This is a genomic window from Kitasatospora sp. NPDC001159 (genome assembly GCF_053598235.1).
Window position 1 is genome coordinate 1 of sequence record NZ_JBSFJV010000059.1, and the last position, 52,528, is coordinate 52,528.

The following is a 52,528-nucleotide window of genomic DNA, read 5'->3' on the forward strand; positions in this document are numbered from 1 at the left end:
ACGCGCGCCGCGCCCATAAATAAATAATTTTTATAAAACACTATTTTTTTCAACACGACCGTCGCGGGGTCCCCGCCGCCGGCCCCCCCCCCCCACTCCTCTCGTTATTTCACGGGCCGGTGTCAGTCCTCGATCGCCTGGTAGACCGTGGTCCAGAAGTCGTGGATCAGCCGCGCCGAGTGCGGGACGGACATCCCGACCTGGGTGAGCACGATGCCGACGAGCCCGTTCTCCGGGTCGGCGTAGGTCGAGGTGCCGCTTCCGCCGTCCCAGCCGAACTGGCCGACGGGCGCGTAGTCACCGCGGTAGGTGCGCACCATCATCCCGAAGCCCCAACCGCCTTACTGCCCCTGGCCGTACGACAGGTGGACGTACTCGCGGGCCAGGGCGCTGCGGGCGGCGGTTGAGGCGGTTGGTGGTCATCAAGGCCTTTCAGCAGGCCATGGACCGCTGGCGCCAGCGGACGGCCGCCCGGAACGCCGAGCGGGAGCGGTGACTGGCCAGGGTCCTCAACCGGCCGGGCTGGAGTACCTCGTGTAACACAACGCCCGGTCCGCCTCATCTCCCTCTGTGGGCGGGCCGATCGACGGTCCGCCGACTCCGAAGAGATACGAGGGGGACCGAACGATGAAGCGAATACTGCGCCGGGCGGCAGTGGCACTGGCGGTTGCCGCGGTGACGGCGCTGGCAGCCCCGCCCGCCTTGGCGGCGGACGCTCCGGACGCGTCCGAGGCGGCCCTCTCCGGCGGATTCGCTCCCGCCAAACTCCCCTTGTCGGGAGCGGTGTTGAGTTCCGGAGTGCAGCTGGACAGCCACACCACGTGGGCCGCGGGCTTCCGGATCACCGGATCCGGGATGCATGTTCGTTTCACGCCCGTGGTCGTGAGTCACGACGACCGCCAGGGCCGGCAGTGGAAGGAACTGCCGTCCCCTGCACCGGACTTCACGATGCGGGCCACCACGGTCGCCGGCAGCTCGACGCGCGATGCCTGGGTGTTCGGCGACCGCGAGCCCACCACCGGTCGGATCCTCGCCGAGCACTGGGACGGCGCCGCCTGGGCGTCCACCCCGATCGAGCCGCCGCCCGGCGAGCTCTACAACGTCAACCTTCTCGGGTCCTCGGCGCCGCGCCCAGACAACGCCTGGGTCGTCGGCAGCGCGGCCGTCGTCACCGGCCGCACGCCCGGCCCCAACGGCGGCACGAGCGTCGAGACCCGCACCACCGGGCTCATCGAGCATTGGGACGGCACGGCCTGGCACCGCATGAGCGCCGACGGGATCGACGGCGACTGGTGGCTCAACTCCGTCACCGAGATCGCCCGCGACGACGTCTGGGCGGTGGGCAACACCGCCGCCCCCGACGACAAGCCGGTGCTCCTGCACTACGACGGCCGGGCCTGGAGCCGCGTCGAAGCCCCCGCCTTCACCGGCTTCGCCGGCGAGTACCAGAGCGTCGCCGCGAGCGGGCCGAAGGACGTCTGGGTCGTCGGTCGTGCCCTCCTCGCCGACAAGGACCGCGGCCACCCGCTGGTCGCCCACTTCGACGGCCGCACCTGGACGACCGTCCCAGCCCCCGAAGGCGTCGCGGGCAAGCTGTGGTCGGTCACCGCCGTCCCCGGCGGCATGGCCGCCGTCGGCTGGGACTCGAGCGGTCCTCAGGACCGCCCGATCGGCTTCCGCTACACCCACGGCCGCTGGCAGACCCTGGACCTCTCGGTGACCGGCTACGAGAACCTCTCCTACCAGGCTGTCGTCGCCGCCCCGGGCAACCGTCTCACCGCCCTGGGCGCCGGCAACACACCCAAGTCCCCGGACTACCAGCCCCTGGTCCTCACCGGCCGAGGCTGAGCTGGAAATGTAGGAGGAGTGGGAGGACGGCCTGTCCGACTTCCCACTCCTCTTGCGTTACGGGGTGGCGGTTGGGCTTGGAGTGGAGTGCGGGTGGTTGTGGTTGTGGTTGTGGTGGTGGGTGGTGAGGGGGTAGGCCCAGGCGAGGAGGGCGAGGAGGAGTGCGAAGGGGAGGAGGGTGCAGAGGGTCGCTTGGCCTGGGCTATGGCGGAGTTCAGGTGGCATCGGGGGCGGTGAGGTCGAGTTCGGCCCAGACGGTCTTGGAGTTGGGGTGGCGGGGGATGGTGCCCCAGCGGTCGCAGAGGGCGTCGATGAGGGTGAGGCCGCGTCCGGACTGGGCGTTGGGGACGTGGACGGTCGGGAGGACGGGGAGCCGGTCTCCCCGGGGGTCGCTGATCTCGATGCGGAGGGTGGTGCCCCGGCGCGCGGTGGTGGTGAGCGCGAGGTGAAGCTCGAAGCCGCGCCCCGGAACGCGTCCGTGGGTGATCGCGTTCGCGGCGAGCTCCGCGACGATGAGGAGGGCGGAGTGGAACGGCTCGGTGTGCGGGGACTGCTCGCACCGGAGAAGATCGATGAGTGGGTGGCGGTGCGGCTGGCCCGGCAAGAAATCCTGACCCGCTGGCCCCTGCCGGTCGTAACTTGGGTAATCGACGAGAGTGTTCTCCGGCGCCCGCTCGGCGGATGGGACGTCCACAAGGATCAACTGCAACACCTTCTGAAGGTAGGACAGATGCGAGGCCTGAACTCCAGGTCATGCCGCTCGATCGGATGTGCCACTCGGGAATGGGGGGCTCGTTCATCTTGCTCACACCTAGCAACGGGCGGCCGCAGATTGGGTACGTGGCGGTGCAGCACGTAAATCGGTTGATCACGGACCCGGTCGAGGTCCGTAATATGGCCGCGCGGTACAGCAGCATCCGGGCTCAGGCCCTGGGGCTGAGGGGGTCCCTGGCCCTGATCGAACAGATTCTGGGAGAGCGATAGGCATGTCCGAGCTGGCGTGGTTCAAGAGCAGCTACAGCACCAATGAGGACGCTGCATGCGTCGAGGTCGCCGAGACCCCCGGCGTCGTCCACGTGCGTGACTCCAAGGACAAGAGCGGCCCCCAGCTGGCCTTCGAGCCGGCCGTGTGGAAGGCGTTCGTGAAATTCGCCGCCACCGCCGAGGTCTGATCCGACCTCCTCTCAACGGCCCACCGCCTTCCGGGCGGCGGGCCGTTGGCGTACCGTCAGACGGAATGGGGCTGGTCTGGTTCAAGAGTAGCTACAGCAGCAACGAAGGCGCCGAGTGCGTCGAGGTCGCCGAGACCCCCGGTGTCATCCACGTGCGTGACTCCAAGGACAAGAGCGAGCCCCAACTCTCGTTCGGTCCCCGCCGCGTGGGAGGCGGTCGTGTCGTTCACCGCAACGGCCGAGGTCTGACCCGATCTCCCCTACTCTTCCTCCATGCTCTCCGTGGTGGTGGCCCCCTGGGCAGGCAAAGCCGAACCGGTGTTCACGCGTGCGCCGGACGAACTGCACGACGCTGCAAGCACGATGAAGATCGCTGTGCTCGCCGCGCTGACCCGCAGTGGGGCGAACCTCGATGCCGAGGTTCCGGTGACGAACCACCATAGATCGGTCGTCGGCGGAGAGTTCGGCAACGACCCTGACTGGGACAGCGATCCGCTGCCCTGGGAGCTGCTGGGCACCCATGTGCCGCTTCGCCTGCTCGCCGAGCGGATGATCACCCACTCCTCGAACCTGGCCACCAACCTCTGCCTCGCCCGCACCGACCAGCGGGCCGTGGCCGAGGTCTGGCGCCAGGCCGGAGCCACCCGCAGCGCCAGCCCGCGCGGGATCGAGGACTACGCGGCGCGCGACGCGGGCGTGCACAACCGGGTGAGCGCCCGCGACCTCGTACGGCTGCTCCACTCACTCGCGGACGAACCGGAGCTCCTCGCACTGCTGGAGCGCAACGACTTCCGGGTGGACCTCGCCGCCGGGCTGCCGCCCGGAACCCGGATCGCGTTCAAGAACGGCTGGATCCCCGGCGCCCGGCACTGTGTCGGGTTGGTCCGCCCGTACGACTGCCCGCCGTACCTGATCGCGGTCTGCTACACCGGCCCGCTCGCCTCCGGCGCGGACCGCGGCGACCCGGCGGCTCGGCTGCTGGCCCGCATTTCGGCGGGGGTCTGGAGACGGCGCGAGCAGGTCACTCGCTGATCGCGGGCATCACGGTGCCGTCCGGGTTTCCAGACATCGCCAGCCCGCAGCGCGGGCCCGCGTGGGCACAACCCCGCGCGGGCCCGGAGGCGAGGACTCAGTACGGCTTGACCAGCACGTGGGCCGCGCCCGGGATGCCGACCTTCAACAGCTCGTCCTCCTCCGGCGTCGTCGGCGTTCCCGTCTCCTGCTTGAGGATCGCCCGGGACATCGCCTGCACCCACATGGCGCGTGGGCGGCGCCTGGCCTCCCACTCGGCGAGCGCGGCCGGGACGGAGTCCGCCGCGTCCAGGCTCTGGGCCAGCACGAGGGCGTCCTCGACGGCCATCGCGGCGCCCTGGGCGAGGTGCGGGGTGGAGGCGTGGGCGGCGTCGCCGGCCAGGGCGATCCGGCCGACGTGCCAGGGCTCCTCGACGGTGACCTGGGAGATCCGGGAGTAGACCACGGCGGCCGGGTCGGTGGCCTGGGCGAGGGCGTCGGCGATCGGGCCGCCGAAGCCGGCCAGCCGCTCGCGGAGCTGCTCGTGGGCGCGTTCAGGGTCAGGGCGGAAGTCCTCGGCCTCGGCGAAGACCGAGCCCAGGTACATGAGTTCCGCGCTGATCGGGGTGAGCAGCGCCTTGGCCTTGAGGTTGCCGGCCGACATCACCACGCCCTGGAGCTCGGGCGAACGCGGAAGGGTGACACGCCAGTTGGCGAATCCGGTGTACTCGGGGGCGTACTTCTCGCCGTACAGGTGCCTGCGCAGCGGCGAGCCGATGCCGTCGAAGCCGACGACGAGGTCGTAGCGGCCGCCGTGCCCGTCGGTGAGGGCGACGTCGACCCCCTCGCCGTCGTCCTTCACCGAAGCGATGGTCGTCCCGAAGCGGACGGAGGCACCCGCCGAGGCCGCGGCGGCGGCGAGCACCCGGGCCAGGGCGGGGCGCGGGATGCCGTTGTTGGAGGGGGCGTCACCCATCCGGGGCTGGGGGATCCGGGCCAGGGTGGTGCCGGCCGGGTCGCAGATGGTCAGCACCTCCCACTCGAAGCCGACGGCGAGGCACTCGTCCAGCACGCCGATCTCGCGCATCACGTGCAGGGCGTTGGAGGGCTGGATGAGGCCGACGCCGAGCGCCTCCAACTCGTCGCGCAACTCGGCGACCTCGACGTGGTGGCCGCGGCGGGCGAGGGCGGTGGCGAGGGTGAGGCCGCCGATGCCGCCGCCGTGGACGAGGACGCGCAGGGGTGTGGTCATGGGGTGACTCCCGTACGAGGAAGGGGCTCAGCTGACGGGGGCGACGGCGGCGAGGTCCATCAGGTGGTCGACCAGGGCGAGCAGCAGGTCGCGTCCGAAAGCGCGCTCACGGACGTCGCCGATCAGCATCGGGACCTGCGGGTCGAGGTCGAGCGCGGCCCGGATCTCGTCCGGGGTGCGGGTGTTGTGGTTGTGGAAGCAGTTGATCGCGACCACGAACGGGATGCCCCGGCTCTCGAAGAAGTCGATGGACGCGAAGCTGGTCTCCAGCCGCCGGGTGTCGGCGACGACGACCCCGCCGAGGGCGCCGTTGACCAGGTCGTTCCACATGAACCAGAACCGCTCCTGCCCGGGCGTGCCGAACAGGTAGACCACCAGCTCGGGGCTGACGGTGATCCGGCCGAAGTCCAGGGCGACGGTGGTGGTGTCCTTCTGGTCGACGCCGGCCAGGTCGTCCACGCCGACGCTGGCCGTGGTCAGGTACTCCTCGGTGCGCAGCGGGGTGACCTCGCTGACCGAGCCGACCAGGGTGGTCTTGCCGACGCCGAAGCCGCCCGCGATGAGGATCTTGACGGCGGCCGGGGCGGCGGCGCTCCCGTCAACGGTCTTGCTGGAGTGAGGTGTTGCCATGGTTCAGAGTCTCCGGAGTCCTTCGCGTACGGCCGTGAGCAGGCCGAGGTCCACGCCCCCGGCGGCGCGGGCCACCGAGATCGGCGCCCGGGCCTTCAGCAGGCCCTGGGCGACCAGGTCGCCCAGCAGGATCTTGGTGACCGAGACCGGGAGGTCCAGGCCGGCCGCCACCTCGGCGACGGCTGCCGGGCGCCGGCAGCGGTCGAGGATCAGCCGGTGCTCGGGCTGGAGGCCGCGGGCACCGGCGCGGCTGCCCCGCGCCAGGGCCGCGTCGGCCTCCTCGTCGACCGTGGTGATCACGGTGATCAGGGTGAGGTCGCCGCGCTCGGGCGCGGTCCGGCCGCGGGTGATGGTGTACGGGCGCACCATGACGCCCGTCTCGTCCTCCGCCTCCGGCTCCTCCAGCTCGCTCCAGTGCGGCACCCGGTCGCGCGCCCAGCCGTCCCCCGGTCCGCTGTGCGGGCCCACGCGGCGTCAGCCCCGGTTCCGGCTGGCGAAGACGTCGAAGGAGGCGGGCGCGGCCTCGGCCCGGGCGGGGGTCGTGAGCTTCTGGCCGACCTGCTGCACCAGGGTGTGCATCGCGACGGACATCACCTCGGCGTCCACCTCCTGGGAGGCGACCACGGCCAGGTGGGTGCCCTGCGCGGCGGCGATGATGAACAGCCAGCACTCGGCGAGCTCGACGATCACCTGGTGCACCGGCCCGCCGTCGAAGAGCTGGCCGACGCCCCGGGCGAGCGACTGCTGGCCGGTGGCGACGGCGGCCAGCCGCTCGGCGTCGGCCCGCTCGATGGTGCGGGAGTGGCTGACCACGAGGCCGTCGTCGGAGAGCAGGACGGCGTTGCGGGTCCCGGGCACCGAGTCGACGAGTCCGTCCAGCAGCCAGTCCAGGTCCTGGTGGGTGGCGATCGTGCGGTTCATGGCTGGTCATTCCTTCGTGTGGTTCGGGGCTCCGCGACCGGCAGGGCCCACGGGGACGGGGCGGACGCGGAGGCTGGGGGACCGGCGGGCGTGCTGGGGGGAGCCGGCGGGGTGACGGTGGCCCGGGGCAGTGGGTGTTGACCGCTGTCCTGGGCGCGGGCGGCGCGGGACTGGCGCTGGAAGGCGCCGATGGTGGCGCCGGAGCGCCGTACCGGACGCTCGGGGCGGCCGGGCTGGTCGGGCCGGTGGAACGGGCCGCCGGCCGGCTGCTCGGCGGCCGGCTCGACCCACTCCTGGCGGGCCGGCGGCGGCACCCGCAGCTCGGCGGCCAGGCTGGCCTGGCGGACCCGCTGCGGCAGCGGCGGCTGCCCGCCCTCGACCGGGCTCACCGGCACGGCGGAGGGGTACTCGCGGCGCCGCTCGGCCAGCCGGTAGTGGTCGGCCGGGCGGTACTGCTCGTCGGCGTACGGGGCCTCGGCCTCGGTGACCCGGGCGTAGGCGATGTCCGGGTAGACGGGGGCGTCCTGGACGGGGTGGGTGTCCTGGACGGCCTGGGCCTCGTGCGCCGGGAGTGGGGCGGCGGGGGAGCTGTGCTCGATCGGCTGTTCCCGGAACGTCTGCTCCTGCACGGCCGGCTCCTGCACCGCCGGTGCGACGCGGTCGGCGGGCGCGAAGGACTTCCTGGGCCCGAAGGAGTCCACCGGTGCCATCGGCGGCCCCACCGGCAGGGCGGGCTGCGGTGCCTCGTCGGAGGCGGAGCGCACCGCCCGGCGGGACCGCCGGACCAGCGGGATCGGCTCGACGGGCGCGGCGTCCGGCAGCCCGGCGTCGCCGTCGATGACCAGCTCGTCCGGGACGAGCACGACCACCCGGGTGCCGCCGAAGGCCGACGGCCGGAACTCGATCTTCAGCCCGTTCAGCGCGGCGAGGCGCGCGACCACGTGGAAGCCGAGCCGGATGTCGTCGGCGCGGGCCAGCACGTCGGTGCGCGGCGGGCGGCTCATCAGCTCGTTGGCCGCGTCGTACTGCTCCGGGTCCATGCCGAGGCCGCGGTCCTCGATCTCGACCGCGAGCCCGCGCCCGACCATGGCGGCCCGGACCTCGACCGGGGTGGGCGGCTTGGAGAAGGTGGTGGCGTTCTCCATCAGCTCGGCCAGCACGTGCGCGACCGGCCCGACGGCCCGCTCGGAGAGCCACGGGTGGCCCTCGACGTCGATCGTGATCCGGCGGTAGTCCTGCACCTCGCCCTGGGCGGAGCGCAGCACGTCCAGCAGCGGGACGGGCTTGCGCCAGCGCCGCTGCGGCTGGCCGCCGGCCATGATGACGAGGTTCTCCTCGTAGCGGCGCAGGCGGGCGGTGAGGTGGTCGAGGTCGAACAGGCCCTCCAGGACCTCCGGGTCCTCGTGCTTGCGCTCCAGCTCGTCGAGCTTGCGCAGCTGGCGTCCGATCAGCAGCTGGGTACGGCGGGCGATGCGCTGGAGCAGCCGCTCGAAGCCGCGGTGCTGCTCGGCCTGCCGGACGGCGGCCGCCAGGGCGGCGGAGCGGGCCAGGTTGAGTGCCTGGCCGAGGCGGGCGAGTTCGTCGGTACCGGTGCCGTGCGCCCCGGCGGTGACGGCGCGGCTCTCGGCCTCGACGTCGACCTGCTCGCCGCGGCCGAGGCGCTCGACCACTTCGGGCAGGGTGCGCTCCATCTCCTCGGCCTGGGTGTGCACCTCCTTGATCCGGCGGCGCAGCGAGCGGCTGAGCCGCCAGGAGGCGATGACGACGGCGACCACGGTGATCAGGCCGATGACGGCGGTCAGCACGACCCGGGTGAGCAGGTCGACGATGGTGCGCTTGCCGACCTCGACGATCGCGCTGGTGCGGGCCTCGATGGCCTTGACCAGTAGCGGGTTGAGCTGGTCGATGCTCTGGCGCCACTGGTCCTGGGCGGGCGGCAGTTTGACGGTGCCGTTGGAGTCGGCGGCGGTGGGCTTGGTGAGCTGCTGCTCGACGGCGGCCTTGGCCTGCCAGGCCGGACTGTTCATCAGGTCGTGCCAGGCGCCGGCCTCGCCGTCCGGGATGGACGGGACGATCTGGACGGTGAACAGGTGGTCCTGGGCGCCGATCAGCTGCTGGACCTGCTGGTAGTCGGCGGTGCTGAGCCGCCCGCCCGGCCAGCCGCGGGCCAGGATCGCGTCCTCGCGGGCCAGCATCTCCTTCGCCCAGAAGGAGTTGACCAGGGTCTTGGACTCCCAGGTGACCTCGCCCGCGTTGACGTGGCCGAGCGCGGTGAACAGCCGCAGGTCGACGGCGATCAGGTCGGTGTAGTAGGTGAAGACCGTCTGCTGGTCGATCGAGCCCTTGTCCACGGCGGCGCGCTGCTCGCCCAGTTTGCTCATGGCCTGCCGGGCCTCGGCGACGGCGGTGCGGACGTCGCCGGGGGCGTCGTCGGCGGTCTCGCCGGACAGCGCCTGGAACTGGCGCACCGCGTTGTCGGTCAACTGCCGTTGGCGGCGCAGCTGGTCGGTGTTGGAGGCAGGCCGGGCGAGCGCCTCGGCGCTGAGCCGGCGCTCTTCCTGGAGGTTGTAGTAGACGATGTTGGACGGCTGGCCGGCCTTCTTGGCCAGCATCCCCTGGGCCGCCTGGCGCTGGAAGTCGAAGACCGTCTCACCGCTGGACACCGCCCAGAGGGCGACCAGGGCCAGGCTGGGGACGACGGCCAGGACGATCAGCGCCGTCCGCAGGGACAGGCGTGGACGCCTGCGGGGGGCCTTCGGCGTCGAGGGCCGCCGATTCGCACGCGCGCGCAGAGCAGACTCCTTGGGGCTGGCGGCCGGCTGAGGGGCGGGCCGTCCGGGCACGGGCTTCTTTGACGAGGCGATATTAGCCATATCGTGTGATTGGAGTGAAAGCCCGTTCGCCGCCTGGGCGGTGCTTGCGCACCGACCAGACACAACGTCACCCGCAGGTTGACTGTTTGTGTCCGAAGCAGCCGCGCCTGGTGCCTCTTGACATATTGTCAACGACGCTCGCAGACGCCGGGTGGCCGCTATGTGAAAACTGTGTGACGCCCCTTCCGGAGCGCTGCCGGGCCGCTGTCGCTAGGAGTCGACCAGCCGGGAGCGGGTCGCCTCCAGCTCTGTCGCCAGCACCCGCCCGACGGCGTCGGTGCCGCCGGCCGTGCGGCCGGTGGTTCGGGAAAGGCGTGATGTGGCGATGACTCTTCTCTCCCTGCCCGAAGCCTCGTGGTCGCCGAGGCGCTGGCGGCGGCCGGCATCGCCGGTGAGATCGTCGTCCTGCCCGACTCCGCCCGTACGGCCGCCGAGGCCGCCGCCGCGCTCGGCTGCGCGGTCGGCGCGATCGCCAACAGCCTGGTGTTCCGCTGCGACGGCGAAGCGCTGCTGGTGATGACCAGCGGCGCCCACCGGGTCGACACCGCCTACCTGGCCGCGCAGTTAAACGCCGAGGCGATCGAACGGGCCTCCGCGGCCCAGGTCCGTGAGGCCACCGGCCAGGCCATCGGCGGCGTCGCGCCGACCGGCCACCCGGCCCCGCTGCGCACGGTGGTCGACACCGCGCTGCAGCAGTACGAGGTGCTGTGGGCGGCTGCCGGACACCCGCACACCGTCGTGCCGATGACGTACGAGGAACTGCTGCGCGTCACGGCCGGCACCCCGAGCGCCGTCGTACCGGCCTGACGCACTGACGCAGAACCGGGCCTGGTAACGGTCGTAGCGGGCACGTGGCGTGTTCCACGTCCAGCCGTGGATCGGTGCACCCGCAGATGCGGCAGAAGGGCCATAAACCGCTGGTCACCGGGGAGCCGGGCGCGCCAGGATGCCGTCATGGACGCCGTATTCACCCTGGCCTGGCAGCACGTCGCCGGCCTGGTGTTCCCCGAGGACCTGCCGATGGCCGCCGCCGAACTGCTGGCGGCGGGCGAGGATTCACCCGCCCTGTGCGACCTCGCGGGGCGGGGGCGGGGCGAGCCGACCGCCGAGCTGGAGGAGCTGTTCCGGGAGGCGCTGGAGGAGCTCGGCGTGCCGCGACCGGACAGCCGCCTGGCCGAGCGCTGCCTGCTGCGGCACCTGGCGGCCGGGGTGGTCGCGGGTGAGCTCAGGCCCGGGGAAGCGGTCGGCTGGGTCTGGCACGACATGGGGGAGACCGCCACCGAGGTGGAGTGGCAGTTCGCCGAGGCGGTGCTCCGGATGTGCTGCTCCACCTGCCTGGAGGAGACGGAGGCCGAGGCCGTTCACGCCTGGGAGCAGGAGGTGTCGGCGGCCGCGGCCACCCTGGCTGCGGCCGCCGCCGACAACCCGCTCACCTGGTCGCGCGCGGTGAACGCCTGCTGGGCCGCAGGCGTGAAGGCGGGGCGCTGATCGGGCCGGCGCGCCGGAATCCGCTGGTCCGGCGCCCGTTCCGCGGCCAGACTTCCCGTCATGCGAGCGATCATCGAGCACATGGCGGGCCAACTGGCGGACGTGCCGGGCGTGGTGGGGGTGATGCTCGGCGGGAGCCGGGCGCGCGGTGAGCACCGGCCGGAGTCGGACTGGGACCTCGGGGTCTACTACCGGGGCGACCTGGACCTCGCCGCGCTGCGGGAGTCGGCCGGGCCGGAGGTGGAGGTGGCCGGGCCGGGCGGCTGGGGGCCGTGGGTGAACGGGGGCGCGTGGCTGCGGGTCGACGGGGTCGCCGTCGACTGGATCCTGCGCGACCTCGACCGGGTCGAGCGGGTGTGGGCGGACTGTCGCGAGGGCCGGTACGAGGTGGGGGTGCAGGCCGGGCATCCGCTCGGCTTCTGGTCGCCCTGCTATGCCGGTGAGGTCGCCCTGGGGCGGGTACTCGCCGATCCCGCAGGGGAGTTGGCGTCGCTACAGGCGCAGGCCACCGCGTACCCCGAGCGGCTGCGCGGCGCCTTGACGGCGGGCGCGTGGGAGGCGGAGTTCCTGGTCGGGGCCGCGGCGAAGGGCGCTGCGCGGGGCGACACCCTGTACGTCTCGCTCTGCCTGTCCCGCGCGGTCGGGGTGCTGGTGCAGGCGCTGTACGCGCATGACCGGCGTTGGTGCCTCAACGAGAAGGGCGCGCTCGCCGTCGCCGCGCGACTCCCCGGCGCGCCCAAGGAGTTCGAGCGACGTGTGCGGAGCCTGCTGGGGGCCGCGGGGGAGAGCGTCGGGACACTGGCGGAGACCGTGGAGCGGGCGCGGGCGCTGGTCGAGGAGACCGTGGCGGCGCTGCGGGGCTGACAGGGCTGGTGGGGCTCTCGGCACCCACTCCCCGCCACTCCCAACGTATAGCGCACAGGGGGCCTTGCCGCAAGGCCCCCGTCGTGCCGCAGAATCTCCAACTCCAGGGCGGGAGCTGGGGGAACGGGAGATGCACGGGATGCGAGTGGTGTTGTCCACGTACGGGTCGCGCGGTGACGTCCAGCCGCTGGCGGGCCTCGCGGTCAAGCTGCGGGAACTCGGCGCGGAGGTGCGGGTGTGCGCGCCGCCGGACGAGGAGTTCGCGCAGCGGCTGGCCGCCGTAGGGGTGGAGACGGTGCCGGTGGGGGAGTCGGTGCGCGCGCTGGCGAGCGGGGCGTCGTCGGCGCCGGTGGACTTCCCCACCCGGGTGGCGACGCTGGTCCGGCAGTTTCACGAGGCGGTCGCCACGGTGGCCGAGCCGGGCGGCGCGGTGGTGGCGACCGGCCTGTTCCCGGCCGTGGCCGGCGCGCAGGCGGCGGCCGAGAAGGTGGGTGCCCGCTTCACGTACGTGGCGCTCCAGCCGACCATGCTGCCGTCCCCGCACCACCAGCCGTTCGAGTTCCCCAGCCAGCCGTACCCGCCGGAGATGACCGACAACCGGGAGCTGTGGGACTTCAACATCGGGACCATGAACGCCCTGTTCCGGGAGCAGGTCAACGCCCACCGGGCGTCGCTCGGCCTCCCGGAGGTGGAGAACGTGCGCGACCATGTGTTCACCGACCGCCCGTGGCTGGCCACCGACCAGCTGCTCGGCCCCTGGCAGCAGCCCGCCGAGCGCGAGGTCGTGCAGACCGGCGCCTGGCTGTTGCCGGACGAACGCCCGCTGCCCGCCGAGCTGTTGGCGTTCCTGGAGGCGGGCGAGCCCCCGGTGTACGTCGGCTTCGGCAGCATGCCGCTGCACGGGGCGCCGGACGCCGGCCCGGTGGCGATCGAGGCGGCCCGGGCACTGGGACGGCGGATCGTGCTCGCCCGGGGCTGGGCGAACCTCGCGCCGGTGGACGGCGGGGGCGACTGCTTCGCCGTCGGCGAGGTCAACCAGCAGGCCCTGTTCGCCCGGGTCGCCGCCGTCGTCCACCACGGCGGGGCGGGCACCACGACGACCGCGGCCCTGGCGGGCACGCCGCAGGTCGTGGTGCCGCAGATCGTCGACCAGCCGTACTGGGCCGACCGCGTCGCCGTCCTGGGCATCGGCGCGGCCCACGACGGCCCGGCCGCCACGGTCGACTCGCTCTCGACCGCGCTCAAGCGGGCACTGACGCCCGGGGTCGGCGCCCGGGCGGAGGCGTTCGCGGGCGAGATCCGTACGGACGGGACGGGGGTGGCGGCGAAGCTGCTCCTCGACGCGGCGCGCTGAGACCGGGCGGGGCGTCCGCTGGTGCCGGATCCATTCTCTGACTAAGGTCAGAGAATGGATCCGGTTCAGCCAGAGGCACAGCTCTACACGGAGGCCGGCGCGGAGACCGACGCGCAGATCGGCCAGGTACGGCGGTTCAACCGCACCGTCACCGAACGCGTGGGCGTCCTCCACGACCACTACCTGGGCCAGGGCCGGCCCATCGGGGAGGCCCGGTTGCTCTGGGAGATCGGCGAGCAGGGCCAGGACGTACGGCGGCTGCGGGATCGCCTCGGGCTCGACTCCGGGTACGTCAGCCGGCTGCTGCGCTCCCTGGAGACCGACGGCCTGGTGACGGTCGAACCCCAGCCCCGGGACCGGCGGGTGCGCACCGTCCGGCTCACCGACGCCGGCCGCGCGGAACGCGCCGCGCTCGACACCCGAAGCGACGAACTCGCCGCCTCCCTGCTCGAACCGCTCAACACCACCCAACGCGCCCGGCTGGTCGCCGCCATGGCCGAGGTCGACCGGCTGCTCACCGCCGCGACTGTCACCCTGGACACCGTCGACCCGGACCACCCCGACGCGCAGTACTGCCTGTGCTCCTACTACGCCGAGATCCAGGAACGCTTCGACACCGGCTTCGACCCGGCCCGGAGCCTGCTGCCCGACGCGGGCGAACTCCGGCCGCCGCGCGGCCAGTTCCTGGTGGCCCGGCTGCACGGCGAGCCGATCGGCTGCGCCGGCCTCAAACTGCCGCCCGACGCCCCCGGCGAGATCAAGCGCATGTGGGTCGCACCCCAGGCCCGGGGCCTCGGCCTCGGCCGCCGCTTCCTCGCCGAACTGGAGGCGCGTGCCGCCCGACACGGCCGCACCGTGCTGCGCCTGGACACCAACAAGGCGCTCACCGCCGCAATCGGCCTGTACCACTCGTACGGCTTCCAGGAGGTCGCCGCGTTCAACGACGAGCCGTACGCCCACCACTGGTTCGAGAAACGGATCGGCTGAGCGGAGCGGGAAGTCGGCCCTACCGACTTCCCGCTCCCGCCCCGCCCACCGCGTGCCGCAGCGCGAGGTGGGTCAGCCAGGCCATGCCGAAGGCGAAGGGAGCGGCGGTGTCCTCGGCCGGGCCGGGAACGGCCGAGCAGACCGCGATGACGGCCAGCGGCACCCAGGCCCGGAGCAGCAACTGCCGTACAACTGCCCCATCTGGAAGGATCTTTGACAGCGCCGGAACGGCAAGCCCGGCTACTGCCAGCGGGATCGTCAGCCCCGCGTGCTCCACCCCCTCGAACACCGTCCAGGCGAGCAGGAACAACCCGAGCCCGCCCCACCCGAACCGGGCGGCCCACGGTGGCCCCGCCCCCGCTGAACTCCCCTGAACCGTCACGCCCTTCAGAGAATCACGGGCCCGGCGGTCCCGCGTCAGACCGGAGATGGAGCAGCTGTGCTACTCCCGGAGGAACTGGCAGCCGGAGTCCGGGAGCTTGTTGCCGTTGCGGTCGCGAGCCGCAGTTCGTCACCGTCGCCGATTCCCCGCTTCCTCGTCCTCCCCAGCGAGGTGCGCCCCGGCGTCCTCGGGGCGCAGCGGGGACAGTGTGATGACTCCGTCGGACAGTTCCAGTTCGCGCATCCGGACATTCGTGGCGTGGGGCTCGGGGCGCGCCAACGGATTGCCAACTCCCTCGCGTCCGGCTGCCGCGCTCCTTACCATCCGCCGGGTGATCATCTCGGTCTATGTCAAAGGCCTGCAGGCGTAGGTGTTCGACGTGGTCCGCTGACGGGGCGCGAACCAACCCGCACCGTCCTGGCCTCCGATGCGCCCACTGCGTGGTGACTATTGGCCAGGGCGGTGAAAGGGCAGGACTCGAACGTGTGTCGGGCGCCATGATGAGGGAATGCACTTCACCACGGACACCATCCCGGACCTCAGCTCGGTCGGCGTGACCCAGCGCCGCTTCACCCTCGACGGCGTACCCGGCGTGCTCTGGCAACCCGAGGGATCCGCCCTGAGCGCGCGGCCGTTGGTGCTGCTGGGGTACGGGGGTGGGCAGCACAAGCTGGGGCCGGGAGTGGTGGAGCGGGCCCGTCGATGCGTGACGCGGTACGGGTGGGCGGCGGTGTCGATCGACGCCCCCGGGCACGGCGAGCGGGAGCGCACCGCGCAGGACGAGCGATTCGCCACGGAGATCGAGGAGTTGCTGTCGGCCGGGCGGCCGATCAGCGCCTGGGTGGCGCGGCACACGGCGGCGCTCGCGGAGCGGGCGGTGCCCGAGTGGCGGGCGGTGCTGAATGCCCTGGACGAGGCCGGCGGCGGCCTCGGCCCGGTCGGGTACTGGGGGTTGTCGCTGGGTAGCGTGATCGGCATTCCGCTCGCCGCGGCCGAACCCCGCATCGCTGCTGCGGTGTTCGGGCTCACTGGGCATGCGACGCAACGGGAGGCGGCGCGGCGGGTGGTCGCGCCGGTGCAGTTCGTGCTGCAGTGGGACGACGAACTCGTGCTCCGCGAGAACGCGTTGGCGGTGTACGGCGCACTGGGCTCGGCGGCGAAGACGCTGCACGCCAACCCGGGGGGCCACATGGCGGTGCCCGACTTCGAGCTGGACTCCGCGGAGCGGTTCCTGCTCCGGAAGCTCGGCACGGCGGTGCGTGCGGCCGACTGACGGAATCCGGTGCGAGCGCAGTCGTCGCAGCCCAACGGGTCGAACACGTTTCCGCCACGTCGACGCCCCGTTTCACAGCGTTCCCACAGCCCGGGGTGCCCGTGTTTGCGTGACGTGTGGCATTTGTCGCGGATTGGTTGGCGCGGCCGCCCGAGGCCTGTTACCTGCAAGTAAAACTTCGCAAAGAATTGCCCTCCCCGGCCGCCCGCCGAGGGTTCGCTTTCAACAGAATGTTGCAGCTCAGGGCGGTGGCGGTCACTCGGGGTTGATCTGGCGTGACGCCAGGTGTCCATCCCATTCGGCAATCCGCAGGAGTACGGTTCCCAACGAATCGCCGAACGGGCTCCCGGGTAATCTCCGGGGCCCCTCGGCCGTACGGGGTACCGGTGCGTTGTGTGGCTCGACAAAAGGGTGGGGAAGGTGCCTTGAAAGGGGCTCCCGAAGCTGCCTCCGAAGGCCTGTCCGAAGGGAGAGCGGAAGAGACCCCGGCGCTCGGCGCGATCTCCGCGCCCTTTGGCGGCCACGCCTTCACCTGGCCCTTCGTCCTGACCGCCATGCTGTTCCTGGCAGCGGCACCGGCGATTCCCCGGTTGCGTCCGGTCTGATCCCGGCAGGTGCCGAACCTGGGCTTCCGTCGTCCAACTCCCTTTCATTTCATCGGATTCTCGGAAGGAAGAGTGATTCCCGTGAATCTCTCCCCGCGTGAGATGGACAAGCTCTACATCTACGTCGTGGCCGATCTGGCCCGTAAACGCCGTGACCGCGGCGTCAAGCTCAACTACAGCGAGGCCTGCGCGCTGATCAGCGAGGCGATCATGGAGGGCGCCCGGGACGGCCGCACCGTCGCCGAGTGCATGGAGATCGGCAAGCAGGCCGTCAGCAGCGCGGACGTGATGCCCGGTGTGCGCGAGATGCTGTCGCTGCTCCAGGTCGAGGCCGCGTTCCTGGACGGCACCAAGCTGGTCTCCTGTCACGACCCCGTGAGTGCCTGAGGATGCCGGGGCGTCAGGCCGCCACCGCCGGGCCCGCCACGGTGGTGCTGGCCGGCGGCCACGAGAGCGGCGGCGGCCGCGACCTGGCCGCCCTGGTGGAACGCCGACCCGCCGCGAACGGGCCCACCGTGCGGGCCGCGGCCGCTTCGGGCCGGCAACTCGCCGAGGCCGTACGGTCGGCGCTGGCGGCTGCCGACGGACCGGTGTGCGTCGTGCCGATGACACTCGGACGCGACCCCGGGCTGGTCGCCGACACCGCCCGCGCCCTGCGCTGGCTGGCGGCCGGCGAGGGCCGGGGGCGGGTCGCGCTGACCGCCCCCTTCGGCGCCGTCGAGCACCTGATCGGCTGGCTGCGCGCCGCGGCCGGAGCCGGCGTCGAGGGCGCCGTACTCGTCACCGCCCCGGTGGCCGGGCCCTTCCAGGACGCCGAGTTGTTCCGGATCGCCCGCCTGGTCCGCCAGTACGGGCGCCACCGCTGGGTCGAGGTCGCCCTCGCGGGCGGCGACCCGGACCCCGCCGAGGGTGCCGAACGCTGCCGCCTGCTCGGCGCGCGGGAGGTGACGGCCGTCCCGGCCTCCTTCGGTCCGGCGCTGCGCACCGCCCTGCCCGGCGTGCGGGACGGCGGGCCGCTGCTGCGGCCGTCCGCGATCGCCGGGGTGGTCGCGGCCCGGACGGCTGCGGCGCTGCACCTGCTCGGCCACGGCGAGGACGGCATCGCGGCCGGCCTCGACGCCGAGCACGGCCACGGCTACGCCCACGGCCACGGCCCGGGCGAAGGGCACCACCACACGCACCCCCACGGCCACTCGCACCAGCACCCCCACGCCCCCGCGCACACCCCCCACTGAACCGGCAGAGAGGAAGGCAAGCCATGTCTGGTGGCGCCGCATACCTGTACGGCGACGACCCGGTGGAGATCAACGCCGACCGCGCCAAGGCCGTCATCACGGTCAGCAACACGGGCGACCGGGCGATCCAGGTCGGTTCCCACTACCACTTCTTCGAGGCCAACCGCGCCCTCGACTTCGACCGTAACGCCGCCTTCGGCAAGCACCTCGACATCCCGGCCGGCACCGCCGTCCGCTTCGAGCCCGGCGACACCAAGGACGTCACGCTCGCCGAGTTCGGCGGCCACCGCCGCCTGGTCGGCTTCAGCAACCTCGTGGACGGCGGCATCACCGCGCCCGCCACCCGCGCCCGCGCCATCGACCGGGCGATTGCCCACGGCTTCAAGGGCACCAACCTCGACCTCAAGGACGACCACCCCCACGCGGACTTCCACACCGAGAGCCACGAGAGCCACGCGAGCCACAGGAACGACGAGAACCACGAGAACCGCCAGGAAGGCGACCGCTGATGGCCATCCTGTCCCGCAAGCAGTACACCGACCTCTTCGGTCCCACCGTCGGCGACCGCTTCCACCTCGCCGACACCAACCTGGTGGTCGAGATCGAGCAGGACCACAACCAGGGCCACTACGGCGACGAGGCCGTCTACGGCGGCGGCAAGGGCATCCGCGACGGCATGGCCCAGGACCCGGCCGCCACCTCCGTCCAGGGCGCGCTCGACCTGGTCATCACCAACGTCGTCGTGATGGACCCGGTGCTCGGCGTCGTCAAGGGCGACATCGGCGTCAAGGACGGCTTCATCACCGCCGTCGGGAAGGCCGGCAACCCGCACACCCAGAGCGGCGTGCACCCGAAGCTGGTGATCGGCCCCGGCACCGAGGTGATTTCCGGCGAGCACCTGATCGCCACCGCCGGCGGCATCGACACCCACATCCACTTCATCTCCCCGCAGCAGGTGCAGGAGGCGCTGAGCAACGGCATCACCACCCTGATCGGCGGGGGCACCGGACCCTCCGACGGCACCAACGGCACCACCTGCACGCCCGGGCCGTGGAACATCGGCCGGATGTACCAGGCGGTCGAGGACCTCCCGGTCAACGTCGGTCTGCTCGGCAAGGGCAACGGCTCGCTGCCGGGCGCGCTGCGCGAGCAGGTCGAGGCGGGGGTGTGCGGCCTCAAGGTGCACGAGGACTGGGGCAGCACCCCGGCCGCGATCGACAGCGCGCTGAGCGTGGCCGACGAGTACGACGTGCAGGTGGCCATCCACACCGACACCCTGAACGAGTCCGGCTACTTCGAGGACACCCTCTCCGCGATCGACGGCCGCACCATCCACACCTTCCACACCGAGGGCGCGGGCGGCGGCCACGCACCCGACATCATGCGGATCGCCGGCGAGCCCAACGTGCTGCCGTCCTCCACCAACCCGACCCTGCCCTACACCGTCAACTCGGTGGACGAACTGCTGGACATGGTGATGGTCTGCCACCACCTCAGCCACGACATCCCCGAGGACGTCTCCTTCGCCGACTCCCGGGTGCGCGCCGAGACCATCGCCGCCGAGACCGTGCTGCACGACGAGGGCGTCATCTCGATCCTCTCCTCCGACTCACAGGCCATGGGCCGGATCGGGGAGTCCTTCACCCGTGCCTTCCAGACCGCCCACCACTGCAAGGGACAGCGCGGCAAGCTGGCCGGCGACACCGAGCGCAACGACAACTTCCGCGTGCTGCGCTACCTCGCCAAGCTCACCATCAACCCGGCCGTCGCCTCCGGCACCGCCGACCACATCGGCTCGCTGGAGCCCGGCAAGCTGGCCGACATCGTCCTCTGGCCGATCAACTCCTTCGCCGCCAAGCCGAAGATGGTCATCAAGGGCGGCATGATCAACTGGGCCCTGATGGGCGATCCGAACGCCTCGCTGCCCACCCCGCAGCCGGTCTACTACCGCCCGATGTTCGGCGCGTACGGGCGGGCCAAGCAGGCCACCCGGGTCTCCTTCATGTCCCAGGCCGCCGTGGACCTCGGGGTCCCGGCCCAACTCGGGCTGGAAAGTCGGGTGTTGCCGGTGCGACGCTGCCGCTCGGTCGGCAAGCAACACATGCTGCGCAACGACGCGCTGCCGAAGATCGCGGTCGACCCGGAGACGTACAAGGTCACCCTGGACGGCGAACCGGCCACCATCGAGCCCGCCCGCGAGCTGCCGCTCAACCACCTGTTCTACCTCGCTTGACATCCTCCCCGTCCCAGGGGACAGGGATTCCTCCCGCGCCTGTGGCACGGACACCCGTGCGTGACAGGTCGCCGGGTGAACCGCAGCGACTCCCGGCTGTCCCGCTTCGACTTGAAGCGAGGCACACTCACCGGACGTCCAGCACGCTTGCCGGACACCGAGTCGAAGAAGTTCCGGTAGGCGGTGTCCAGGTCTCGAAGCGACTGAATCAACGGGTCCACACCCACCGATGCGAGCCATGCCCGCTCTACGGGCAGGCGCTGACAGCCACTCACGTCAGAACCTCCGGAGACCACTTTGCCGCTGCACGACTTCGAGCCGTGTACCCTCCCCGACCATCCGGGCGGGGGCTCCTCATCTCCTTGGCGTGACGGCTGGGGCTTCCTGGGAGGCGTTCGGTGAGTAGTTCTCAGGGGCGAGTGGGACACCTCGACGCCCTGCTGGTCAGCCTTCAACTGACCGACTCCGCCTTCCCCAGCGGCTTCTACACCCTCTCGCACGGCCTGGAGGGCTACTCCCAGGCCAAGGCCGTCACCCCGGACACCATGCCCGAGCTGCTCGCCGACCTGCTGCGGCACAGCGTCGGACCGTCCGACGCCACGGCGCTGGCGCTGGCCCACCGGGCAGCCTCGGCCGGGGACTGGGAGCTGCTCGCCGAGACCGACCAGCGGCTGCACGCCACCAAGCTCAACCGCGAGCTGCGCCTGGCCGCCACCCGCACCGGGCGTCAACTCCTGGACATCGCCCGGGAGTCGGTGGGTGGCGAGCCGCTGGAGCGGTACGCGGCGCTGGTCGCGGCGAAACGGGCCCCGGGCTGCCAGGCGGTGGCCGCCGGGGTGGCCTATGCCTCGGCGGCCGTCCCCGTCGAACAGGCCGTCGCCGGCGACCTGTTCGCCTTCTGCACCAGCTTCGTCGGCGCCGCGCTGCGGCTTCGGCTGACCGACCACCGCAAGGCGCAGGTGGTGCTGCGGGCGGCGGCGCCGGTGATCCGCGAGGTGGTGGAGGCCGCCCTGGTGCGGGAGTTGGCGGACCTGGGCGGCTGCGTGCCGGTCGCGGACGCGATGTCCGGACGCCACGAGCGGGCCGAGGCCCGGCTGTTCGCGAGCTGAACGCCAACGGCGAGCTGAAGGTCAACCGCGAGCCGAAGGTCAACGAGTAAACGAGTAAGGGAGACCACATGACCGAGAACGTGCTCCGCGTGGGCATCGGCGGCCCGGTCGGCTCCGGCAAGACGGCGCTGATCGAGGCGCTCGTCCCGGTGCTGATCGAGCGCGGCCACCGCCCGGCGGTCATCACCAACGACATCTACACCCAGGAGGACGCCCAGCACGTGCGCCGCACCCTGGCCGGGGTGCTCGACCCCGAGCGGGTCGTCGGTGTCGAGACCGGCGCCTGCCCGCACACCGCCGTACGGGACGACCCGACCATGAACCTGGCGGCCGGGGCCGAGATCCTGGAGCGCTTTCCGGACGTCGACACCCTGCTGTTCGAGTCCGGCGGCGACAACCTCACCCTGACCTTCAGTCCGGTGTTGGTCGACCTCTTCCTGTTCGTCCTGGACACCGCCGAGGGCGAGAAGATGCCCCGCAAGCGAGGCCCGGGCATCACCGAGTCGGACCTGCTGGTCATCAACAAGATCGACATCGCCCAGTACGTCCGTGCCGACCTCGGCATCATGGAGTCCGACGCCCGGCGGGTCCGCGAGGGCGGGCCGGTGGTGCTCACCAACTGCCTGACCGGGGAGGGGCTGGAGGAGATCGCGACCTTCCTGGAGACCTTCCGGAAGGTCTCGGCGTGACCGTGGCGGCGGAGGCCTCGCCGCAGGGGCCGGTGCCCCGGCTCGACCCCCGGCACTACGAGCTGGCCCGCGTCCCGTACGAGGTCCGCCGGCACGCCGGGACTCCCGACACCCTCGCGGTCGGGTGCCCCGGCAAGGTCGGGCTGCTGGAACTGGCCTTCGAGCGGATCGGCGGGCGTACCGAACTCACCGGCCACTACCAGAAGTCGCCGCTGCAGATCACGCGCCCGCTCTACTTCGACCCGGCCCGCCCCGACCTCGCCGTCACCCTGCTGATGTCCACCGGCGGCGGCATCCTGCAGGCCGACCGGCTGCGTACGGACATCCGCTGCGGCGCCGACACGGCGGTCCACCTGACCACCCAGGCGGCCACCAAGGTCTACCGGATGGAGCACGACTACGCGACCCAGCTGCTCAACCTGTCGGCCGGGCCGGGCGCCTACGTCGAGTACCTGCCCGAGCCGGTGATCCCCTTCGTCGACTCCCGCTTCTACCAGCGGACGGTGCTGACCGTGGACACGGGTGCGACGGTGGTGGCCGGGGAGACACTGCTCGCCGGCCGGCTCGCCCGGGGCGAGCGGCACGCCTACCAGGTGTTCGCTGCGGACCTCGAAGTGCGGCGCCCGGAAGGCGAGTTGGTGGCGCTGGACACGGTGCGGCTGGAGCCCGCGGGCGGCGGCGTGGCCGGTCCGGCCGTGCTCGGCGGGCATGATGTGATGTCCAGCCTGTACGTGCTCAGCCCGCTCGCCCCGGCCGCGCGGATCGCGGACGTGCTGCACGGGGCGCTGGCGGAGTGCGGCCTGTTGTGCGGGGTCAGCGTGCTGCCGCAGGACAGCGGCGCCTGGCTGCGGCTGCTCGGCTCCGACACCCGGGCCTGCGCGGCCGCGCTGCGGACGGCGTGGGACGCGGTGCGGCGGCTGCTGATCGGGGTTCCGGCGCCGGAGCTGCGGAAGACCTAGAAGGCCTGGACAGCCTGGAAGTCCTAGACGTCCCCGCTCGCCAGGCGGGCGATCTGGCGGTGGCCGAGCTCCACCGTGCGGTTCATGTGCCGCAGCAGAAAGGCGAGTTCGTCCTCGCTGTCTTCGGCGAAGATCGCCACCCAGTCGCCGCTGAGGCTGCGCCACACCTCCCCGAAGCGCTCCAGCGCCTCGGGGAGGACGGCCACCAGCACCCGGCGGCGGTCCGCCTCGTCGCGTTGCCGGGCGACCAGGCCGGCCTTCTCCAGCCGGTCGACCAGCCGGGTCGCCGAGCCGCTGGTGAGGCCGGTCAGCTCGGCGATCCGGCCGGTGGTGACCGGTCCGTCCTCCAGGGTGAGCAGGTTGAGGCACTGGACGTCGGTCGGGTGCATGCCGAGGTGGTCGGCGACGGCCTGGTTGAACAGCACGTAGGAGGCCAGGTAGCGGCGCGAGACCGGCCAGAGCTGCGCCAACAGTTCGTCGCGGGTGGGCGTCATGGGGGAAGGGTAGCCGGGTTCCCGATAAATGGTTGCGCGACGCAGGCGTCTCTCTCTATTTTTATCTGCATGACGCAGATAATTGCCCAGCTTCCCGGTGCCGTCACCGGTGCCACCGGCGCCCAGGGTGGCGCCACCGCCCGTGCCCTGCTGCGGGCCGGGCACCCGGTCCGGGCCCTCACCCGCGATGTCGACTCGCCGGCGGCCGTCGAACTCGCCGCTCTCGGCGCCGAGTTGGTCCGAGCCGACTTCGACGATCCGTCCTCGCTCAGCGCCGCCCTCGACGGTGCCGGCGCACTGTTCGCGATGTCCACCCCGTTCGGTACTGGCTTCGACACTGAGGTCCGCCAAGGTGTCGCGCTGCTCGACGCCGCCCGCGCCGTCGGCACCGTCCGACACATCGTCTTCACCTCGGCCGCCAACGCCGACCGCCCGACCGGCATCCCGCACTTCGAGAGCAAGCGCCGCATCGAGCAGCACCTCGCGGGCCTCGGCCTGCCGTGGACTGTGCTCGGGCCGGGCGCCTTCATGGAGAACTACTCCAACGGCTGGACGCTGGAGTCGTTGCGGGAGGGCGTCCTCCACCTGCCCATGCCGCCCGGCGTCCCCCTCCCGGTGATCGCCGCCGAGACCATCGGCGCCTTCGCCGCCCACGTCCTGACGCATCCGGACGCGTACGCCGGCCAGCGGATCGACATCGCCTCGCAGTGGCGCACCGGCGAGCAGATCGCCGCTGCGGTCACTGCGGCCAGCGGACGGCCGATCCGGTTCGAGGAGGTGCCGTTGACCGTCGCGGCGGGCTACTCCGAGGACCTGGCCGCGATGTTCCGCTACTTCCAGGAGGTCGGACTCGACATCGACATCGACGCCCTGCGCGCCGCGCACCCGTCCGTCGAGTGGCGCACGCTGGAGGACTGGGCGGCCGGGCAGTCCTGGGAGCTGTGAGCGCCCGCCTCGGACCGCGCCCTGCCGGTGCCCGGGGCCGGGGGCGTATCGTCGCGGGGTGGCACAGAGGGCACCGCGCAGGATCCACGTCGACGGCCGTGACTACCGCTGGGCGGTCCGTTCCCGCGACGGCGAACACGTGGTCGTGCGCGTCTGGCTGGACCAGGCCGGCCGGGGCGGCCGGGTTCTGGCCGTCACCCGGCGCTTCGACGACCCCTGGCTGCACTACGGGGTGCTGCTGACGGCCCCGCCCGAGCGGATCGCCGAGATCCTCCAGCTGGAACCCGTCACCCCGGCGCTCACCGCCGACCTCGTCCGGGCGGGCCTGGCCGCCGGGTGGCGGCCCGAGGAGACCGGGGCGGAGCTGCGCTTCACGACGGCGGGGGACTCGCTCGTCCGGGAGGCGTGAGCGGGCCCGGGTCAGCCGCCCCAGCGCTCCACGAACTTGCGTTGCCAGGGCGTCTCCACCGCGTGCGGGCTGTAGTGCTTACGGACGTACGCGACGGCCTCCGCCGCCGGGACGCCGTCCAGCACCGCGATGCAGGCGAGGGCGGTGCCGGTACGGCCGCGCCCGCCCGCGCAGGCGAGTTCGACGCGCTCGACGGCGCAGCGCTCCCAGGCCTCGCGGAAGGCGTCGGCCGCGTCGGCGCGGTCGGCGGGCAGCCGGAAGTCCGGCCAGCGCACCCAGCGGGCCTCCCAACCGGAGGCCTTCGGCGGGCGGCCCAACAGGTAGACCCCGAAGGTGGGCCGAGGACCGGGCGGCAGAGGCTTGAGCACGCCGCGGCCGCGCAGCAGCCGCCCGGAGGGCAGGCGGAGCACGCCGGGGGCGGCGGGGTCCCAGGTGGTGGGCAGCGGGTGGTCGGTCATGCCACCTGATCTACCAGATTCCGGGGTGGCCCACGAGCTTCAGCGTGATCCAGCGAGGAACCCCGGGCGTCCGCGCCCGGGAGGAACCGCTTCCTGGGGCCCAGTGGCGCGGTCAGGCGGCAGTCAGTCGCGCCCTGCCCGCAAGCCCGGTCCGTCGCGGCCGGGTCAGGTCACGATGCCACGTGCAGCTGCGGCGCCCCCGGCAGGCCCGCCCGGTGGGCGAGGGCGGCCGCCTCGCCGCGCGAGCTGACGCCCAACTTGGCCAGGATGTTGGCCACATGGAACTTCACGGTGGACTCGCTGATGTGCAGCGCGGCGGCGATGTCCCGGTTGCGGCGGCCCTGGGCCAGCTGGTCGAGGACCTCCAGTTCGCGCGGCTGGAGTCCGTCCAGGGGGTCGGTGACCGTCGCGGGCGAGGGCAGGGCGAGCGGCAGGTCGACGGTGACGGTGGTGCCCCAGCCGGGGACGGCCTCGACGGTGTGGCGGCCGCCGAGCGCGGTGATCCGGTCGGCGGTGCGGTGGACGGCCAGGGCGTCGGCGGCGAGCAGACCGAGGCCGTCGTCGCGGACCACGGCGCGCAGCGACCCGTCGCCGGTGAACTGCCAACTCACGTGCAGCCGGCCCGGCTTGTCCTGCTCCAGCATCAGCAGGACGGCCACCCGGACGGCGTCCCGGGCGGTGTGCGCGGTGTCGGCCGGGATCGACCGGGCGGCCTCCGCCGGGGGCGCGAGGTCCAGCCGGGCCCGGGCGTGCCGCAGCAGCGGGCGCAGTTCGCGGGCGAGCCGGGCGAAGGCGGCGTCGGCGGGCTCCTCGCTGAGCGCGCGGTCCAGGTCGGCGCCCCGGCGCAGGTCCAGCAGGGCGGTGACGGCCAGTTCGGTGGCGGCGCGGCGGGCGGCGGCGTCGTCCAGGTCGGCCGAGCGCAGCGGCGCCAGGATTGTGCTGAGGGCGGCGCTGTGGGTGCCGGTGAACTCGGCGATCGCCCGGGCGCGGGCGTTGGCGGCGGCGCGGGAGACCGCCGCCAGACTGGGCGCGGCGTCGGTGGCGCGGTGGTCGGAGTGGGCGATCACCAGGTCGCACAGCTGCTGGAGGACGGCGAGCGCGCCCGGGGCCACCGGCTCGGCGGTCGCCCGGACGAGCACCAGGACCGCGCCCTTGCCGACGCCAGGGGCGGCCGAGACCACCACCACCGGCCGGGTGCGGCCCGCGAGTTCGGCCTCACCCTGCCAGGGCCGGCCGGCCGCGGTCGTCGCGGCCGCGCGGTCGGCCAGCTGGGCCAGTTCCAGGCCGCTGATGCCCTCGGTCAGCTCGGGCGGGCCGTAGCTGTGGGTGGGGGAGTAGGTGCAGATGCCGCTGAGGTGCGCGATCGCCGCGTGCGGGACCAGGGTGCCGACCACCTCCGACAGGCGCGGCAGCACATCCGGCCGGGGTGCGCGCAGCACCTCGACGGCCCGCGCCAGCGCGTCCTCGGGGCGGCCCCAGTGTTCCTGCCACGTGTCGTCCATGCCGTCCACCCTAGTCCGGGAGCCGGTGCCGGCCGCCTGTCCGTTCGGCCAGGTCGAACTGTCCGAACGGCTGGCCGGGCGCCCGCTGGCCCCGGCGCAGGATGGAGCCGTCGGAAGCACGCGACTCATCGAAACCCCAAGGATCTTCCATGACCAAGGCGATCGCCTTCCCGCAGTACGGCGGCGCGGACGTGCTGCGCCCGATCGACATCGAGCTGCCCGCCCCCGGCCCCGGCCAGGTGCTGGTCGCGGTCCGCGCGGTGGGCGTCAACCCGCTGGACCACAAGGTGCGCAGCGGCGCGCTGGACGGGTTCTTCCCGGTCACCTTCCCCGCCGTGCCCGGGTACGAGCTGTCCGGCGTGGTGGAGGCGGTCGGCGACGGCGCCGCCGGCTTCGCGCCGGGCGACGAGGTGTTCGGTGCCGTGATGGGCGGCGGCTACGCCGAGCAGGCGCTGGTGCCTGCGGACCAGCTGGCGCCCAAGCCCGCCGCGCTGAGCTGGGAGCAGGCCGCCGCGATTCCGGTGGCGGCCGAGACCGCCGAGCGCGCCCTCGACCTCCTCGGCGTCCGGGCCGGCCACACCCTGCTGGTGCACGGCGCGGCCGGCGGGGTGGGTACCCTGCTGCTGCAGTTCGCCCGGGCGCGCGGGATCACCGTGGTCGGCACAGCGAGCGAGGCCAACCACGCCCACCTGCGCGAGCTCGGCGCGATCCCGGTGACGTACGGCGAGGGCCTGGCCGAGCGGGTGCGGGCGGCCGCTCCGGGCGGGGTGGACCGGGCGCTGGACGCGGCCGGGCAGGGCGGGGTGCTGCCGCTGTCGGTCGAGCTGACGGGCAGTGCGGACCGGGTGCTGACGATCGCCGACATCCCGGGCGCGCAGGAGCACGGCATCCGCTTCTCGGGTGGCGCCGAGGGCGTCGAGCCGTACCACGGGCGCGCCTACGCGGCCGCGCTCGCCCTGCACGAGGCGGGCACCTTGCGGCTGCCGCTGCACCGGGTGTTCCCGCTGGCGGAGGCGGCCGAGGCGCAGCGGGTCAGCGAGCACGGGCACCTGCGCGGCAAGATCGTCCTCACGGTCTGACCGAACGCGGGATCGTCGTGGAAGCCCGGTTTCCGGCCCCTTGATCGGTAGAGTCCCGCCCATGGCGACTGTGAACGAGGCAGGGCGGCTGGCCGGGCGCTCCTGCGTGGTGACCGGGGCGGCGAGCGGCATCGGGAAGGCGGTGGCCGAGCGGTTCGTCCGGGAGGGCGCGTCGGTGGTCGCCACCGATGTGGACGCGGACGGTCTGCGCCGGCTGGCGGAGCAGCTGCCGGGCGCCGTCAGCACGGTGGTGGGCGACGTGTCCCGGGACGAGGACGCGCGGCGGATGGTCGAGGCGGCCGTCGAGCGGCACGGGCGGCTGGACGTGCTGGTGGCCAACGCCGGGGTGATCCCGCTGATGGAGATCACCGAGGCGACCGCCGAGGACTGGGACCGGGTGATGGCCGTCGACGGCCGGGGGATGTTCCTGACCTGCAAGTACGCGGTCCAGGCGATGACCGCCCAGCAGCGGCCCGGCGGCTCGATCGTCTGCCTGTCCTCCATCTCCGGCGAGGCCGGCCAGCGCGGCCAGTCGGTGTACGGGCCGGCCAAGTTCGTCGCCTCCGGGCTGACCAAGCACCTCGCCGTCGAGTGGGCCGACCGCGGGATCCGGGTCAACGCCGTGGCCCCGGGCACCATCTCCACCGAGCGGGTGGCCCGGCTGCGCGAGGAGCCCGGCGGGCCCGAGTACCTGGAGGCGATCGAGAAGCTGCACCCGATGGGCCGCCTCGGCGACCCGGCCGAGGTCGCGGCCGCCGTCCTCTTCCTCGCCTCGGACGACGCCTCCTTCATCACGGGGGTCGTGCTGCCGGTCGACGGCGGGTACTTGGCGCAGTAGGCCACCAGGTCGGACGCGGTGGGGCGGGAAGCGGGGCGGAAAACCGGTGGCGCGCACCAGCGGGCCGTGCTGGAGTGATCGGATGGATCGTGATCACGTACTCGCCCTGTTCGACGACCGGATCCGGCGCAACGCGCAGCCCGACGGCCCCGGGGTCCGCGTCGAGCGCGACGGCGCGGTGGTGCGCCAGCTGGGCGGGGAGCACGGCTGGAACGGCGTCGTCTGGTCGGGCCTGGACGAGGCCGGGGTGGACGCGGCGATCGCCGCGCAGGTGCGCTACTTCACCGAACTGGGGCGGGAGTTCGAGTGGAAGACCTACGCCCACGACCGCCCCGCCGACCTCGGTCAGCGGCTGCTGGCGGCCGGGTTCACGGCCGAGCCGGACGAGGCGCTGATGATCGCCCGGATCGGGGACCTGCCGACCGGCCCGGTGCTGCCGGAGGGCGTCCGGCTGGAGACGGTGACCGACCCGGCCGGGGTGGACCTCATGGTGGCCGCCCACGAGCTGGCCTTCGGCACCGACCTGCCCGGCCTGCGGGAGCGGATGCTCGACCACCTCCGGCACAGCTCGGAGACGGTCGGCATGGTCGTCGCGATGGCCGGCGACCAGCCGGTGAGCGAGGCTCGGATGGAGCTGAACCCGGGCACCGGCTTCGCGGGCCTGTGGGGCGGCGGCACGGTGCCCGGCTGGCGCGGCAAGGGCATCTACCGCGCCCTGGTCGCCCACCGTGCCCGCCTCGCGGCCGATCTCGGCTACGAGTACCTCCAGGTCGACGCGAGCGACCAGAGCCGCCCCGTCCTGGAGCGCCTCGGCTTCGCGCGGCTGAGCACCACGACGCCGTACGTGTACCGGCCGTAGCAGCCCGAACCGGAATGGCCTGGTTCAGGCACAGATTCCGTGAAGGTGATCAGCAGGCCGTGACGATCTGTGTGCGACTGAGAACGGGAGTCTTGCAGACCCTCCCGGTTCCCGCACGAACGGGGGCGCTACCTTGCCACCATGTGCATCTCGACCAGTGAGGCCGCGTTCTCCGGCACGATCGTGTATTGCGGTCGGCAACACCACCCCGTGCACGGCCTCATTCATGTCCTGGGCTACCAGAACACCGCCGTCAACCTCGCCGGTGGTCCGAATGCAATGCTGCTGCACCTGCCCACCAAGCAACTCACCCCAGGGCACTTCCTCTCCGTCGGACGCAGTGGCGACGTCCTGGAGCGCATGGTTGCCGCCGTTCGACCCATCGCCGTCGCAGTCGACGAGATCGCGTGGATGAGCGCGGAGCCGGAGGCCGTCCAGGTTTTCGAGCACGACGTCTACACGGTGCTCCTGGCCGCTGACCCCACCGCGATCCCAGCCGCACTGCACCAGGTGCCAGCACACCGGCGTCCATCCCTCGACCCGGACCTCCTACGCTTCTACGCCGACCACTTCCCCGACCACACCGTCGCCCTCTGCTGCTTCGACAACGCAGACGCACAGCGCGCCAAACCCCTACTGCTGTGGTACTCGCCCCTCGACCCCGACCAGCTGACCGTGCCCGCGCTGGACAGCCACACCGGAGCAGTACCCGATCTCGACGCTGTCGTCCCCGTCGATCACTGGGTCCTGATGTCCACCGACCAGGCTCCCTCCGACTGGGGCGAGATCGTTGACTACCCCAAGGGCATGCGCCACAGCCTGCGCTCCTTCCTCCCCGCCGCTGTCGTGGGCCAGTACTACGGCGGAGGAGACGCCCTGCTCAACGGAGACTTCACCATCAGCCACCGCGACCTTCTCGCCGGCGACCTCGACCGCATCGAGCGCTGCCAGCCAACCCGCCGCTGAGCTCGGGCACGGCAGCGCTCTCGGTCCGCAAATTAGCGCGCTCGGTCACACGGGTGGTCGTCGGCTGGCCGCGGTCAGGAGGAGCCGCTTGCGCAGCAGCGGTGGCTTCGCTCTGCCGAACATGCTGCGCTTGAGCGCCTTCAGGCCGTTTACGCGGCCTTCGACTGGGCCGGATGACCAGTCGGTGCTCATGCCGTAGACGACGGCGTCGAGGTCGGGGAGCAGTCCGGCGGCGAAGCCGGCCAGCCCGGCCTGTTCGTCTGCGCAGACGTCAGCGATCCAATGTCGAAGCCGACCTCCTTCGCGGTTGGTCATGATGGTCGCGAAGGTGCGGACGTGTCCGGCGGCGGCCGTCAGTTCGGGTGAGCGGGCCAGCAGGGTCTTGAGCTGCTGTTGGTCGTCCTCACGTAGGTGGTCGGGGTGGCTCATGATCCAGCCGGTGGCTTGGCGGGGTGAGGGCGGACGGGCGATCGGCGGCGTGCTCCCGGCAGCCCGGTCGGGACGGAGCGGCCGAACGTAGTCGCGCAGGGTGCTGTAACTGCAGTGCGCCCCGCGTTCTTGCAGCTCGCGGTGGAGCCGGGACACGTTCGTGCAGCCCTCGGCGATGCGCTGGTCGAGGTAGGGCTTGAACCGGTCGAGCTTGCTGGTCCGGTTCTGCCACTGGCCGTGCAGCATGGCCTCGGGGCTGGCGGCGCGGGCGTACTTGCGGACGGTGTTGCGCCCGAGGCCGAGGCGCCTGGCGGTCTCGCGCAGGCTCAGGCCCTGTTCGACGTGAGCGCGGACGGCGGCGTGGGTGTCGCGGAGCCGGTCGAGGAACTTCCCCTGCGGGTAGGGCTCGGGCGGTGCATCCACGGCTTCGATCGTCTCGATCGGTGGAGGCACCAGCTCGGGCGGCTCGGGTTCGGGCGCGGGTTCGACAAGGTCGCGCAGGAGGGAGCGGTGGCGGGAGACGAGGCGTTCGACGGCCTCGCCGAGGTTGTGCCAGACGTGCCATTTGTCCGCGCAGTGCTGGGCGTTCGGGGCGCCGGTGTGGGCGCCGTCGGCGAAGACGGTCGCGCGGTCGCGGCAGATGATCTCGACGCCGGGGTGCTCGCGCAGCCACGCGGCGACGCTGTTCACGTTGCGGTCGGGCAGCAGGTCGAGGGGTTGGTGGGTCTCGCAGTCGACCAGGATGGTGCCGTAGCGGCGGCCCTTCCTGGTGGCGAACTCGTCGATGCCGAGCACGCGCGGGGTCGTCCAGGCGGGGTCCGGCAGTGCCATGACCAGGCGCAGGACGGTCATCCGGCTGACCGTGACGCCGAGCAGCAGGGCCAGGCGGACGACGGCGCGGGCGGCCAGGACGACGCCCAGCGCGCTGAGCAGCCGCTGCAGGACGGGTGTCCTGCGGCCGTAGCGGCAGGTCAGCCCGTCTATCTGCTCGACGAAGGTCACCCGCCGGCACTCGCGGTTGTCGCAGAACAGCCGGCGGACCGACAGTTCGATCACAACGCCTCGGCCGCCGCACGGCGCGTCCGCCAGCCGTCGACCGTACCGGCTGTGCACCCGGCCGGACCGTGTCCCGCAGCCGGGACACGGCATGAGCACGTCCTCCGGTGTCGATGCTTCGATCACCACGAGGCCGTCCCGTACCTCCATGCACTCGACCCGCATCCCCGCGAGATGCGGGAGCAGAACGGATATCTCCTCACACGCGGTCAGCTTCCACCGTGAGATGACGGAGCGTCACCGGCGCACGGAAGCACGATCGACTTCACGAAATCCGTGCCTGAACCAATGGCCTGACCCCCGGTGCGGCGGACGCCGGGGGCCAGGCGTTCGGGTGGGCCCGGGTCAGTGGCGCGGGACCGCCACCGCCGTGACCTGCTGCTGTTGCAGGTGGGCCGGGTTGGTGCCGTCGTCGTAGGTGGTCACCGAGGTCGTGTAGTCCGTCGTGCCGCCGATGGTGTTGCCGAAGTAGTCACCGATGAAGGCGTCCGAGCCCTCGACCGGGGCGTCGAGCTGCGGGTCGAAGGAATGGGCGCTGAGGCGGAGGTTGTGGCCCAGCGGGTTCAGCGTCGGGCCGTAGAACTGGACGCTGGTGTCCACGCAGTAGTTGGCCGCGCCGTAGGGTGCGCCGGGGTGCTTGGGGTTGGCGGTGTCCAGGGCGAGCCCGGCGGCCTGCGCCTCGGCGGTGCCGGCGGCGGGGCAGGCGAGCCGCCGGTCGTAGAAGGCGACGCTCACCGTGCCGTCGGGGCCGGTGGTCAGGTTGGGCTGGAACTCGTCCACCGGGGCGGTGTTGTCGTTGACCCGGATCGGGTCGCTCCAGCTGGCGCCGCCGTCGTAGGAGGAGGTCAGCAGCACGTTGACCACTCCGGTGGCGTAGTCCTCGTAGGCGACGTACAGCGGATAGTGGCCGTTCACCGGCTGGTCGCCGAGGGTGAAGGTGTCCTCGATGCCGTCGCGGAAGGTGGTGTTGGCGTACGAGCCGGGCGGCGGGGTGATGGTGCCCGGCAGGCTGGACACGGTGGACCAGGTCCGACCGCCGTCGGGCGAGGCGTCCAGGAGGATCGCGTCGCAGCAGAAGCGGTGCGCCGGGTCGGAGTTGGTGAGGGTGGTGTACACCGTCCCGTCCGGGGCGACGTGGGGCAGCAGGTAGGTGGCGCCCTGCGGGGTGCTCGGCGGCTCGGGCAGCACCTGCGGGGCCGACCAGTCGGTGTGGGTGCCGTCCGGGCGGGCGTCCGCGTACGAGATGTACGGCACCGCGGTCTTGCTGTGGAAGTCCACCCACATCGCGTAGATGCGGTTCAGGTGCGGACTGCCGGGGTTGGTGTCGATCGCGATCCACTGCTTGTCGGGACCGTTGCCGATGCTGTCGTAACTCGCGACGTAGTCCGGGTGGCCGCCGTGGGTGGTCAGCCACTGGGTGGCGGTGGTGGCGCCGTGCGGACGCACCGACACCGAGATGGCCTGGGACGGCACGGCAGGGTTGGCCTCCTGCGAGGTGCCCGGCATGAAGTCGTGGGAGCCGTCGGCGTCGTAGACGAACTGGTACGGCAGCAGCAGCGAGTAGTAGTTGCCCCAGGTGTCGAAGGCGCCGACCGGGTCGGTGTTGTCCGTCCAGCCCTCGTAGCCGGGGATGTGGCCCTGCACCGGCCAGCTGCGGCCGCCGTCGAAGGACTCGAAGAAGCCGAGCAGGTGGTTGTAACCCTCGGCGCTGACCACCCACTTGGAGGCGCCGATGAGGTGGTCGGGATTGGTCGGGTCGACCCGCAGGTCCGACTCCGAGTGCCCCTTGACCAGCATCGGCGTCGCCGCCGGGTACCCCGGGTTGCTGCCGGCCTGGGTCGCGTACGGGCCCGCCGCGCCGGTGTCCTCACCGGTGGTCGCACCGCCCGCCGGGCAGGGCGTCATACCGCTGTAGCCCTCGGCGGGCCCGCTGTTGGCGGTGTACGGCACCTCGGGGCGGAAGCAACTGGTCCGGGCGGCGGTCGCCTCGACATTGCTGACGGCGTTGGCGGCCCGGCTCGCCGCGTAGGCGGAGTCGCGCTGGGGGCCCTGGGGCAGGGCCGGGCCCCCGGTCGCGGCGGAGGAGGAGGGGGAGAGGAGGGAGAGGCCGAGCAGGGCCGGGCCGAGCAACAGGGCCAGTCTGCGATTGCGCAACGGGGTGCCTCCTGCGGTCTGGGGGTGAACCTGGGGCAGTGCGTCGGGTTGCCCGCGGTCGCCAGGGGGTCGGACGGCGCGGGCCCGACGAAGGTAGTGAGGGCAAGGTCACGACAACAAGGGCGGGGATCGGAAGTTGACGACCCGTTTGCCACCGGTGGGGGAGGCCATGGTGTGCGGCGGGGGCTTGTCGGCACCGCCGGCGCGGGTTCCCGGCCCGGGAGCGGCACTGCGGCCCGGGTGCGGGCGCCGACCGGACGATCGGGCGGTACGGACCAAGGTGGTCAGGGCGTGGGCGTGAACCGTACCGGGACCGGATCCCCGGGCTCGCCCGAGAGGACCACCGCGCACCCCGGCTCCTACGGCAGCCGCTCGACCACGACCATCGCCGCGTCGTCGTCCAGCCGCCCGCCGACGTGGGCGAGCAGGTCGCGGCGCAGCCGGTGCAGCAGGGCGGTAGGGCGCTCGGCCTGCCAGGCGATGACCCGGTCGGTGAGCGGGTAGAAGCGATGCTGGGCGTCGCGGGCCTCGATCACCCCGTCGGTGTAGATCAGCAGCCGGTCGCCGGGGCGGAGCGCGAAGGTCTCCACCTGGTACTCCGTCGGGGCGAGTTCGCCGAGGCCGAGCGGGGGCGCCGGGTGGCGGGCGACGAGGGTGGTGATGCCCTCGGGGCGCAGTAGCAGCGGGGGCGGGTGGCCGCAGTCGATCAGCCGGACCATCGAGCCGTCGTCGGGGATGTCGAGCAGGACGGCGGTGATGAAGGACTCGCCGCCCTCGTCGACGGCGTCGGGCGCGCCCGGGTGAAGGGCGTGGCGGGCCAGCCGGGCCTGCCGTGACTGTTCGGCCAGTTGGGCGAGGTCCCAGCAGACGCTGCCGTCCAGGTAGGCGGCGAGGTCCGGCAGGTCGGCGTGCAGATGGGCGGCGGCGCGGAAGGCGCCGAGCAGCAGGGCCGCGTCGCCGAGCGAGGACAGGCCCTTGCCGCGGACGTCGCCGACCAGCAGCCGGGTGCCGGTGGCGGTGCGGGCGGCCGCGTACAGGTCGCCGCCGACCTGGGCCTCGGCCTCGGCGGCCAGGTAGACGGAGGCCAGGTGCAGCGGCCCGATCCGCTCCGGCAGCGGGCGCAGCAGCACCCGCTGGGCGGCCTCGGAGACCGAGCGGACCCGGGCCAGCTCGCGTTCGTGCCGGTCGCGCAGCACCCGCAGGCCGATGATCAGTACGGACACGAGGACCTGGGCGCTCAGCTGGGTCTCGATGTTGGCGCTGGTCAGGCTGTCCCGGACGGAGCCGATGACGGTCAGCGCGGCGAAGGCGATCAGGGCGACCCCGGTGGTGGCCCGGGCACCGGCGAAGGAGGCGGTGAGGGCCGGGGCGACGATCAGCAGCGGGCCGAGGTGGATCTCCGGCGGGGCGAGGATGTCGACGACGGCGATCAGGACGATCAGCGCGAGCGTCAGCGCCGTCAACACGCGGCGGTCGGGACGCCAGGAGCGGCGGCGGGCGCGAGGACGCGGCTTGTCGGGACGCTGCCGGAGGAGCACCTCTCCTCTGTACACCGTCGGGGCGGTGGGGCGCACCCCCGACGGCGTCTCCGGGGTCCAGGCCGGTCTTGTGGATCTTGTCGGATCAGGCCGCGGCGAGGTGCGCTCGTGCCCTGGGGGTGCCTCCCGGCCGAAGGCCGGGGGAGCGTCGCGGACCCGGCGGAGATCCGCAGGGCAGGGTGGCTAGCCCTCCTGACCGTAGCGGGCCAGGTAGGCGGCGAAGCGGGCGACGTCCTCGTCGGACCAGTCGGTGAAGCGGGAGGTGAAGGACAGCCGGCGCTGCTCGTTGGCGTCCCGCAGCAGGGTCAGTCCGGCCTCGGTGGCGCGCAGGATCTGGCCGCGCTGGTCGTCCGGGTCGGCCTCGCGGCGCAGCAGTCCGAGCTTCTCCAGGGCGGTGACCTGGCGGCTGACGGTGGACTTGTCGAGCATGAAGTGCGCGGCCACGTCGGCGGCCCGGCAGCCGCCGCGCTCGGTGATCAGGTCGAGGATGCTGTAGGTGACCAGGGAGAGGTCGGGGTGCAGCTGCGAGGCCTTGTGCCGGGCACGGCGGGCGAAGGCGGTCAGCTCGCGCTGGATGGTGTCGATGGACGACTGGCGGCCGGGCACGGCGTTCCTACCTCCTGGGAATTTGTTGCACTATACAACGGATTTACCCGGGGTCGCGCGCGGCTCGCCTGTGGCCTCATCCGCAGCTTCGCTCGCCGCCGCACGTGCCGTCCGGCCGGGTCCGGCCTGCCAGGCGCGGGCGGCCGCGATCCGGCGGGTCGCACTCGGATGAGTGGCGAAGAGTAGCTCAAGCACCCGGGGCGGGTCGACATCGGAGACGTTCGCCAGTGCCAGTCTGCGCTGCATCGCGATGAACTGCTCGGCATCCCCGGTCAGTTCGAGGGCGTGCCGGTCCGCCCTGGCCTCGATCCGGCGGCTCACCGCGCACTGCACCGGGCCCGACAGGGCGCTGATCAGCGCGGCCAGTGCGGCCAGCAGCGGCAGTGCCCGCGGATCGGCCGCGTCGCTCGCCCCGGCGGCGTCCAGCAGCGGGCGCCAGGTGCCCAATAGGCCGAGGACGGCTACCGCCACGGCCGCGCCGACCGCGCCCAGCGCCGTACCGAGCGGCACGTCGCGGTGCTTCACGTGCCCCAGCTCGTGCGCCACCACCAGCTCCACCTCGCGCGGCTCGGCGGTCGACAGCAACGTGTCGTACACGACGATCCGGCGGGTCGCGCCCAGCCCGGAGACATACGCGTTCAGCGCGGTGGTCCGCCGGGAGGCGTCCGCCACCAGGACGTCCCGCACCCGCACGCCGTCCCGCTCGGCCAGCGCCAGCAGAGTGGTGCGCAGTCCACCCGCCGGCATCGGGGTGAAGCGGTTGAACACCGGCTCGATCAGCAGTGGGTGGAGGAACGAGAGGGCGGCGGTCAGCAGCGCCGCCGCGCCCGCGGCCGGGAGCCACCAGCGCTGCGGGGACCAGTCCGTCAGGGCGAACAGGCCGAGGGCGAGGGGGAGGACGAGGAACAGGGTAAGCGCCAGCCCGCGCAGGACGTCCAGTACCCAGCCGGCCCAGCCCTGGGTCACCAGGCCGTACCGGGCCCGGACGGAACGCGCCCCGGCCCCGAAGGGCAGCTGCAGTGCCTGGCCGAGCAGGACCAGGGTGGCCGCGCCGGCCAGGGCGGCGGCGGTGCGGGAGCCGCCGAACCAACGGCCGGTGGCGGTGACCAGGGCGGCGCCGGCCGGGGTGAGGCCGAGCAGCAGGGTCAGCGCGAGGCCGGCCAGGCGCCCGCCGAGCGCCCACGGCAGCTGGGCGCGGCGCAGGGCGCGACCGCGGGCGCGCTGGGCGGGGCTGAAGTCGGGGTCGGGCGGCGGGATCGTCGACGAGGGGTTTGCGGGCGGGGGGTTCACGGGTGGGGTGTCCATGGGCGGGGCGTTGCTCCGGCGGGTGGGGTGGGCGTGGCGGTTCAGCATCTCCTACCGCTCCTACCGCGTGTACCGCGCACCGTCGGTGCTCACTCCTGGCGTGTGACCTCACTCCTCGGCGGGACCGGTGGCGTCGTGCACGCCGGCGCGCAGCAGCTGGTGGCCGAGGTCGACCAGGGCGCGGCCGACCGCGAACTCGTCGCCGACCGCCGGGGTCGGGGTGTCGAGGGGGTTGCGGCGGGCCAGGGCGTCGCTGTGCAGCACATTGCCGTCGGCGTCCAGGACGGCGTGCACCCGGGTGGTGTCGCGGTCCTCGACCACGTGCAGGCTGAGCCGCCAGTCCTTGGTGCGGACGGCGTCAGGGGCCTGCTGCTCGGCCGTCGCCACCTCCTGCGGCGGTGCGGAGGCCGTCCCGTCGGCGCGGACGATCACCACCGGGCAGACCCCGTGCACCGCGCAGCGGGTCGAGACCGAGCCGAGCAACGTCCGGGCGAAGGCGCCCCGGCCGCGGCTGCCCAGCACCAGCAGGTCCGCGTCCTCGGCCGCCTCCAGCAGCACCTCGACGGCGTGGCCGAGCACCAGGCTCTCCCGGACCTTCACCGGACGCTCCAGGCCGACCACCTCGTTGACCTCGGCGGACAGCGTCCGGCGGGCGGCCTGCTCGAAGCCGTCGTCCACCATCGGCGCGAACCAGCCGTAGAGCGACGGATACTCCCAGGCCGCCACCGCGTGCACCGTGGCCCCGGTGAGCACCGCCTGCCCGACCGCCCAGCGCAGCGCCGCCTTGGACGGCGGCGACCCGTCGATCCCGACCACGATCCGGCGCGGCCGGCCGGGGGCGGGGTGGTTGCCGACGCGCTGGTGTCCGTCGCTGGCGGATTGGTTGCTGGTCATCACGTACCACCTCCGGTGTGAACCGGCCGCCTCCACTCCACGCTGCGCGCCGCCCGGCCGGGGCGCCAGGGACGCGGTGGCCGGGTGGACCCGGGGGATTGGGCCAAGGGGGCCAGTGGGGCGGGCCAGGGGGCGGGGCGGGAGTGGAGACCATAGGTGCGCCTTTGTGTCCGGAATGTTGTGGGTGCGGGCTCAAGCGGTGGCGATTCGGTGGCGTAGGCTGACCGCTCTTGCGTCGTCCTCGGGGGGAACCACTCATGCGCCGTGCCGCGGCCGCCGTCGCGCTGTTCGTCGGGCTGACCACCGTCGCCGCCTGCGGGCCGGACGACCCGGCTCCCGCCCCGGCGTCCACCTCGGGTGCCGCGGCCGCTGCGCCCTCCACGACCGCCGGTGCACCCTCCGGTACGGCGGCGCCGGTGCCGGCCCCCACCAAGGGCGGCGCGCCCAGGCCGGACGGCAGCATCACCGTCGCCTTCGCCGGGGACGTCCACTTCGAGGGCCGCACCGAGGCCCGGCTGTCCGTCCAGCCGCCCGAGCCGGCGCTCGGCCCGATCTCCCGCACCCTCGCCGATGCCGACCTGTCCGTCCTGAACCTGGAGACCGCGATCACCGGCCGCGGCGCGCCGGAGCCGAAGACGTACACCTTCCGCACCTCGCCCAAGGCGCTGTCCGTGCTCAAGGACTCCGGCGTCGACATCGTCTCGATGGCCAACAACCACGCCGTCGACTTCGGCGCCGACGGCCTCGCCGACACCCTCGCCGCCAAGGACTCCTCGCCGATCCCGGTGCTCGGCGTCGGGCACAACGCCAAGGAGGCGTACGCCCCGTACGTCACCACCGTGCGCGGGGCGAAGGTCGCGGTGGTCGCCGCCAGCCAGGTCGAGGACATCACCAACCAGAAGTGGCGGGCCGGTGCCGACAAGCCGGGCATCGCCTCGGCGCTGGACGTCCCCGCGCTGGTCAAGGCTGTGGAGACGGCCAAACGGCAGGCGCCGGTCGTGCTCGTCTACCTGCACTGGGGCGAGGAGGGCAAGGCCTGCCCGACCAGCGCCCAGACCGCCGTCGCCAAGAAGCTCGCCTCCGCCGGGGCCACCGCCGTGGTCGGCACGCACGCCCACACCATGGTCGGCTCGGGCATGCTCGGCACCACCTACGTCGGCTACGGCTTCGGCAACTTCCTCTGGTACGGCACCTCCAACTACCCCAACTCCAACGAGACCGGCGTCACCACCCTCACCCTCACCGCCGACGGCAAGGTGACCGGCGAGGCCTTCACCCCGGCCACCATCGACGACAAGGGCATCCCCCAGCCGGTCACCGGCGCCCCCGCCGAGGCCGCCCTCAAGCGCCGCGACGGCCTCCGCGGCTGCGCCGGGCTCACCCCACCCCCGGCGGCGGCGCACTGACCCGGCTCGTACGATCACCGGATGAGCGGACACGGGGAACTGACCACCCGTCGGCTGTCGTTGCGGCGCCCCACGGTTCGTGACGTCGACGCCGTCCTCGCGATCCACCGCGACCCGGCGGCCTGCGCCCACAACCCCTCGGACGCGCTCGCCTCGCGGGCGGAGGCGGAGGAACGCTACGGTTGCTGGGACGCCCTGTGGCAGGAACGCGGCTACGGCTACTGGACGGTCCGCGCGCACGGCGCCTCGGCGGTGCTGGGCTTCTGCGGGATCAAGCCGATGGAGCTGGCGGGCCGGCCGATCCTCAACCTCTTCTACCGCTTCGACCCCCGCGCGTGGGGCCGGGGCTTCGCGACCGAGGCGGCCACGGCCGTCGTGGCGTGGTCTGCTTCCGCCGTACCCGAGTTGCCGCTCATCGCCCGCATCCGCCCCGAGAACCTCCCCTCCCAGCACGTCGCCCTGCGCGCCGGCCTGCGCCGGGCCGAACACCTGGACGGCCCGGGCTGTGACGGCTTCGACTGGATCTACGCGAGCAACCTGCCCGAGGACCGGTAGTCTCGCCGCGCGGTCGGTCGACTCCGGAGGTGGCGGGATGATCGAGGCCGAACTGAAGGCCCTGGTGCGCCGACCTTCCCTGATGCTCCGGACGTTGGAAGGCACCTACGGCCCCGGCCGCGCCGAGGTCTACCGCGACACCTACGACGACCTGCCGGGCGGCAGCCTGCTCGCAGCCGACCGTGAACTGCGCATCCGCGACATCGAGTCCGTCGACGGCACCCGGCGGACGCTGCTCACCTCCTTAGAGCCGGCCGGGGTAGACAGTGTCGCCAGTGAGCAGGAAGCCCGTCCACGGATCGTAGTAGGTGACCGCCGCCTCGTGGTGTCCCGGGGGGGCCAGGCACTCCAGCACCCGTCCGCCGCCGAGGTCGACGTGGGCTGTGGCCTCGGGGGCCCGGTCGAAGCCGAAGTACGCCCAGGCCGTGGGCAGATCGGCGCCGACCAGGGTGGTCGCGGGCCGGTCGGCGAACTGGCGTCGCCGGCGATGTGGTCGCCGTGCGGGTGGGTGTGGAGCACCAGCAGGGGGTACGTCCCGGGGGTTGCGGGTGAGCCAATCGGCCACCAAGCCGTCGACCGTCGCGCGCAGCGGGAAGTACTCGGCCTCGGCCGTCGCCCCCGTGTCGATGAGCACCGCCCGATCCGCCCCGAAGAGCAGGAAGCAGGAACGGCGCCTCGTAATGGACCGCCTTGTTCTGCCGCAGGATCACGGTGTTCTCGTCGTACGGGTGGACCTGGATGTCCGGGTCCGCGTTGTGCTTCGCGGACGGGGACCCGTGGATCCACCGCACGTCCAGCGGGCGGGCGATCGGTGCACCGGCAGCCACGACGTCACCTCCAGTGCGTCGTCTTGGCGGGCCGGGTACGGCACACATCTCGTTCGAGGTCGTAGCCGCGCGCGGTGAGGGCATCGTGCAGGTGGCGGTTCTGGGCGAGCAGTATCCACTCCTGGAGGCCGACTTCGAGGTAGACGCGGGCCGGGCGCAGCTGTTCGGCGGCGAGCGGCGGGCGCCCGGCTGCGCGCTCCTGCCCTTCCCCGGTCGCTCGGCCGCCCGTTCGAGTGGTTTGAAATCTGTACCCCACCGCCCGCCTCCCACCCCGCCCGTCGCGTTGTCAGTGCCCCTCGCTACGTTCCTCGCATCGCTGGTCAGACGGCGATCAGAACGACGTTCCCGGTGGGAGGAGTACGGCCGTGGCATGGGTGGAGACGGGCGCGGGAGGGTACCGCGTCGCGCTCGACGGGGAGGGCAAGGTGGTGTGCCGCAACGCGGCGGGCCGCGAGCTCAAGTCCCTGCCGTCGAAGCTCGGTGACGACCCGGTGGTCACCCAGCTCAAGCAGCTCGCCGAGTGGCTGGCCGCGCACGAGCGGCGCTGCCAGGAGGACGTCGAGCGGTGGATGGTGCGCTCGCTGCCGGTGCCCGCCGCCGTGATCACCGCCGTCTGGCCGGACGAGGCCTGGCAGGTCGTCCTGCGCGACCTCGTGGTCACCGGCCCGGACGGCGCCGTCGCCGGATTCCTGCGCGGAGCCGACCCCGAGCGCGGCCTCGGCCTGGTCGACCTCGACGGCGACACCGTGCGCCTCACCGAGGGCGAGATCCTGATACCCCACCCCGTGCTGCTCCAGGACCTCGACGAGCTGCGCGAGTTCGCCGTCGAACTCGGCGTCACCCAGCGCGTCCAGCAGCTCTACCGCGAGGTCTGGCAGCGGCCCGAGGAGGTGCCCGCCAGCAGCGAGGTCACCACCTACTCCGGCGGTCGCTACCGCGAACTGCGCGAGCTGATCGGCCGCTGCAACCGGCTCGGCTGCCGGGTCCGGGGCGGCTCGGCCGTGCAGTCGATCACCGAGGGCGGCCGCGCCGTCGAGGCCCGGGTATGGGTCGGCGACTACTACGAGTACGACGCCTGCGAGACCGGCGCGCTCAGCTGGGCGGGCTCCGACGGCAGGGCCCTGCCGCTCGCCGAGGTCGGTCCGGTGGCCTGGTCGGAGGGCATGCGGATGGCCGCCGCCCTGTACGCGGGCCGCACGATCGAAGGGGAGGAAGCCGCATGACCACCACCGTCCCGAACCAGGGCACCGCGACGCCCGAGGCCCTGCTCGACGCCGGGGCCGTGCTCCCGCCCGGCACCCTGTCCGGCGCCGGCCGCCCCGGCAGCGCCGCCGACGTGCTGACCGCCCGCGCCTACGCCCACCCAGCCCTGGACGGCCGCCGGATCGTCCGGCTGATCCCCGGCGCGCTCGGCCGGGCCGAGGACCTCGCCCTGGAGTTCCTCGGCCTCGCCCCCGAGGGGGAGCCCGCCGAGGTCGGCCAGGTCCGCCAGGAGGCGCTCGGCTTCCCCGCCTGGGCGCTGGTCCACGACCCCGCCAACGGACACCACGCGCTGGCCCTGGTCAAGGAGTTGGAGCGGCTCGCCCGCCAGGCCGGGTCCAAGCCCGGCGCCGCCAAGGACGGCTTCGAGGAGCTCGCCGTCAGGCTCGGCCGCGCCGTGCCGCACTTCCTGCCCACCTTCTGCGAGGAGGTCGGCCGGATCTTCCTCACCCACGGCAACCAGACCTACGCCGCCGCCTGGTTCGGCAAGGCCCGCGAGGCCGAGCGCACCCACAGCCTGACCGTGGACGAGGAGCGGCTGCGCGCCGTCTTCCTGGAGTTCGCCCTGGCTGGCGCGCTCACCGTCAAGTCCCTGCGCCAGTACGTCAAGGAGCTCGCCCAGCGGCTCGATCCGCTGACCGCCTGGCAGCGCTTCCGCCAGCTGTGCACCGAGCGCTCAGCGGCCGGCATGGCCCCGTACGCCGGGGTCGCCGAGGACGCACGCGCGCTGATCCGGGCCGCCGGGCTGGACCGCACCGAGCACGAACAGGCCCTGCTCGCCGAGCTGTTGGAATCACCGGCGGTCAACCGGGCGCCCGCCGCCTTCTGGAAGTCCTGGCACGGCCCGCTGGTCGCGCTCGGCCGGAAGGACGCCGCCGTCCGGGCCCGCCTGCTGGAGCTGCTGCCCGACCCGGCCGGCTCCGACGCGGCCCCGCACGACACCGCCTGGCTCGAGGTCCTCACCGAGACCGGCGCCGAGCAGCTGCTCACCGGCCCCCGCGCGGACGGCACCGAGCCCGCCGCCGCCTGGCTCCAGCGCTGGTGCCACCACCTCGCCCGCGGCTGGCGCGCCCGGCCCAGCTGCCCGGCCACCCTCGCCATGGCCGGCCGGATGGCCGAGCGGCTGCGCGCCGACGCAGTCCCGGTCGACCTCTTCACCGGCATCCGCGCCAGTCACACCCGACTCGACCTGCTGGACGTGCTGCTGGCCGCCGGCGTGCCGGTCGCCGACCCGTCGCCCGGGGACCAACCCGACCTGCGCGGCTGGGTCGAGCAGTGCGGTTCCGACAGCACCCGCCTCGCTGCCGTCGCCGCTGACCCGCGCTTCCGGCCGCTGCTGCGGCAGGCCACCCCGCCCGCGTGGCAGACGGCCGTCAAGCGCCAGGTGCCCGCGCTGCCGCTGATGCGCCAGCTGTTCGCCGAATGGGCCGAGGACCGAGCCGACGAACTGGCCGCAGCCCGCGGCCTGGCCGGCGCCGCCGACCTGGTCCGCTCGCTGACCCAGTACCGCACCGCCATCCGCGAGGTCGCCCCGGCCGCCGCCGAGCGGATCGCCGCCCTCGACGTCGCCGCGCTGCTCGCCCGGGCGCTCGGCGCCGGCATCCTGGACGAACTCGGCTGGCCCGCCCTGGAAGAGGCGCTCGCCAAGCTCGCCGACCCGGCCGACCCCAACACCCCCGAGACCGGCGGGAAGAACGACGCCCCCGGCTGCCGCACCACCGGCCTGACCGGCCTGATCGTCGAGGACGCCTGGCCGAACCTGATCCTCGCCCACCTCGACAAGGCCGTGGTGGTCGGCCCCCAGGGCATCGTGCTGGAGCACACCCTGCGCCTGCCCAAGCTGGAGAAGTGGAACCGGCCCCGGCTGCGCTTCGTCGACGGCGAACTCCTGGTCGCCTACCACCAGGACGGCAAGCAGGTCGGCTACTGGTCCAGCCGTCCGGACGAGACCGTCGCACTCGGCGGCGAGATCATCGCCGGCCACCACTACGGCGAACGCCGGCCGGCCGCCCCGTCCCTCCCCCTGCCCGGCGGCGGCCGCACCACCGGCGAGCGCCCGCTGCACCCTGGCGACACCCGGCTGCCCGCCGAGCACCGCGTCCTCAGCGACGGCACGGGCTACTGGACGCCGCGCCCGGGCGGGCAGGGCCTCGTCCTGCACGAGTTCGACCCGCTCACCGGCACCCTCGGCCGTGCCGCCGAACCGCCCGTGATCGCCGCCACCGCCGCCGCCGGCCGACTCGCCGACGGAAGCCCCCGACTGCTGCCGCTGCTGCCCGGCCTGGAGCAGACCCCGTTCGGCACCGACGGCACGGTGCTCGGCAGCTGGGAGCGGATCGACCCCGGGCGGGCCGTCACCACCTTCACCGCCGACGGGCAGTGCATCGTCCTGCCGCTGACGGGCAACCGTCGGGTCTACGGCCCGGTTGGCCGACTCGCCCTGCCCGGCGACGCCCGCCCGGTCGTCGTCGACCCGACCGGCGACTCCTTCTCCCTCTGCCTGCCCGACCTCGCCGACACCTGCGACCGCACCGCCGACCTGCGCTCCTGCCGCTCCGGCGGGCTCTCGGCCGCCGGCACCCTGCTCGTCCCGCCACGCGACCACTGGCACGCCCTGCGGCCCCGCGACGAGGCCGGCTCGCGCGTCCTGCGCACCGTCGACGCCGAGCAGGCCGCCGCACTGATCGACGCCGCCTGGCCCGTCGACGTCCAGCCGAAGCCGGAGGACGAGCGACTCTGGATCACCGTCCAGGGCGTCCGGCGTCAGGTCGCCCAGCACGAGAGTGCCCGCCGCAGCCTGCCCGTCCGGGCGGTCGGCGAGCTGCTGCCCGGCATCAGCCACCCACTGCTGCTGGCCGGCGTCGCCGGGCTCGCCCGCGCCGCCGCCGACCTGCTCGACCGGATCGCCCGCTTCGTGCCGCAGCCCGAGGCCGAGAGCCCGAGCACGACGGAGGTCGCCGAGTACCGGCCCGCCCACGGCCGTGACCACGAACTGCGCGACGCCGTCGGCGCCGTCCTGCCCGGAACCGGTGGCTTCGGCGGCAGCTGGGGCACCGACGACCGCTACTGGGTGCTCAACAACCTGCGCACCGTAAGCGGCGTGCTCGCCGCCCCGCCCGCCGCGAGCGGCGAGGGCTGGAGCACCCCGGCCACCGTCACCCTGCGCGGGGGCGACGCCAACCACGGCTGGCTGCACCTGCTCGGCCGGCTGGACATCCTCGCCCACGCCATCACCGCCCCGCTCACCGAACCGGCCCACCGCTCCACGCTCGTCCTGCTGCTCGGCGAGCTCACCAAGGGCCCGCTCGCCGACCGCGGCACCACCCTGCGCGAGATCGTCCTCGCCGAGACGGACGATCGCGCCAAGACCGCGGGACCGGTGACCTTCCGCCAGGGCGAGGTGCTGCGCCACGGCGAACGCACCGTCGTCATCCTCGGCCACCGCAGCCACAGCGTCGACGGCACGGTCCAGTGGCTCGCCGCCGACCACGACCCGAGCGGGAAGTTCGGCCCCGTCGCACACTTCACCACCGTCGAGGAGCGCGGCACCGAGGAGCGGGTCAGCGCCGCCTGGATCGCCAAGTTCTGGCGGGTCGCCGCCCTGCGCGGCGCCGTCCCCTGGGCCCCGGAGCGGGCCGCCGCCTTCGCCGAACTCACCGGCATCGGCACCACTCGCGCCGCCCTGCTGCTCAGCCCGCCGCCGACCCTCTTCCAGCGGGGCAAGGCCGCCGTGCCCGCCGAGTACGGCCTCAAGACCGCGGAGGTCATCGCCGCCCGCGACTGGCTGCGCGGCCACGACCACAACGCCCTCGCCGACGTCTGGGGCGCCCTGCTGCCCACCGACGACCCCAAGCGACTGTGGACCGAGGGCCCCGACCTCGCCGCCGGGGCCGAGGCCTGGATCCGCCACTTCGGCCGGCTCGTCACCCTCCCCGAGGACGCCCAGGCCGGTGTCAAGGGCGTGCCGATCAGCCGCATCGAAGCGGTGCTCAACCCCGCCCACACCCCCTGGCTGACCGGCACCACCGCCTTCAAGTTCGGCGACGCCAGCCAGGGCACGCCGCAACTGCTCGCCGAGGACCCGACCGCCGTACCCGACGCCGGCGCCCTCCACCAGACCCTCGACGCCCTGCGCTGGCTCGCCTACCACCTGTCCGCCGACAGTCCCCTGCGTGCGCTGTTGCCCCGGGCGGCCGCCGCGCTGCAGACCCGCCTCACCGACCCCGGACTGCTGCTCGACTTCCACCTCGTCTATGCCCCCAAGGGCGGGCCGATGTCGGCACTCGTGCGCACCTACTTCGGCCTGCCGGCGGAGGGCGGAGCCGACCGGGACGGCCTGGTCCGCTGCGGACAGGCCGTCGTCCTGACGCCCTACCACGGGGAGTACGAGCGGGTCTGGCTGCGCCCGGCCGGACTCACCGGCCCCGACGACCCGGTGCTCGACCTGCTCGGCGGGCTGGGCAGCAACCACTGGTTCGACAGCGGGCGGGCCGCCATCGAGTGCATCCTGCGCGGCGAACCGGAGCGCCTCGCGGTCGCTGCCGCCACCATCGCCACCGCGGCCGACGGCCCGGCCTGGTTGCAGAACCCGCAGCTCACCGTCCCCGACCTGGTCGCCGAGGCGGCGATCACCCACGGGCTCGGCGAGGACGCGGCCGCGCTCTACCTCCAGCTGCTCGCCCTGCCCGACCCCACCGACCGCAACACGGCCCGCTGGACCGGCTGGAAGCCCGCCAGGCTCAAGCGCGCCCGCGCCGAACTCGCCGTCAGCGGCCTGGTGCTGGAGGCCAAGCGGGCCCGGGCCGGCCGCAGCCTCTTCCTGCCCGGCGGCTGGCTGGAGGCCAAGGCCCCCGCCCTGCCGGTCGAGATCTGGAAGGCCGCCCTGTACGAACTGCCCACCTACCACCGGCCGGTGCTGGCGCAGCTGACCGTCCCCGAGCTGTTCGCCAAGGCGTGGCAGCGCACCCTCGACGGCGACGCCCCCGGTTACGAAGAGCTCCAGACCAGCAAGCGCAGGAAGGCCCGCCGATGACTGCCACCGAGACCACCACTGGCCCCCACACCACTGGCCCCGTACGGCAGATCGTCCCGCCCGAGGAGAAGTACGCCGCCGAACTGGAGTTCCTGGCCGCCCACGACAGCGGCCCGCGCCCGCCCGGCTGGCGCCTGACCCCGCGCGCCGTCGTCACCTTCGTCATGGGCAGCGACGGAGAGAAGCTCAAGGCCGGGCGTCGCGGCCTGGCCATCGAGCCGAAGTTCGTCGGCGAGCGCGCGCTGGTCGAACGCTGCGTCGTCACCCTCGCCGGGGAGCGCGGCCTGCTGCTCGTCGGCGAGCCCGGCACCGCCAAGTCCATGCTCTCCGAACTGCTCGCCGCCGCCGTCTGCGGCACCAGCGCGCTCACCGTCCAGGGCACCGCCGGTACCACCGAGGACCAGCTCAAGTACGGCTGGAACTACGCCCTGCTGCTCGCCAAGGGCCCCAGTCGCGAGGCCCTCGTGCCCTCCCCGGTGCTCACCGCGATGACCGCCGGGGCGGTCGCCCGGGTGGAGGAGGTGACCCGCTGCCTGCCCGAGGTGCAGGACGCCCTGGTCTCCCTGCTCTCCGAACGCCGCATCGCCGTACCCGAGTTGGCCGGTAGCCCGGACGGTCAGCTGCACGCCGCCGCCGGCTTCACCCTGATCGCCACCGCCAACCTGCGGGACAAGGGCGTCAGCGAGATGTCCGCGGCCCTCAAGCGGCGGTTCAACTTCGAGACGGTCGGCCCGATCGGCAGCCTCGCCGCCGAGGTCGAGCTGGTCCGCCGCCAGTCCACCGCCGCCGTCGCGCGGGCCGGTGCCGGCTACGCCGTGGACGACACCGTCCTGGAGGCCCTGGTCACCGCCTTCCGAGACCTGCGCACCGGCCGCTCCACCGAGGGCTGGGACGTCGAGCGCCCCTCCACCGTGTTGAGCACCGCCGAAGCCGTCTCGGTCGCTACCGCGCTCGGCGTCACCGCCGCCTACCTGCCCGACGGCGGCGACCTCCTCGGCCGGCTGCCGGGCCAACTCCTCGGCGTCGTCCGCAAGGACGACCCGGCCGACGCGGCCCGCCTGCTCGGCTACTGGGACGGCCCGGTCCGCCGCCGCGCAGAACAGGGCGCCGCCACCTGGCGCACCCTGTGGGACCTCCGCTCGGCGCTGGAGGCCTGACGATGACGAGCAGCGCGGTGAAGCCAGCCCCGGACGGCGTCGGCGCGATCGACGCCGGTCCGGACGTGCGGACCGAGACGGAGCGGCTGGCCGGCTCCGGCACCGACCGCCCCGGGCCCTACCTGATCGGCGTGCGCCACCACGCGCCGTCCCTGAGCGCGGTCCTCCCCGCGCTGCTCGACGCCGCCCGGCCGGAGGCGGTACTGGTCGAACTGCCCGCCGAGTTCCAGCCCTGGCTCGACTGGTTGGCCGACGACGCCACCGAGGCCCCGGTCGCCCTCGCGGCCGCCCCGGTCGGCCCCGAGGAGTCGACCGGCCCGGCCTTCTACCCCTTCGCCGAGTTCTCCCCGGAACTCGTCGCCCTGCGCTGGGCCCGGCGCAACGGCGTCGAGGCCATCGCCTGCGACCTCCCGCTCGCCCACCGGGCCGCCGCCCGGGGCGCACGACCGGTCGGAAGGCCCGACGCCCCCGGGGTGGTCGACGCGCTGCGCCACCGCCTCACCGGCCGGGACTCCGACGAGGACCTCTGGGACCGCCTGGTCGAGACCGCCGCGCCCGGCTCCACCGCCGAGGCCGTCCGGCGAGCCGCCCTCCTGGTCGGCTGGGCGCTGCGACACGACGCCGAACACGGCCCCGGTGTCGACCCGTACGACGTGCGCCGCGAGGCCTGGATGCGCGCCCGTATCCGGGACGCCTCGGCCGGCGGGCGCCGGATCGCCGTCGTCGTCGGCGCCTTCCACGCCCCGGCCCTGCTGGACGGACCGACCGCCGCCGAGGAACCGCCCGGCCCGGAAGACCCCGGACACGTCCTCTCCCTGATCCCGTACACCTACCCGCTGCTCGACGCGCGCTCCGGCTACCCGGCGGGCATCCGCGACCCGGAATGGCAGCACACCGTCCTCGACGCCGGCGGCGACCCCGAGCGCCTCACCGAGGCGCTCACCGCCACCGCCGTCCGGATCTGCGCCGCCCTGCGCACCCAGGACCACCCCTCCGGTCCGGCCGACGCCCGCGAGATCGTCCGCCTGGCCGGCGACCTCGCCCGCCTGCGCGGCCACGCCGCCCCCGGCCGCGGCGAACTCGTCGAAGCCGTCCAGACCGTCCTCGCCCAGGGCGAACCCCTCGGCCGCGGCCGGGCCGTCGCCCGGGCCCTCGAAGAGGTCCTGATCGGCACCCGCACCGGCCGCCCCACCCCCGCAGCCCCGCGCAGCGGACTCACCCCCGCCGTCGAAGCCCTCCTCGCCGAACTCGGCCTCCCCGGCCCCACCGACCCCGGCCCGCGGGAACTGCGCCTCGACCCGCTGCGCAGCCCCCTCGACCGCCGCCGCGAGATTCTCCTCCACCGCCTCACCACCTGCGGCGTCCCCTACGCCGACCCCGTTCCCACCACCGGCCCCGGCGGCACTGAAACCCTCGGCACCCGCTGGCGCCTGCACTGGACCCCCGCCACCGCCGCCATGCTCACCGTCGCCGCCACCCGCGGCGTCACCCCGGACCAGGCGGCCGAGGGCATCCTCCGCACCCACCTCAACGACGACCCCACCCCCCGCGAGATCATCGACGGCCTCACCGCCGCCGCCTCCTGCGCCCTCCCCACCCTCACCGCAACCCGCCTCACCCAACTCACCACCACCCTCCCCACCTCCGCCACCCTCCCCGACCTCCTCGACGCCCTCACCCTCCTGGACCGCCTCACCGCCGGCCACTTCCCGGGTGCCACCGCGGCGGCAGAGCCCCTCGCGGGTGTCGATGCGACGCCTGCAAGCGGTCAGGGCGGCGCCGAAGGCCTGGCGCCTGTCGGTGCGAGTGCGGGTGCGGGTGCGGGTGACGGAGTGTTGGCTGCGGCGTTGCCGTTGGTCGCGGGTGTGCTGCCTGTTGATGCGCCTCCGCTCGGAGTCTTGCCTCCTGCCGGGGTCGCAGCGGCTGTCGCCGTGCTCCCGTCGGGAGCCGTGCCGTCCGCCGCGCCTTCGTCCGGTGGCGGGCAGTTCACGGCCGCCCAGGAGGTGCTGACTGTCGCTGCGGTGCGGCAGTTGGAGGGGATGGGCGGGTCGGACGACCCGGCGGACGCGCGGGCGTTGGTGGAGTTGGCGCGGCGGGCGGACCGCCTGGGTGGGGTCCGGTTGGGCTATGTGCTCGGCGAACTCGCTGAGCGGGGGAGTCCGTTGGTGCGCGGGGCGGCCGGGGCGGTGCGGGTGCTGCTCGGGCAGGAGCCGGCGGAGGTGTTCGGCGGGCGGGTCGCGTCCTGGGTGGACGGCGCGACCGACGTGCGGACGCGGCATGTGCTCGGGCGAGCGCTGATCGGGCTGTTGACCGCGGCGGAGGGGTTGTTCGACAGCGCGCCCGAGGCGCTGGAACCCGTGCTGGAGCGGGTCGGTTCGCTGCCGGACACCGCGTTCCTGGACCGGTTGCCCGCACTTCGCGGCGGCTTCGACACGCTCAGCCCGGCCGCCCGGGACCGGCTGCTGATCCTGGTCGAGGAACGCCTGGGCACCCGGCTCACCGCCCTGCCCGAGCAGACCGACCCGGCCCTGGTGGCGCGTTGGGTCCGCGCGGACCTGGTCGCCCGCCATGCGCTCGCCGGTCGCGGCCTGCTGCCACCCGAACCCCGACACACCGAGCCGGAGCCGGCCCCGGTCCCCGTCGAACGGTCGCCGCACCCTGAGCGGCGCACCCTCACCCCCGCCGAGCGCTGGCGCCTGCTGCTCGGGCGCCCCGGAAACGACGGCCTGAGCGGCCGCTGCGCCCGACTCGCCACTGCGCTCGACGAGTTGTACGGCAGCGGCCACGGCGAGGGTTCCGGCCCCGGCCTCGACGGCAGGAGTGGCAGGGGAGGGGGCCGTGAGGCACCGTTCCCCGGCGTGCGCGAGTGGGCCGAGGAGTTGGAGGCGCTGTTCGGCCCGGGTGTCCGGGAGGAGGTCCTCGCGGCCGCCGTCGCGAGCGGCCGGACCGACGTCCTGGATGCGATCGACCCGGCCGCCGTCCGCCCGTCCGTCGAGCTGTTGCGTACCGTGCTCGATCACGCGGGCGGTCTGCCCGAGGCGCGGGTGGCCCGGCTGCGGCCGCTGGTGCGGCGTCTGGTGGACGAGTTGAGCCGTGAGTTGGCGACCAGGCTGCGCCCGGCGTTGACCGGGATCAGCCTGCCGCGGCCGTCCCGGCGCCCGGGCGGGGGGCTGGACCTCGACCGGACCATCCGGGCCAACCTCGCCACCGCCCGTCCCGCGCCGGACGGCACCGGCACGCTGATCGTGCCGGAGCGCCCGGTGTTCCGGACCAGGGCGCGGCAGGCCAACGACTGGCGGCTGATCCTGGTGGTGGACGTCTCGGGGTCGATGGAGGCCTCCACGGTCTGGGCGGCGCTGACCGCCTCGATCCTGGCGGGGGTGCCCTCGTTGAGCACCCACTTCGTCGCGTTCTCCACCGAGGTCCTCGATCTGACGGAGCGGGTGGCGGATCCGCTGAGCCTGCTGCTGGAGGTGCGGGTCGGCGGCGGTACCAGCATCGCGACCGGGCTGCGTTACGCGCGGGAGCTGGTGACGGTGCCGTCCCGGACGCTGGTCGCGGTGGTCAGCGACTTCGAGGAGGGCGGCCCGGTCACCGGGCTGCTGGCCCAGACCCGGGCGCTGGTGGATTCCGGTGTGCACCTGCTCGGCTGCGCGGCGCTGGACGACACCGGGACGGCCCGCTATTGCAAGGCGGTCGCGGGCCAACTGGTCGCGGCCGGAATGCCCGTGGCGGCACTGAGCCCGCTGGAACTGGCCCGTTGGGTGGGGGAGAAGGTGCGATGAGTTTCCTGAGTCAACCCCTATGCCGCCAGGGCCGTCTCGGCGGGCCTGTTGATCTTGTTGTTGGCTTGATGGGTGGCGGGGTCGTAGCA

Annotated in this window: 49 protein-coding genes and 2 pseudogenes; 32 read left to right on the top strand and 19 right to left on the bottom strand. The window is 73.3% G+C overall.

Annotated elements, in window-relative coordinates:
* Positions 1 to 122: 122 nt before the first annotated feature.
* Positions 123 to 401 (bottom strand): annotated as a pseudogene (locus ACWC9T_RS26405) (serine hydrolase); the annotation flags it as partial.
* A gap of 481 nt (positions 402 to 882) precedes the next feature.
* Here ACWC9T_RS26405 and ACWC9T_RS26410 point away from each other — a divergent pair.
* Entirely contained in the window at positions 883 to 1,848 is a 966-nt protein-coding gene (locus tag ACWC9T_RS26410; protein WP_449823536.1) for a hypothetical protein, read from the top strand.
* Between the two features lie 214 nt (positions 1,849 to 2,062).
* Here the strand turns inward: ACWC9T_RS26410 and ACWC9T_RS26415 are convergent, their stop codons facing one another.
* On the bottom strand, positions 2,063 to 2,452 hold the full coding sequence (locus ACWC9T_RS26415) for an ATP-binding protein (RefSeq protein WP_449823537.1): 390 nt from the start codon (positions 2,450 to 2,452) through the stop codon (positions 2,063 to 2,065).
* On the opposite strand from ACWC9T_RS26415, the gene ACWC9T_RS26420 reads away from it, so the two are divergent.
* The 5 genes and pseudogenes from ACWC9T_RS26420 to ACWC9T_RS26440 all read left to right on the top strand — a co-directional run bounded on the left by ACWC9T_RS26420 (position 2,435) and on the right by ACWC9T_RS26440 (position 4,052).
* On the top strand, positions 2,435 to 2,707 hold the full coding sequence (locus ACWC9T_RS26420; protein ID WP_449823579.1) for a Scr1 family TA system antitoxin-like transcriptional regulator: 273 nt from the start codon (positions 2,435 to 2,437) through the stop codon (positions 2,705 to 2,707). The two genes, ACWC9T_RS26415 and ACWC9T_RS26420, sit on opposite strands and share 18 nt — an antisense overlap.
* A complete protein-coding gene (locus ACWC9T_RS26425; RefSeq protein WP_449823538.1) occupies positions 2,632 to 2,832 on the top strand; it encodes a hypothetical protein in 201 nt (66 codons plus the stop codon). Before ACWC9T_RS26420 ends, ACWC9T_RS26425 begins: the two co-directional genes overlap by 76 nt.
* Positions 2,833 to 2,834: 2 nt before the next feature.
* Positions 2,835 to 3,020, top strand: coding sequence for a DUF397 domain-containing protein (locus ACWC9T_RS26430; protein ID WP_449823539.1), 186 nt, complete (start codon positions 2,835 to 2,837; stop codon positions 3,018 to 3,020).
* Between the two features lie 65 nt (positions 3,021 to 3,085).
* Positions 3,086 to 3,163: pseudogene (locus tag ACWC9T_RS26435) on the top strand (DUF397 domain-containing protein); the annotation flags it as partial.
* Positions 3,164 to 3,293: 130 nt separating this feature from the next.
* Complete coding sequence (locus tag ACWC9T_RS26440; protein ID WP_449823540.1) at positions 3,294 to 4,052, top strand: serine hydrolase; 759 nt, start codon at positions 3,294 to 3,296, stop codon at positions 4,050 to 4,052.
* Positions 4,053 to 4,149: 97 nt separating this feature from the next.
* Here the strand turns inward: ACWC9T_RS26440 and ACWC9T_RS26445 are convergent, their stop codons facing one another.
* The 5 genes from ACWC9T_RS26445 to ACWC9T_RS26465 all read right to left on the bottom strand — a co-directional run bounded on the left by ACWC9T_RS26445 (position 4,150) and on the right by ACWC9T_RS26465 (position 9,677).
* Positions 4,150 to 5,283 (bottom strand): FAD-dependent monooxygenase, encoded by a 1,134-nt coding sequence (locus ACWC9T_RS26445; protein ID WP_449823541.1) that lies wholly within the window; start codon positions 5,281 to 5,283, stop codon positions 4,150 to 4,152.
* Positions 5,284 to 5,310: 27 nt separating this feature from the next.
* Entirely contained in the window at positions 5,311 to 5,913 is a 603-nt protein-coding gene (locus ACWC9T_RS26450) for a GTP-binding protein (protein ID WP_449823542.1), read from the bottom strand.
* Between the two features lie 3 nt (positions 5,914 to 5,916).
* Positions 5,917 to 6,282, bottom strand: coding sequence for a DUF742 domain-containing protein (locus ACWC9T_RS26455; protein ID WP_449823580.1), 366 nt, complete (start codon positions 6,280 to 6,282; stop codon positions 5,917 to 5,919).
* Positions 6,283 to 6,387: 105 nt separating this feature from the next.
* Positions 6,388 to 6,834, bottom strand: coding sequence for a roadblock/LC7 domain-containing protein (locus tag ACWC9T_RS26460; protein WP_355677141.1), 447 nt, complete (start codon positions 6,832 to 6,834; stop codon positions 6,388 to 6,390).
* Positions 6,831 to 9,677 carry a nitrate- and nitrite sensing domain-containing protein gene (locus tag ACWC9T_RS26465; protein ID WP_449823543.1) on the bottom strand — a complete coding sequence of 949 codons (2,847 nt, stop codon included), beginning with the start codon at positions 9,675 to 9,677 and terminating at the stop codon, positions 6,831 to 6,833. The genes ACWC9T_RS26460 and ACWC9T_RS26465 overlap by 4 nt, the downstream gene beginning before the upstream one ends.
* Before the next feature lie 384 nt (positions 9,678 to 10,061).
* Here ACWC9T_RS26465 and ACWC9T_RS26470 point away from each other — a divergent pair, with 384 nt between their 5' ends.
* The 5 genes from ACWC9T_RS26470 to ACWC9T_RS26490 all read left to right on the top strand — a co-directional run bounded on the left by ACWC9T_RS26470 (position 10,062) and on the right by ACWC9T_RS26490 (position 14,400).
* Positions 10,062 to 10,514 (top strand): YbaK/EbsC family protein, encoded by a 453-nt coding sequence (locus ACWC9T_RS26470; RefSeq protein WP_449823544.1) that lies wholly within the window; start codon positions 10,062 to 10,064, stop codon positions 10,512 to 10,514.
* Between the two features lie 147 nt (positions 10,515 to 10,661).
* Positions 10,662 to 11,195, top strand: coding sequence for a hypothetical protein (locus ACWC9T_RS26475; RefSeq protein ID WP_449823545.1), 534 nt, complete (start codon positions 10,662 to 10,664; stop codon positions 11,193 to 11,195).
* A gap of 60 nt (positions 11,196 to 11,255) precedes the next feature.
* Positions 11,256 to 12,059, top strand: coding sequence for a nucleotidyltransferase domain-containing protein (locus ACWC9T_RS26480; protein ID WP_449823546.1), 804 nt, complete (start codon positions 11,256 to 11,258; stop codon positions 12,057 to 12,059).
* A gap of 139 nt (positions 12,060 to 12,198) precedes the next feature.
* The gene (locus tag ACWC9T_RS26485; protein WP_449823581.1) at positions 12,199 to 13,413 is read left to right on the top strand and encodes a glycosyltransferase; all 1,215 of its coding nucleotides are present in this window, start codon (positions 12,199 to 12,201) and stop codon (positions 13,411 to 13,413) included.
* Between the two features lie 54 nt (positions 13,414 to 13,467).
* Positions 13,468 to 14,400: a bifunctional helix-turn-helix transcriptional regulator/GNAT family N-acetyltransferase gene (locus ACWC9T_RS26490; protein WP_449823547.1), complete on the top strand. Its 933-nt coding sequence runs from the start codon at positions 13,468 to 13,470 to the stop codon at positions 14,398 to 14,400.
* Between the two features lie 19 nt (positions 14,401 to 14,419).
* Here ACWC9T_RS26490 and ACWC9T_RS26495 read toward each other — a convergent pair whose 3' ends face one another.
* Positions 14,420 to 14,782 carry a hypothetical protein gene (locus ACWC9T_RS26495; protein ID WP_449823548.1) on the bottom strand — a complete coding sequence of 121 codons (363 nt, stop codon included), beginning with the start codon at positions 14,780 to 14,782 and terminating at the stop codon, positions 14,420 to 14,422.
* Positions 14,783 to 15,290: 508 nt separating this feature from the next.
* Here ACWC9T_RS26495 and ACWC9T_RS26500 point away from each other — a divergent pair.
* The 9 genes from ACWC9T_RS26500 (at position 15,291) to ACWC9T_RS26540 (ending at position 22,885) form a co-directional block, all read left to right on the top strand.
* A complete protein-coding gene (locus tag ACWC9T_RS26500; RefSeq protein ID WP_449823549.1) occupies positions 15,291 to 16,055 on the top strand; it encodes an alpha/beta hydrolase in 765 nt (254 codons plus the stop codon).
* A 425-nt stretch (positions 16,056 to 16,480) separates the two neighbouring features.
* A complete protein-coding gene (locus tag ACWC9T_RS26505; RefSeq protein ID WP_449823550.1) occupies positions 16,481 to 16,660 on the top strand; it encodes a hypothetical protein in 180 nt (59 codons plus the stop codon).
* An 81-nt stretch (positions 16,661 to 16,741) separates the two neighbouring features.
* Complete coding sequence (locus ACWC9T_RS26510) at positions 16,742 to 17,047, top strand: urease subunit gamma (protein WP_449823551.1); 306 nt, start codon at positions 16,742 to 16,744, stop codon at positions 17,045 to 17,047.
* 2 nt (positions 17,048 to 17,049) lie between these two features.
* Entirely contained in the window at positions 17,050 to 17,895 is an 846-nt protein-coding gene (locus ACWC9T_RS26515) for a cobalamin biosynthesis protein CbiX (RefSeq protein ID WP_449823552.1), read from the top strand.
* Positions 17,896 to 17,918: 23 nt separating this feature from the next.
* Positions 17,919 to 18,404 carry an urease subunit beta gene (locus tag ACWC9T_RS26520; protein ID WP_449823553.1) on the top strand — a complete coding sequence of 162 codons (486 nt, stop codon included), beginning with the start codon at positions 17,919 to 17,921 and terminating at the stop codon, positions 18,402 to 18,404.
* A complete protein-coding gene (gene ureC, locus ACWC9T_RS26525; protein WP_449823554.1) occupies positions 18,404 to 20,128 on the top strand; it encodes an urease subunit alpha in 1,725 nt (574 codons plus the stop codon). The genes ACWC9T_RS26520 and ureC overlap by 1 nt, the downstream gene beginning before the upstream one ends.
* Positions 20,129 to 20,526: 398 nt before the next feature.
* A complete protein-coding gene (locus ACWC9T_RS26530) occupies positions 20,527 to 21,237 on the top strand; it encodes an urease accessory protein UreF (protein WP_449823555.1) in 711 nt (236 codons plus the stop codon).
* 68 nt (positions 21,238 to 21,305) lie between these two features.
* Complete coding sequence (gene ureG / locus ACWC9T_RS26535; RefSeq protein ID WP_449823556.1) at positions 21,306 to 21,926, top strand: urease accessory protein UreG; 621 nt, start codon at positions 21,306 to 21,308, stop codon at positions 21,924 to 21,926.
* Positions 21,923 to 22,885, top strand: a complete 963-nt coding sequence (locus ACWC9T_RS26540; protein ID WP_449823557.1) for an urease accessory protein UreD — start codon at positions 21,923 to 21,925, stop codon at positions 22,883 to 22,885. Before ureG ends, ACWC9T_RS26540 begins: the two co-directional genes overlap by 4 nt.
* Before the next feature lie 23 nt (positions 22,886 to 22,908).
* Here ACWC9T_RS26540 and ACWC9T_RS26545 read toward each other — a convergent pair whose 3' ends face one another.
* Complete coding sequence (locus ACWC9T_RS26545) at positions 22,909 to 23,379, bottom strand: MarR family winged helix-turn-helix transcriptional regulator (RefSeq protein ID WP_449823558.1); 471 nt, start codon at positions 23,377 to 23,379, stop codon at positions 22,909 to 22,911.
* 69 nt (positions 23,380 to 23,448) lie between these two features.
* On the opposite strand from ACWC9T_RS26545, the gene ACWC9T_RS26550 reads away from it, so the two are divergent.
* Positions 23,449 to 24,324 (top strand): NmrA/HSCARG family protein, encoded by an 876-nt coding sequence (locus tag ACWC9T_RS26550; RefSeq protein WP_449823559.1) that lies wholly within the window; start codon positions 23,449 to 23,451, stop codon positions 24,322 to 24,324.
* Between the two features lie 58 nt (positions 24,325 to 24,382).
* Entirely contained in the window at positions 24,383 to 24,733 is a 351-nt protein-coding gene (locus tag ACWC9T_RS26555) for a hypothetical protein (RefSeq protein WP_449823560.1), read from the top strand.
* An 11-nt stretch (positions 24,734 to 24,744) separates the two neighbouring features.
* Here the strand turns inward: ACWC9T_RS26555 and ACWC9T_RS26560 are convergent, their stop codons facing one another.
* Positions 24,745 to 25,191: a protein-tyrosine phosphatase family protein gene (locus tag ACWC9T_RS26560; protein WP_449823561.1), complete on the bottom strand. Its 447-nt coding sequence runs from the start codon at positions 25,189 to 25,191 to the stop codon at positions 24,745 to 24,747.
* Positions 25,192 to 25,361: 170 nt separating this feature from the next.
* On the bottom strand, positions 25,362 to 26,693 hold the full coding sequence (locus ACWC9T_RS26565) for a helix-turn-helix domain-containing protein (protein WP_449823562.1): 1,332 nt from the start codon (positions 26,691 to 26,693) through the stop codon (positions 25,362 to 25,364).
* Between the two features lie 149 nt (positions 26,694 to 26,842).
* Between ACWC9T_RS26565 and ACWC9T_RS26570 the strand changes: the two genes are divergently transcribed.
* The 4 genes from ACWC9T_RS26570 (at position 26,843) to ACWC9T_RS26585 (ending at position 30,435) form a co-directional block, all read left to right on the top strand.
* Positions 26,843 to 27,772, top strand: a complete 930-nt coding sequence (locus ACWC9T_RS26570; protein ID WP_449823563.1) for an NADP-dependent oxidoreductase — start codon at positions 26,843 to 26,845, stop codon at positions 27,770 to 27,772.
* Between the two features lie 61 nt (positions 27,773 to 27,833).
* Complete coding sequence (locus ACWC9T_RS26575; protein ID WP_449823564.1) at positions 27,834 to 28,610, top strand: SDR family NAD(P)-dependent oxidoreductase; 777 nt, start codon at positions 27,834 to 27,836, stop codon at positions 28,608 to 28,610.
* 82 nt (positions 28,611 to 28,692) lie between these two features.
* Entirely contained in the window at positions 28,693 to 29,469 is a 777-nt protein-coding gene (locus tag ACWC9T_RS26580) for a GNAT family N-acetyltransferase (protein ID WP_449823565.1), read from the top strand.
* Positions 29,470 to 29,610: 141 nt separating this feature from the next.
* Positions 29,611 to 30,435 carry a hypothetical protein gene (locus ACWC9T_RS26585; RefSeq protein WP_449823566.1) on the top strand — a complete coding sequence of 275 codons (825 nt, stop codon included), beginning with the start codon at positions 29,611 to 29,613 and terminating at the stop codon, positions 30,433 to 30,435.
* A 45-nt stretch (positions 30,436 to 30,480) separates the two neighbouring features.
* On the opposite strand, the gene ACWC9T_RS26590 is transcribed toward ACWC9T_RS26585, so the two are convergent.
* The 6 genes from ACWC9T_RS26590 to ACWC9T_RS26615 all read right to left on the bottom strand — a co-directional run bounded on the left by ACWC9T_RS26590 (position 30,481) and on the right by ACWC9T_RS26615 (position 38,417).
* Positions 30,481 to 32,085: an ISL3 family transposase gene (locus ACWC9T_RS26590; protein WP_449823567.1), complete on the bottom strand. Its 1,605-nt coding sequence runs from the start codon at positions 32,083 to 32,085 to the stop codon at positions 30,481 to 30,483.
* 180 nt (positions 32,086 to 32,265) lie between these two features.
* Entirely contained in the window at positions 32,266 to 34,074 is a 1,809-nt protein-coding gene (locus tag ACWC9T_RS26595) for a hypothetical protein (RefSeq protein ID WP_449823568.1), read from the bottom strand.
* Between the two features lie 359 nt (positions 34,075 to 34,433).
* On the bottom strand, positions 34,434 to 35,540 hold the full coding sequence (locus tag ACWC9T_RS26600; protein WP_449823582.1) for a PP2C family protein-serine/threonine phosphatase: 1,107 nt from the start codon (positions 35,538 to 35,540) through the stop codon (positions 34,434 to 34,436).
* Between the two features lie 255 nt (positions 35,541 to 35,795).
* Positions 35,796 to 36,218 carry a MarR family winged helix-turn-helix transcriptional regulator gene (locus ACWC9T_RS26605; protein ID WP_355670512.1) on the bottom strand — a complete coding sequence of 141 codons (423 nt, stop codon included), beginning with the start codon at positions 36,216 to 36,218 and terminating at the stop codon, positions 35,796 to 35,798.
* A 30-nt stretch (positions 36,219 to 36,248) separates the two neighbouring features.
* Positions 36,249 to 37,571 carry a M48 family metalloprotease gene (locus ACWC9T_RS26610; RefSeq protein ID WP_449823569.1) on the bottom strand — a complete coding sequence of 441 codons (1,323 nt, stop codon included), beginning with the start codon at positions 37,569 to 37,571 and terminating at the stop codon, positions 36,249 to 36,251.
* 60 nt (positions 37,572 to 37,631) lie between these two features.
* On the bottom strand, positions 37,632 to 38,417 hold the full coding sequence (locus ACWC9T_RS26615) for a universal stress protein (RefSeq protein ID WP_449823570.1): 786 nt from the start codon (positions 38,415 to 38,417) through the stop codon (positions 37,632 to 37,634).
* 257 nt (positions 38,418 to 38,674) lie between these two features.
* Between ACWC9T_RS26615 and ACWC9T_RS26620 the strand changes: the two genes are divergently transcribed.
* Both ACWC9T_RS26620 and ACWC9T_RS26625 read left to right on the top strand, forming a co-directional pair.
* Positions 38,675 to 39,823, top strand: a complete 1,149-nt coding sequence (locus ACWC9T_RS26620) for a CapA family protein (protein ID WP_449823571.1) — start codon at positions 38,675 to 38,677, stop codon at positions 39,821 to 39,823.
* A gap of 21 nt (positions 39,824 to 39,844) precedes the next feature.
* Complete coding sequence (locus ACWC9T_RS26625) at positions 39,845 to 40,378, top strand: GNAT family N-acetyltransferase (RefSeq protein ID WP_449823572.1); 534 nt, start codon at positions 39,845 to 39,847, stop codon at positions 40,376 to 40,378.
* Between the two features lie 244 nt (positions 40,379 to 40,622).
* Here ACWC9T_RS26625 and ACWC9T_RS26630 read toward each other — a convergent pair whose 3' ends face one another.
* Together ACWC9T_RS26630 and ACWC9T_RS26635 are read right to left on the bottom strand one after the other, a co-directional pair.
* Entirely contained in the window at positions 40,623 to 41,012 is a 390-nt protein-coding gene (locus tag ACWC9T_RS26630) for a hypothetical protein (RefSeq protein ID WP_449823573.1), read from the bottom strand.
* A gap of 197 nt (positions 41,013 to 41,209) precedes the next feature.
* Positions 41,210 to 41,461, bottom strand: a complete 252-nt coding sequence (locus ACWC9T_RS26635; RefSeq protein WP_449823574.1) for a hypothetical protein — start codon at positions 41,459 to 41,461, stop codon at positions 41,210 to 41,212.
* A gap of 109 nt (positions 41,462 to 41,570) precedes the next feature.
* Here ACWC9T_RS26635 and ACWC9T_RS26640 point away from each other — a divergent pair, with 109 nt between their 5' ends.
* The 4 genes from ACWC9T_RS26640 to ACWC9T_RS26655 are packed head-to-tail and all read left to right on the top strand — an operon-like array spanning position 41,571 to position 52,439.
* On the top strand, positions 41,571 to 42,428 hold the full coding sequence (locus ACWC9T_RS26640; protein ID WP_449823575.1) for a DUF4132 domain-containing protein: 858 nt from the start codon (positions 41,571 to 41,573) through the stop codon (positions 42,426 to 42,428).
* Positions 42,425 to 47,497 carry a hypothetical protein gene (locus tag ACWC9T_RS26645; protein ID WP_449823576.1) on the top strand — a complete coding sequence of 1,691 codons (5,073 nt, stop codon included), beginning with the start codon at positions 42,425 to 42,427 and terminating at the stop codon, positions 47,495 to 47,497. Before ACWC9T_RS26640 ends, ACWC9T_RS26645 begins: the two co-directional genes overlap by 4 nt.
* The gene (locus ACWC9T_RS26650) at positions 47,494 to 48,654 is read left to right on the top strand and encodes an ATP-binding protein (protein WP_449823577.1); all 1,161 of its coding nucleotides are present in this window, start codon (positions 47,494 to 47,496) and stop codon (positions 48,652 to 48,654) included. The genes ACWC9T_RS26645 and ACWC9T_RS26650 overlap by 4 nt, the downstream gene beginning before the upstream one ends.
* A gap of 2 nt (positions 48,655 to 48,656) precedes the next feature.
* The gene (locus ACWC9T_RS26655; protein ID WP_449823578.1) at positions 48,657 to 52,439 is read left to right on the top strand and encodes a vWA domain-containing protein; all 3,783 of its coding nucleotides are present in this window, start codon (positions 48,657 to 48,659) and stop codon (positions 52,437 to 52,439) included.
* Positions 52,440 to 52,528: the final 89 nt, after the last annotated feature.

Excerpts from the sequence above, each read along its gene's own strand:
- ACWC9T_RS26580 (WP_449823565.1), top strand. The coding sequence starts at position 28,693 with ATGGATCGTGATCACGTACTCGCCCTGTTCGACGACCGGATCCGGCGC.
- ACWC9T_RS26610 (WP_449823569.1), bottom strand. The coding sequence starts at position 37,571 with ATGCTGAACCGCCACGCCCACCCCACCCGCCGGAGCAACGCCCCGCCC.
- ACWC9T_RS26650 (WP_449823577.1), top strand. The coding sequence starts at position 47,494 with ATGACTGCCACCGAGACCACCACTGGCCCCCACACCACTGGCCCCGTA.
- ACWC9T_RS26485 (WP_449823581.1), top strand. The coding sequence starts at position 12,199 with ATGCGAGTGGTGTTGTCCACGTACGGGTCGCGCGGTGACGTCCAGCCG.
- ACWC9T_RS26570 (WP_449823563.1), top strand. The coding sequence starts at position 26,843 with ATGACCAAGGCGATCGCCTTCCCGCAGTACGGCGGCGCGGACGTGCTG.
- ureC (WP_449823554.1), top strand. The coding sequence starts at position 18,404 with ATGGCCATCCTGTCCCGCAAGCAGTACACCGACCTCTTCGGTCCCACC.
- ACWC9T_RS26500 (WP_449823549.1), top strand. The coding sequence starts at position 15,291 with ATGCACTTCACCACGGACACCATCCCGGACCTCAGCTCGGTCGGCGTG.
- ACWC9T_RS26590 (WP_449823567.1), bottom strand. The coding sequence starts at position 32,085 with ATGCGGGTCGAGTGCATGGAGGTACGGGACGGCCTCGTGGTGATCGAA.
- ACWC9T_RS26575 (WP_449823564.1), top strand. The coding sequence starts at position 27,834 with ATGGCGACTGTGAACGAGGCAGGGCGGCTGGCCGGGCGCTCCTGCGTG.
- ACWC9T_RS26520 (WP_449823553.1), top strand. The coding sequence starts at position 17,919 with ATGTCTGGTGGCGCCGCATACCTGTACGGCGACGACCCGGTGGAGATC.
- ACWC9T_RS26480 (WP_449823546.1), top strand. The coding sequence starts at position 11,256 with ATGCGAGCGATCATCGAGCACATGGCGGGCCAACTGGCGGACGTGCCG.
- ACWC9T_RS26450 (WP_449823542.1), bottom strand. The coding sequence starts at position 5,913 with ATGGCAACACCTCACTCCAGCAAGACCGTTGACGGGAGCGCCGCCGCC.
- ACWC9T_RS26655 (WP_449823578.1), top strand. The coding sequence starts at position 48,657 with ATGACGAGCAGCGCGGTGAAGCCAGCCCCGGACGGCGTCGGCGCGATC.
- ACWC9T_RS26425 (WP_449823538.1), top strand. The coding sequence starts at position 2,632 with ATGGGGGGCTCGTTCATCTTGCTCACACCTAGCAACGGGCGGCCGCAG.
- ACWC9T_RS26475 (WP_449823545.1), top strand. The coding sequence starts at position 10,662 with ATGGACGCCGTATTCACCCTGGCCTGGCAGCACGTCGCCGGCCTGGTG.
- ACWC9T_RS26615 (WP_449823570.1), bottom strand. The coding sequence starts at position 38,417 with ATGACCAGCAACCAATCCGCCAGCGACGGACACCAGCGCGTCGGCAAC.
- ACWC9T_RS26430 (WP_449823539.1), top strand. The coding sequence starts at position 2,835 with ATGTCCGAGCTGGCGTGGTTCAAGAGCAGCTACAGCACCAATGAGGAC.
- ACWC9T_RS26620 (WP_449823571.1), top strand. The coding sequence starts at position 38,675 with ATGCGCCGTGCCGCGGCCGCCGTCGCGCTGTTCGTCGGGCTGACCACC.
- ACWC9T_RS26445 (WP_449823541.1), bottom strand. The coding sequence starts at position 5,283 with ATGACCACACCCCTGCGCGTCCTCGTCCACGGCGGCGGCATCGGCGGC.
- ACWC9T_RS26455 (WP_449823580.1), bottom strand. The coding sequence starts at position 6,282 with ATGGTGCGCCCGTACACCATCACCCGCGGCCGGACCGCGCCCGAGCGC.
- ACWC9T_RS26585 (WP_449823566.1), top strand. The coding sequence starts at position 29,611 with ATGTGCATCTCGACCAGTGAGGCCGCGTTCTCCGGCACGATCGTGTAT.
- ACWC9T_RS26550 (WP_449823559.1), top strand. The coding sequence starts at position 23,449 with ATGACGCAGATAATTGCCCAGCTTCCCGGTGCCGTCACCGGTGCCACC.
- ACWC9T_RS26545 (WP_449823558.1), bottom strand. The coding sequence starts at position 23,379 with ATGACGCCCACCCGCGACGAACTGTTGGCGCAGCTCTGGCCGGTCTCG.
- ACWC9T_RS26625 (WP_449823572.1), top strand. The coding sequence starts at position 39,845 with ATGAGCGGACACGGGGAACTGACCACCCGTCGGCTGTCGTTGCGGCGC.
- ACWC9T_RS26645 (WP_449823576.1), top strand. The coding sequence starts at position 42,425 with ATGACCACCACCGTCCCGAACCAGGGCACCGCGACGCCCGAGGCCCTG.
- ACWC9T_RS26560 (WP_449823561.1), bottom strand. The coding sequence starts at position 25,191 with ATGACCGACCACCCGCTGCCCACCACCTGGGACCCCGCCGCCCCCGGC.
- ACWC9T_RS26440 (WP_449823540.1), top strand. The coding sequence starts at position 3,294 with ATGCTCTCCGTGGTGGTGGCCCCCTGGGCAGGCAAAGCCGAACCGGTG.
- ACWC9T_RS26490 (WP_449823547.1), top strand. The coding sequence starts at position 13,468 with ATGGATCCGGTTCAGCCAGAGGCACAGCTCTACACGGAGGCCGGCGCG.
- ACWC9T_RS26460 (WP_355677141.1), bottom strand. The coding sequence starts at position 6,834 with ATGAACCGCACGATCGCCACCCACCAGGACCTGGACTGGCTGCTGGAC.
- ACWC9T_RS26515 (WP_449823552.1), top strand. The coding sequence starts at position 17,050 with ATGCCGGGGCGTCAGGCCGCCACCGCCGGGCCCGCCACGGTGGTGCTG.
- ACWC9T_RS26565 (WP_449823562.1), bottom strand. The coding sequence starts at position 26,693 with ATGGACGACACGTGGCAGGAACACTGGGGCCGCCCCGAGGACGCGCTG.
- ureG (WP_449823556.1), top strand. The coding sequence starts at position 21,306 with ATGACCGAGAACGTGCTCCGCGTGGGCATCGGCGGCCCGGTCGGCTCC.